Source organism: Acinetobacter thutiue, assembly GCF_030385805.1.
GTDB lineage: Bacteria > Pseudomonadota > Gammaproteobacteria > Pseudomonadales > Moraxellaceae > Acinetobacter > Acinetobacter corruptisaponis.
This window is the reverse complement of record NZ_JAUDZE010000001.1, coordinates 753,924-810,111: the sequence shown is the minus strand read 5'-3', so window position 1 is coordinate 810,111 and position 56,188 is coordinate 753,924. Positions and strand designations below refer to the sequence as shown.

Sequence of the window (56,188 nt, the reverse complement as noted above, 5' to 3'; positions counted from 1 at the left end):
TTGAGTCCTGATCATAGAATGTATTGATGCTGCGCACAGAAACTTCTGGGATCGCATAGAACCAAGATGGCGTGATGTAATTGTAGCGAACGGCAAACTGGTTGTAGATACGCGTACCGCTTGACTCTAATGCTGAATCATCATCAATCGACTTTTTGAAATATGCAGTGTCATTATTAAATTCATACTGTAATCCCTGTGGATCGCCTGTAACGTAATTTAATAAAAATTGCGGCAGGCGGGCATAAGGCTTGTCTGCATCTTTGATGGTTTTATCCAGTGTCTGGAAATCTTCGACTTTCAACTGAGCCTTAAGTCCAGGAATACCATTTTGATAATTCAGTTCCCAGGCACGACGTAGATTCACATCGGTTTTGCTATTTGGATTATTTTCAAAGTCTGCGAAATAATCCTTATCTGATGCATAGTTATATTCTAAATTGGTCGACCATTGATTATTCATTTTCCAGTAATGGATAAAATGCAGGTCATCACGGTCTTTATTGTCATATTGATTGTCGTTTGGTAAATATCCGCCCCAGATTCGACCTGAACCAAAACTCTCAGTCATATAGCGGAATGCGCCATCCAGTTTGCCACCGCGTCTACTCATAAAGCTTGGGGTAAGCGTTAAGTCGTAGTTTGGTGCCAGGTTAAGATAAACAGGCACGCCAAGCTGTGCACCACCATCATTGGTATAACCGAAGGTAGGGGTTAAAATACCTGTGGTACGGCGGTCATCAATCGGGAAATTGAAATAGGGTACGGCAAGTACAGGCACATCTTTGACATAAAGCTTGGTGCCACGTGTTACACCACGACCTGTATCCTGATTCAGTTCAATTTGCTTTGCCTGAATTTTCCAGGCTGGTTTTTGTCCAGGTGGGCAGGCAGTATAGCTTGCATCTTTCAAGACAACCAGATTTTCATTCTGACGCTGGATTTGACTTGCATAACCATGCGCATGCTGCTGTTCAGAGATGTAGAAACTATTGTTTAAATCACCTGTCTGTGTTTTTAGATTGTAGTCAATCTCATCACTTTGCGTGAGCAGGCCTGATTGTGCAAGCTGTACTTGTCCTTGCGCTTTTGCATGGGTTTGGGTTGAATCAATGGTGACCTGATCTGCGCGAATACTGCGCCCTTCCTGATCAATAACAACATTGCCTTGCAGGAAAGAATCTCCCTCAGGGTTGTAATGACCATAGTCTGCGGTGATTACTGAAGTGGTGTTATTGGCATCGGATGGCTTGGTTTGTGGATTAATCGGGGTAATCCATGTGCCCTGACAAAAGGAGGAACTTAAATAGCGATTGTCGCGTAACTGGGCTTCTGCTGCTGATTTGTCCACATAATATTGCTGGAAAAACTTTTCACCTTTATAGCTTTCTTGCTCTGGCTGAGCCTGATTTTGTTGGGCGAGGGCTTTAAGCTGTTTATTGTCAAGCGTAGAGACGGCATCAGCTGAAGCTGCGAAACCTGACTGAATCGAGCCGCCACACAAAAGTGTCAAAATAGCTGTTGCTAAAGGATTAAATTTAAACTGATGTTTCATTGTCTCATTAACCAGTACGCTAATTCACAATTAATTATTGTCGCATCATAGAGAAAAAGTTGATAAGTGGCTACACTTAAGCTTTCAAAATCTCAGCTAGTTTTAGATTTTATTGCAAATGAATACACAACGTGAACAATTGATACAAACTTGGCTTCAAGCCGTTCTTCAGTCCGATCAATTTGAGATCAGTTTTTTGGCAGGAGATGCAAGCTTTCGTCGTTATGCGCGAATCAAGTTACAAAACAAAACCTATATGCTCATGGATGCGCCGCCTGAAAAAGAAGACTGTGTTCCATTTGTGAGTATTGATGAGTTCTTTGACGGGCATGGGGTTCGTGTGCCACATATCGTCGCCAAGGATTTAACCCAGGGCTTGTTGCTGCTTGAGGATTTTGGTGATGTGGTGTTGTCCACTTTATTGAATGACGAAACTGTTGACCAATACTATGCACAAAGCTTTAAACAGTTAATCGAGTTACAGCAGATTGATGGAAAAGATCATTTACCTGCCTATTCCTATGAAAAGCTGATGACTGAAATGCGTTTGTTGACTGAATGGATGTTGCCATCCTTGAACATTCAGCCTACAGAACAGCAGCTTGAAACCATTGAGCAGGCATTCGACTTCCTTGCGATTGAAGCAACCCATCAACCACAAGTTATCGTGCACCGTGATTTTCATAGCCGTAACCTCATGAAAATCGACAATGAGCAAGAGCTTGGTGTAATTGACTTTCAGGATGCAGTGATTGGTGCAGATACCTATGACCTGATCTCGATTACTCGTGATGCCTATGTGCAATGGAATGCTGAACGTGTTTATGCATGGTTTAAAGTGTTCTATGACCTGTTGCCTGAAACTGCAAAAGAAAACCGTAGTTTTGAGCAATTCAAGCGTGATGCTGATTTAATGGCGATTCAACGTCACCTCAAGATTTTGGGTATCTTCGTGCGATTGTTCGAGCGTGACAGCAAATCAGGCTATTTAAAAGATTTACCGCGTGTGATGTGGTATTTGCTTGAAGAAAGTCAGGGCTATGAAGAACTGAATGACTTTATGCAGTTCATCCGTGATGTAGTGATGCCAAAATTTATTGCCAAATATGGTGACTATGAGGTTGCAGCATAATGAAAGCCATGATTCTTGCTGCGGGTCTCGGCAATCGTATGCGTCCTTTAACCTTACATACCCCAAAACCTTTACTGGAAGTTGGTGGCAAACCATTGATTGTCTGGCACATTGAAAAGCTCCAGAAAGTTGGTGTGACTGAGATCGTCATCAATACCGCATGGTTAGGCGAAAAACTGGCGAATGCGTTGGGTGATGGTTCTCAATTCGGTGTCAAAATCCTATGGTCACATGAGGGTGAAGGTCTTGAAACCGCAGGTGGAATCATCAATGCTTTGCCATTGTTGGGTGATGAGCCATTTATTCTGGTGAATGGGGATGTCTGGACCACCATGGATTTTGCTTCATTATTAGATGTTCAGTTAGGTGAGCGGCAGGCACATTTGGTCTTGGTGGAAAATCCCCCCCAGCATTTAAAGGGTGATTTTATCCTTTCCAATGGACTGGCTTATACCTTTGAACAGGAACAGTTGGGCGAGGCATTCACCTATAGCGGTATTGCGGTGCTTCATCCGCGGATGTTTGCTGGTCTGGAAAATGGTAAGCGGCCTTTGGCACCCTTGCTAAAACAGGCAATGCAGCAACAGCAGGTTTCGGCTGAAAAGATGCAGGCAGTTTGGGTGGATGTGGGTACGCCTGAGCGCTTGCAGCAGCTGGATCAACACATCAAACAGGGTATTTTTTCTTAAAAGGGAGTAAAATACTGTCTTTATTTGATTTGTATGGAAAAAGACAAAAACCTATAGGATTGTGCAGTTTATCATGTTTGCCGCTGTTTAACTGCATAATCGTTCAACAAGTCCTACTGTGTCTTGTATCAGAAATCGGTATACTGCACAGCATATTTATCGAGATGTTACACCGCTATGCATCCTTTTTTTCAAGAATTAAAGCAAGGTAGCCAAGCTTTGGGTTTAAACCTGAGTGATGAGGCCTTAACACTCTTATTGAAATATCAAGATGCTTTGGTGCTATGGAATAAGGCCTATAATCTGACCGCCATTCGTGATCCTAAAGAAATGCTGGTGAAACATTTACTGGATAGCCTGAGTATCCTGAATGATTTGCCTCAGGGCCGTTTGCTGGATGTGGGAACGGGTGGTGGTATGCCAGGCATGATCATTGCATTATGCCAACCAGAGCGTTCTTGTGTGCTTCTGGATTCGAATGGAAAAAAGATTCGTTTTTTAAAGCAGTTTATTGCCGATCTAAAGCTGAAAAATGTAATTGCAGTGCAAACACGTGTAGAAAATGAAGACAGCATTAACGAGCTTGGTCATTTCGATGTCATTACAAGTCGGGCCTTTGCTTCCCTGACTGACTTTGTCGATGCTGCACAACCTTATATGCATGAGCAAAGTATTATTGCCGCAATGAAAGGCTTAATTCCAACCGACGAAGTTGAGCAAATCAAAGATCAATATTCATGTAGGGTGATTGAACTTCGTGTACCAAGATTAGATGAACAACGTCATTTACTGTTACTTCAACGTATTCAATAAAAAATATTAAGGGTAGTCATGGCTCAAATTATTGCAATTGCAAACCAGAAAGGTGGTGTCGGGAAAACCACGACCGCAGTGAATCTTGCCGCATCTTTGGCAATTTTGAAAAAACGTGTGTTGCTGGTCGATATGGATTCACAGGGTAATGCCACCATGGGCTCAGGTGTTCAAAAGAATGACTTGCTTTATTCAGTGACCGATGTGCTGTTGGGCGAAGTGCCCATTGAAACAGCCATTCAAAAGGCTGAGGTGGGTTATAAGGTTTTGGGTGCAAACCGTGAGCTTGCAGGAGTGGAGCTTGCCATTGCGGAGCAGGATGGGCGTGAATTTATCCTGAAAAATGCCTTGCAGGAAGTCGCGTCCTCATTTGACTATATCATTGTGGATTGTGCCCCAAGTTTGAGCCTCATTACTGTGAATGCCTTGGCAGCGGTTGATGGTGTGATTATCCCAATGCAGTGTGAATATTATGCTTTGGAAGGTTTGGCTGACTTGACCCAGACCATTGACCGTATACAAAAAGCCCTCAATCCAAACTTGGAAATCATTGGGGTGTTGCGTACCATGTATGATGCCCGTAATGCCCTGACCCGTGATGTGTCGGCAGAGTTGGAGCAGTATTTTGGTAAAAAACTGTATGATACGGTGATTCCTCGAAATATTCGTTTGGCGGAAGCACCAGCACATGGTTTACCAGTGATCTATTTTGAGAAAAGTTCTAAAGGTGCGGTGGCCTATTTAAACCTTGCCGCAGAAATGTTGAAGAAAAGTAAAGTGAAAAAAGGAAGTGCTGTATGAGCATCAAAAAACGCGGATTGGCTAAAGGTCGTGGTTTAGATGCGCTATTGGGTTCAATTCAAAAAGAAAAACTGCAACTCGAAGCACAAGCCTTGGATCATGGTCAACTCAAGCAGATTGATGTCAACTTGTTAAAACGTGGTGAATACCAGCCACGTCGTTTTATTCAGGAACAGGATTTACAGGAACTTGCGTCATCCATCGAAAAACATGGTGTGATGCAGCCGATCGTGATTCGTCCTGTTGACGATGAACAGCACCCCTACGAAATTATTGCGGGAGAACGTCGCTGGCGCGCAGCGCAGTTAGCGGGTTTAACTGAAATCCCTGCCATTGTGCGCGAACTGAATGATCAGGTCGCAATTGCATTGGCCTTGATTGAAAATATTCAGCGTCAGGATCTGAATCCGATTGATCAGGCATTGGCCTTACAACGTTTCCATGATGAGTTTGGTCTGAGCCATCAGGAAATAGCCGATACTGTGGGTAAAGCGCGTACTACAGTCAGTAACTTATTACGCTTGCTCAGTCTGGCTGATCCAATTAAGGACCTGATGCAGCAGGGGCAGATTGATATGGGACATGCTCGTGCCATTCTCACCCTGAAAGCCAAAGACCAGATTGACGTGGCGCAAATCGTGATTGAAAAAGCCCTGTCAGTGCGTCAGACTGAACAACTGGTACGTGAGTGGAATGAACCAAAAACTGAAAAGGAAAAGGCTCAGGTTTCTCCAGATATTGAACAGTTGACCCAGAAACTCTCAGAACGTTTTGGAGCGAATGTAAAAATTGACCATAACCAACAGGGTAAAGGAAAAATGGTCATTCACTATCACTCATTGGATGAGCTGGATGGCATTCTAAATATCTGTTTACCGAACTAAAATTTAGAATACCTCCTGTTATATTTTAAATATTATTGGGGAATAATATGTGGGAACTTGTCAAGGCAGGTGGCTGGTTAATGCTACCGCTGATTCTCTCATCAATTTTTACGGTTGCAATTTCAATTGAACGTTATATTCGGTTAAAACGGTCACAGGTATTACCACAGGCCTTGCTGGTCAATGCTTCAGATGCTGAATCTGTCATTTCACATTTGGAGCAGGATGCTGCTGCAAAAAGCCCTTTGGGACGTATTCTCAAGGCGGGATATGAACATCGCGAGCAAGGCGAGCAGTTTGCGCGTGCGCAGATGGAGGCAACCGCTTCACGGGAAATCAGTCATCTGGAAAAAAATATCAATTTTCTGGGTACTTTAAGTGCAATTGCGCCATTGCTGGGTTTGCTCGGCACGGTCATTGGGATCATTGAATCATTCTTGGTGATTGATATTGGTGCGTCAGGTAATGCCAGCATGATGATACCAGGGATTTCCAAGGCCCTGATTACCACTGCAGTGGGGATGCTGATTGCGATTCCTGCCATGATCGCCTACCGTTATTTTCAGCGTGTCGTGCATGAATATATCGCTGAGCTGGAGCAACAATCGACACTGTTTCATGCGGCACTTTTCTATAAAAAAGTCCCGCATGTACAAGAACATCGCCGTGCAAGTTAGGCTCAACAAAGCGTAGGTGATTATCATGAAGTTTAAACGCTCTCAAGTTGAAGATATTCATATCAACCTGACCCCCATGATTGACTGTATGTTGTTCATTCTGGTGTTCTTGCTATTGTCCACGACATTCAGCCAGCAAAGCCGTATCAATCTGACCTTGCCAGACGCGCAGGGTGTGCCACCAAAACAGTTCGATCAGAAAATTGAAATCATGGTAGACTCGACTGGACATTATTCTGTGAATGGTCAGGCATTATCAACCAAGGATATTGCTGATTTAAGTACCGCAATCAAGCAGGCTGCACAGGATCGGCGTGATCTCATGTTTATTATTGCGGCTGATGCCAAGGCAACCCATCAGGACGTGATTCGTGTGATGGACGTGGCAGGTCAGCTTGGCTTTGTCAATGTCAATATCAGCACTAAAGTTCCGACTAGAGGTTTTACTGAGTGAATCAGGATTTTAAGGTTTATTTGCGCCTCATCTCATATTTAAAATCTTATTGGGGCATTGCCTTATTTATATTGATCGGTTTTGCGATTAATGCCACAACAGAAGTCTCTGTCGCCAAGCTGATGAAATATATTATTGATGCCATTCAAAATGGTGATCGAGAGAATCTGAACTGGTTTCCTGTTTTAATTGTGCTATTGATGTTTTTTCGTGGCGTTGGATTATTTTTAGGTGGATATTTTACCGCCGTTATTTCACGCCAGCTGGTCTTTGGTATTCGTCAGGAAGTTTACGCCAAATTATTAAGACTCCCTGCACAATATTATCTTGATCATAGCTCTGGCCATATTACTGCCAAGTTAATGTATAACGTTGAACAGCTTTCAGCCGCGTCATCAGAGTCTTTACAAACCCTGATTAAAGACGGCTTGATTGTGATTGGGTTGTTGAGCTATTTACTGTATACCAATTGGCGTTTAACACTATGTTTTATTGTCTTTATGCCAGTGATTGGCATCTTGGTGCGTATTGCCTCGAAAAAAATGCGTAAGCTGTCGATTCAGGTACAAAATACCATGGGTGATGTCAACCATGTGGTACAGGAAACCATCAATGGCAATAGTGTCGTCAAAAGCTTTACAGGTGAAGCATTTGAACAGCAACGTTTTTATAAATCATCAGAAGAGAATCTTCGCCGTGGCTTAAAAATGGTGGTGGTGCAAAATATTAACAGCCCGATTATTCAGTTGATTTTATCTTGTGCGATGGCGGTGATTTTATGGATTGCACTACGTCCACAAGTTTTGGGTGATACTTCCGCAGGTGAGTTTGTTGCCTATATTGCAGCAGCAGGTTTAATTTCAAAACCTGTGAAGAACCTGACGGATATTAATGAGAAATTACAGCGTGGTTTGGCAGCAGCACATTCTGTATTTGAACTACTGGATTTGCCTGAAGAACAGAATAAGGGGCAACTCACACCTGTGCTTAAAGGCAATATACAGTTTGAACATGCAGATTTACGTTATGAAGACGGTACGCATGCAATTAAAGATTTTTCTTTAAAGATTCATTCTGGACAGACAGTTGCATTGGTGGGACGTTCAGGTGCGGGTAAAACCTCATTGGTGAATATGCTGCCACGCTTTCAGGAGTTAAGCGGTGGGCAACTGAATTTTGATGGTGTGCCTGTTCAGGACATTGAATTGTCTTGCCTGAGATCACAGATTGCAATGGTCAATCAACAGGTGATTCTGTTTAACCGTTCAGTCCGTGACAATATCGCCTATGGTCAATTGCAGGATGCAAGTGACGAGCAGGTGATTGCGGCGGCAAAAGCAGCTTATGCGCATGACTTTATCATGAACTTGCCACAGGGCTATGACACGGTTTTGGGTGCGCAGGGCTTGAGTCTTTCTGGTGGTCAACGTCAGCGTATTGCCATCGCACGTGCGATTCTCAAAGATTCTCCAATCCTGATTCTGGATGAGGCAACCAGTGCGCTGGATAATGAGTCTGAGTATTTTATTCAACAGGCTTTTGATGAGGCGATGCAAGGTCGTACTACCATTGTGATTGCGCATCGTTTATCGACCATTGAAAATGCTGATGTGATTGTGGTGATGGACAAAGGGCAGATCATTGAACAAGGCACACATACCGAATTGCTGGCAAAACATGGTATGTACTACCAATTGCATCAACGCAATTTTGAGGAACACTAAACATGTCTATGGCGCAAACCATACAGGATGCCTGGAATAAACAGGCGGCATGGTTAGTGTTGTTGCGTCCATTGTCATGGTTATACCGTTTTGGTTTTTCCCTGAATCAGGGCTTGTATAAAACTGGAATCAAGAAAGTATATACCGCACCTGTGCCTGTGATGGTAATTGGTAATATCACGGTTGGGGGCAGTGGAAAAACGCCGTTGTTGATTCAACTGGTCAAGTATCTCCAGCAACACAATATTCGTGTTGGGGTGATCAGTCGTGGTTATGGCGGTAAAGGAGATTTTCCTGCTCTGGTGACCACAACCTCTGAACCTGATGCGGTGGGTGATGAACCCTGTCTGATTGTACAGGCAACCCATGTTCCAATGGCGGTTGGTCCAAACCGTCAGGCAGCAATTGAGCTGTTATTAAAGTCTACAGCGATTGACCTGATTATTAGTGATGATGGTTTGCAGCATTGGGCTTTGGCACGTCAGATTGAATGGATTGTGCTGGATCAAAATCGTGGTTTGGGCAATGAAAAATTATTGCCTGAAGGTTATCTGCGTGAACCTAAATCGCGATTAAAACAGGGTACAGTGATTGAGCATAGCAAAACTGCACAAGCGCAGCGAAATATGCATTTAGAGATTGGTCAGCCTTATCTGCTCAATCCTCATTCGAGTACAAATGCTTTTGATCCCAAGCAATATTTTAATGCTGTGGTGGGCATCGGTTTTCCGCAGCGTTTTTATCAAACACTGAATAAGCTGGGTGTTAACCAATATCAGGCACATGAGTTTCCCGATCATCATGATTATGAAATTGCTGATTTAACATTTGATCATCATGATGTGATTATCACTACTGAAAAAGATGCGGTTAAGTTCAAGACATTATTAAAGCAACATCCTGAATTTAATATTCCTATTTGGGTGGTGCCTGTTGAGGCAGTTTTATCATCAGATAGTTATGACTTGCTGCGACAACAGCTACAGCAGGTCGGGATTCAATTTTCTTGGAGGGCAACTATGAAACACATCGTTATTCCTGCGCGTTTTGCCAGTTCTCGTTTACCAGGCAAGCCTTTATTGCTTATTCATGGTCGCCCAATGATTTTGCGTGTAGTTGATCAAGCCAAAAAAGTACAGGGCTTTGATGATTTGTGTGTCGCAACGGATGACGAACGTATTGCCGAAGTGTGTCGATCTGAGGGGGTTGATGTGGTGTTGACCAGTGCTGATCATCCATCAGGTACAGATCGTTTAAGTGAGGTTGCCCGTCTAAAAGGCTGGTCTGCCGATGACATTATTGTCAATGTTCAGGGTGATGAGCCTTTGCTTCCAGCACAGTTGGTACAGCAGGTAACGCAACTTCTGGTTGAGCAACCACAATGTTCAATGTCTACTTTATGTGAGCCTATTCATCAGTTAGATGAGTTTCAACGTGACAGCATTGTGAAAGTGGTGATGAGCAATCGCAATGAAGCATTGTATTTTAGTCGTGCCACCATTCCGTATGATCGTGATGGGGCAAAACAGTCACAACCCACCTTGCATGATCAGGCATTCCGCCATCTGGGTTTATATGCTTACCGTGTCAAATTACTACAAGAATATGTCACTTGGGAACAGGGAAATCTGGAAAAACTGGAAAGCCTAGAGCAATTGCGTGTATTGGAAAACGGCCACCGTATTGCCATTGCTGTTGCAGAAGCGAATTTACCTCCAGGTGTTGATACCCAAGCGGATTTAGACCGTTTAAATGCGATGTCTGTTAGTTTATTTGAATAGTATTGAGTGATATGCAACAAACCATGATTTATCCCTGGCATGAGCAAACATGGTCTTTGCTCACCACGCGCTTTCCTGAGCTTGGTCATGGTTTACTGTTTTATGGTAAACAAGGCTGTGCCAAGCAGGAGTTTGCCGAACGGTTTGTTGCATGGGTACTTTGTCTGAATAAACAGGCTGAGGCGGCATGTGGTGAGTGTTCAAGCTGCCAATGGCTGAAATCTGACACCCATCCCAATTATGTGCATATCACCACAGACGAAGACAATAAAAAGCAAAATGCAAAAATAAAGATTGAAAAAATCCGTGACTTATTGCCTTTCGTGCAGCAGACAGGCGAAGGCTGGCGTGTGGTGATGATTGAGCCAGCAGAAGCACTCAATATTGCCTCTTCCAATGCATTGCTCAAGACTTTGGAGGAACCAGGTGAGCGTGTAGTGCTGATTTTAGTTGCCGATCATTACTTAAAACTACCCGCAACCATCCGCAGTCGGCTACAGCATTTCGCCTTGGATCGTCTAACCCCTCAAGAGTCACAGACTTTTGTGCGACAGCAAATTCCAGATTTAACATCTGAGCAAACTTCACTGTTGTTGAATCTTGGCAATGATATGCCGTTAAAGGCAATCGAGATTCAACAGAGTCACTGGCTAGAGAAACGGGCTACATTTTTAAACGATTGGCTGAAGCTGGTATCTGAAAAGAATATGCCTTTGCACTACGCAAACAAGTGGTCTAAGGAATTAAATTTTTCAGAATTTCTGATGATGTTTGAATATCTATTAGCTGATGTCATTGCTTTAAAATTAAATCAGTCAATCAAGAATGACGATCTGAATTTTCAAGAAATTATTCAATGCTATGACTTGGAATGCCTGTTTTCAATTTATTCAGATCTACAGCAGAAGAAATTGATGGTGGAGCAGAATGTTCAGACGCAATTGGTGCTTGATGAACTGTTTATACAATTAATGAATGCTTAAGTTTTGTTGCTATTGTCATATATTGTAGCTTCATATCAAAATGACGTCTATCACAAGCATTTGTGAAAGGTTAAGAAATCGGCTTAATTAAATTACTTTAAGGTGTTTCTGTAACATTTGTATCTAAATTGTTTTGTAGTCTTTCATCTGTATAAAAAAAATATAAAATGTGAGGTACTTCACAATAATATTAAAAATAAGGAATATAGTGATGAAAATAAAATCTATAGCACTCGGGTTATCACTGGTCATCATGCCAACTCTTGCAATGGCAGAGCCAAAGTTTGTATCAGATATTAATGGTTCTTCTTTTGTAATCAATGCCTCTAATGCTGGTTCGCAGGCTTATGAGTGTATATACACTTATTCATTTAATCACCCTCAAAATTCTATACCAAATCAGGTGAGTGGAAAATTTTATATTGAAGCTGGAGTAAACAATATTGCAGTTATTTCTCGCAATACTGATCAAATGATTAGCAAATTAAACTTTGATTATAAATGTACGGAAAAATAAAAATCTTATCTCAACAGCAAGCCGCCTTTATGGCGGTTTTTTTACGTTTTGAGAGTCACAGTGAAAGATTAATCAATGAGTGTTAAAATTTCACATTTATAACGTAATATGTTATTTTTTCACATACAGATAATTATCTAGTTCGACAGAGGAACTTCGAAATGTATGTAAAAACAAGTATTGCTGGCTTAGGAATTGTATTGTTAACTGGTTGTCAGGTTATGGACTCTGCTATGTCTGCAACAGATGGCATATTAAATAAAACAGGGGATATTCTTAGTGGAGACTTTCGTGGCCTTGCTCCTGCAAAGAAAGCAACATTGTCTGAAATCTGGAAAGACTGGCAACAGAATGAAATCACTGCAAAACGCAAGTGGGATTCTCAACGTTTAGAGGTGCTAGGAATTGTGACCCGTATTACCAAAACGGGTGATGTGGTGTTTCAAAATCAGATTGCCGTGATCTTTAAAGATCCTGTCAATAGTAAATGTAAAGGCCAGGGACTGACGCGAGATGACCTTAAGGTCAATACCGATAAAATCAGTAGCCTGAAAGTGGGTGATCGGATTACAGTGACAGGCGTATTGGGAACTACGGAATCAAAATGGTCTGAACAGGGTGAATGTTGGTTCTCATTTGATAAAGTGGAGATTGTCAAAAATCCTAAGTGATAGATTTTTATAAAAATTTATAATTTAAAAAAGTAGGCAGGACTATTAAAGTCCTGTTTTATTTATTGGAGTATTTGCTCATATTATTTATGTAGATAAAAAATATAAAGAAAATTTCTTCTGTTTAAAGAATAAGCAAATTCCTTTGGTTTGAACGTTTTTATTAAACATTATTTGTTGTTTCCAGCAATGTTTCCTATAATCAAAAAGTAATGATGTAAATGCTTTAACTCATTACTTATCTTTTATCTGCTAAGTATGAGTTAGATTGATTTTTATAGACGGTTCAATTTGTTAGATTAATCAGCGTGATATAAAAGTGTTCGGTTTTTGTGTTAACAGGGGAATGTTATGCAACCACAAATGATGGGTGGAATTATACAGGTCAATATTCCTGATAAAGCAACGTTGCAATCAAGTTATATGCCTTTTGTGCAAGGCGGCGGTTTATTTGTTCCAACCAAGCAGGCGGTCAAGATGGGACAGGAGGTATTTGTTCTGGCAACCTTGCCAGATCAGGCACAGAAGATTCCATTGACGGGTAAAGTGATCTGGATTTCTTATAAACAAACACATTTTAAACCACAGGGTTTTGCAATCCAACTCATGGGTGAAAAAGGTGTGTATTATAAAAATGAGGCTGAAAAGTTGCTGGCAGGTTCAAAAGGCCTCGATCGCCCAAGTTACACCATGTAAGCATCATAAATAGGAAAAAAAGAGTGTTTGTTGATACGCATTGCCATTTAACCATGCTGGATTTAACGCCTTATCAAGGAGATCTGGATCAGGCACTTGCACAGGCCAGACTCGCGGGTGTGTCAAAATTTATGGGAATTTCAGTTGATCTGGATGACCATATTCAATTGTCACAGATCGCGTCCAGACATGCGGATGTTGGCTATACGGTTGGTGTTCATCCATGTGAGGATGAAAAGACCATGGCACGTGCAACAACAGATTATTTGGTGGAGCTTGCCCAATCTGAAAAAGTCTGGGCTTTGGGTGAAACTGGTCTGGATTACTATCACAGCACTGATTTTATTGCAGCGCAAAAGCAGTGTTTTGCACGGCATATTCAGGCCTCAAAGATTGTAAAGAAACCTGTGGTGGTGCATACACGTTCGGCTAAGCATGACACGGTTGATATTATAAAAGCGGAGCAGTCAACGCATGGAATTTTGCATTGTTTTACCGAAGACTGGGAAACTGCGAAAGCTGTTCTGGACTGTGGCTACTACATTTCATTCTCTGGCATTATCTCATTTAAAAATGCGCAGGATTTGCGAGATGTCGCCAAACAGGTTCCACTTGACCGTGTACTGATTGAAACAGATAGTCCTTATTTGGCACCTGTACCTTATCGTGGTAAAACCAACGAACCGAAATATGTGCCGTATGTAGCAAAAGCACTCAGTGATGTATATGATAAATCGGTCGAAGAGATTGGCATGATCACTGCCCAGAATTTTGAAAATCTTTTAAATTTGAAATAAACGGTTTTGTTGCACTAGGAAGAGTTATCACGTGAAAATGGATCGCCAAGCTCAGTTTAGAGCACGAGAAGTCTTGATTTTTCAGATTGCTGAACAACTCTTGTTGGAAAATGGTGAGGCAGGTATGACGCTTGATGCGCTGGCTGCTGAACTGGATCTTGCGAAAGGAACTTTATACAAGCATTTTCAGAGTAAAGATGAATTGTATATGTTGCTGATTATTCGTAACGAGAAAATGTTGCTGGAAATGATTCAGGATACTGAAAAGGCTTTTCCTGAACATTTGGCATTCTTTATGCTGCATCATCTCCATCATCCTGAACGTACCGCTTTATTTCACCAGATTGAGGAACGTCTTTCCACGACTGGGCAAGGGATTCAATTGCTATTCAGTGAATTGTATAAAATTCGCCGTCAACGCCTGCGGATCATCATCCGTATGACAGAAAGCTATCTGGTGGATATCCATAGCAGCATGACCACACGCGATTATTTGGCTTCCATCTGGTCTTTGACTTATGGCGCTGCGGTGATTCTCAACTCAAGTTTTTATCAGCGTTATCTAGGCTCTCGAGATACCTTGCGCGTTGCCTATATTGAGCAAGCTTTGGCTATGCCAAAACAACTTGAACAAGTGGCTGCTTCATAATTGGTCAAGCAAATGAGATCACCTCGTCGATTACAACAGGCATTCACCCTCATTGAGATTATGGTGGTGATTGTGATTATGACCATCATGGCATCCTTGGTGGTGTTAAATATTGGTGGTGTTGATCAGCGCCGTGCCATGCAAGCCAGAGAAATGTTTATTCTCGATTTAAAAAAAATCAATAAGGAAGCAACCGATCAAGCCAAGGTGCTGGCATTAAATACGCAAAATGCAACCGATGTTGCACCTTTTAGCTATAATTTATTTGAATATCATGATCAAAGCCTTGAGCAAATACAACAGGCTAATCGCACTTGGCAACCTTATCAGGAATTTAAACCACGCCAGTTACCTGATCAGGTTTCGTTTAGTATTCAAAGTTTAGATGGCGAGAATTATTCGCAAGCCAAGAATGAAGATTTATTAGGTGGTAAATCACCACAGTTGATCTGGTTTGGCAATGGCGAAGCCAAACCTGTTCGTATTCAGTTTTATTATGAACAGCAACCCATTGGCCATGAGCTGGAACTGGATCACCTGGGTAAAATAAATGAACAAGATTAAAGCCTTTACCTTACTTGAAGTGATGGTGGCACTTGCTATCTTTGCTGTGGCAGCGATTGCATTAACTAAAATTGCCATGCAATACACACAGTCAACCTCCAATGCGATTTTGCGGACCAAGGCACAATTTGTTGCCATGAATGAAGTGGCCATGATGGAAATGAATCAGGAATGGCTGGAGGGAACGCAGTCCAAACAAGTCACCTCACAGGGGGAAACCTGGCAGATTGACAAAAAGGCACAGGCAACCATTAGTCCCAATATTCAGCGGATAGAATTGCAGGTGAGCCTGTTTAATACGGAACAAGGTAAAGTTGAAGCAGGGGTCACCAACATGGTGTTTTTTAACTACCCAGCAAAAGCCAAAACATCATGAAATATAAACAAGCATTTACCTTGGTTGAATTGTTGGTTGCGATTGCCATTTTTGCGGTACTTTCAATGCTGGGCTGGAAAGTCTTTGATTATTTGTTAAAGGTCAAAGACCGTAATGCGGAACATGAAAGCTATCTGTTTGAACTACAGGACGCTTATCAGCAAATTTTGAGGGATAGCCTGCAAATCATTCCTTTAACTACCAATGATGGTAGACAGTTACAAGCGGCTTTGTTGTTAAATGATCGAAGTTTTATGTTTAGTAAGGCTGGTGTCTCAGATCCATTGAAGCAAGGTGTGTCGCCTTATGAACGTATCGAATATCGCTATGATTCTGCACAGAAGAAAGTCTATCGTTTAAAATATGCAAATCTCAATATTCCTAATCGGGTGCAACCTATTTCCAGTACGCTGTTAGAACGGGTGGACCAGTTTAAAATTACCGTTCTCAACCCACAAGAACTGACCCAATGGCCTGAAAATATCAGTGATCCAAACAATGTGACTGAATTAAAAAAACTACCTTTAGGGTTTAAGGTGCAGTTGACTGTTGCAGGCACAGATTATGAGTGGATTTATAGTCTACTGAATACCAATAAATTGTCAGAAAATAAAACAGGGCCATGATTGCTATGAAGAATGATTCATCTCAACGTGGTATCGCATTACTCACTATTTTAGTGATGGTGGCCTTAGCCACCATTCTGGCTGCAACCATTGCCAAACGACAGACCAATACCTCTGAAAATACAGGTTATATGATGCGTCAGGATCAATCCTTACTTTATGCCAAAAGTGCAGAGGCATTTTTCTCTGAATTGCTGATTCAGGACAGTGACAATGGCGGTAATATTGATCATCTACAGGAAAACTGGGCAAAACCAATGCCAGCCTTTCCTGTAGAAGATGGTTTTGTTTCAGGCCGCTTGCTGGATGAGTCTGGAAAATTCAATTTAAATAACTTGTTAAAAGCTGATGGCAGTGTGGATGACTCTGCAAGACGCTGGTTTGAAAAATTATTGCAACGCGTTGGGTTGCCTGCTGAATTGAGTCAGGCCGTAATTGACTGGCAAGATGCCGATGATGAAACTACGGGTGCGATGGGCGCGGAAAGTAATTATTATCAGGGTTTGGATCCATCCTATTTGGCTTCCAATACCAAGTTTCATCAGGTAGAGGAGTTAAAGCTGGTCAGAGGGTTCGAGGGAAAAAATTATGACCTCATTGCACCGTATGTCACCGCATTGCCAGAAGCCACAAAAATCAATATGAACACGGCGGCTCCCTTATTATTGGCAAGCATTGATCCCAAAATAGATGTGAAAACGCTAGAACAGGAATTAAAAGCCAAACAGGCAGAATTGACCTATTTCAATAGTGTTGAAGATTTGTGGAAACTGAATGCTTTTTCTGGAATAGAACCACAAAACAAGACCGATGCTGCGGCATGGTTAGACAGTAAATCAAATTATTTTACTGCTCAAATTGAAGTGGTTTTAAGTGAACGCAAACGACAGTTTACCAGTGCCATGATGCGCAAAGACAAACAGGTGACAGTCTATTCCAGAAGCCTTGCGCCATTTAATGCAGTGGTGCCAGCACCATAGAAATCGAGTGGATAAACCTAAAATGTATAAATTGGATGATTGAATGGTCACAGGGTTTAAAATCAATCACAATGCTTGGTTTTTTTGCTTTATAATAAAATCCGTTTTGCAAATAAAGATCAGCTTGGTGCATGTTAATTCGTAAATTATTTAAGTTTGAAAATGCTCATATTGTGCGTAACTGTACATCGGACCGTTGTAAGCGTTCGATTCATGGGCACAGCTATAAAGTTGAATTACTGTTAAAAGCCTCAAAGCTGGATCATGGGCAAATGGTGTATGATTTTGGGTTGTTAAAAGGTGTGATTAAGGAGCTTTTTGACAGTTTTGATCATGCCATTTGCTATTGGCAGAAAGATGACCCTGAATATATCGCCGCATGTCAAACATTTAGTGCACGCTGGATTGCCTTACCTGTTTCGCCATCTGCCGAGCAATTTTCACGAATTTTCTTTTATCTTGCGCAGCAGGTGCTTCACTCAACCACTACCCAAAATGGTGAGGGTGATGTAGAAGTCTATTCGGTGATTGTGCATGAAACGGATACAGGTTATGCACAAAGTTTCATAGAAGATATTGAAAACGAACAAATGGGTATTTTAAGTTTAGATCAGATTGTTTTTTCAGAACAGGTACAGACAGAATGGAGTGATCCTCAAATGTATGAGAATCTGAAAAAAGGAATAAGATTCCAGAATCCAAACGTAGAACTACAAGTCAATATTTGAGTGGTCTGTTACTTTACAACAAATGAATTTATTGCAGGGAATGTTGATGCAATTTACTGAACAACAGCAGGACAAGTTAAATAAAGTTCAGTTGGATGAGTCCTGGAAAACCTCATTATCCGAATTTCTACTGGGTCATAAAATGGACCATTTGCGTGAGTTTTTGCAGCAGGAAAAACTCGCCCAAAAAACCATTTATCCGCCCAGTAAAGAGATTTTTAGTGCACTGAATACCACACCTCTAAATGATGTAAAAGTCGTGATTTTGGGACAAGATCCTTACCATGGCCCAAATCAGGCAAATGGATTAAGTTTTTCTGTGCATAGAGGGGTTGCATTACCCCCATCTTTGCGTAATATTTTCCATGAGTTATATACTGATTTGGGTGTACCAGTTTCCCGTCATGGTGACCTGAGTAAATGGGCGGCACAAGGCGTACTGCTACTCAACAGCGTACTCACCGTCGCGGCAGGACAACCGACATCGCATCAGAAACAGGGATGGGAAGAGTTTACCGATGCTGTTATTGATGTGTTGAATGAACAGCGGGAGCATGTGGTCTTTATTTTGTGGGGTGCGTATGCCCAGCGAAAAGGACAACGTATTAATCGAAACAAGCACCTTGTATTAACTGCGGCACATCCATCCCCTTTGTCTGCAAACAGAGGTGGTTTTTTTGGCTGCAAAGTATTTTCAAAAACCAATCAATATTTGAAACAACATGGCATTGAGCCCATAGACTGGCAACTGGACGCATAATGACTTCTCCTGACCTAAATAGCTATCATCCTGACTTGGTTATTGAACAAGCAAAAAATGGCTGGCGTATTGTTCGCCTGAACCGTCCAAAATCCTTACATGCCCTAGATGAGTCTATTGTCAGTGCATTGTTGCAAGTTTTTGAATATTTTCACAGTGATGACAGTGTTACGGCGATTTGGTTTGATTCAACTACACCTAAAGCCTTTTGTGCAGGTGGAGATGTTCGTAAACTACGCCAGCTTGTGATCAATCAGGAAGTTGACACAGCCAACCTGTTCTTTACACAGGAATATGCGCTTGACTTGCTGTTGCATAATTATGCAAAACCGATTGTGGTCTGGGGTGAGGGCTATGTCATGGGCGGAGGTCTGGGCCTGTTTATGGCCGCACCATTCCGTTTGGTAACGCCTTACTCGCGTTTGGCCATGCCTGAGATCAATATCGGTTTATACCCAGATGTGGGTGGAAGCCGTTTCCTTGCAGACCGAGGGCCAATCGGTCTCTTTACGGGTTTAACGGGTTCAATCATGACAGCGGCTGGCGCGTATAGTGTGGGTTGGGCGACCCATATTTGTGAGGCTCAGCGTGATAACGTATTGCAAAAAATATTAAGTATAGACTGGAATGATTACCCAGCAGGTGCGTTCCGTGCCATTGATGATACTTTAAATAGTTTACATCGTCCTGTAGCGGCAGGTCCTCTACAAAACTCAATTGATGTGATCCATAGCGTTTGCCGTGGTCAGAAATTTGAAGATGACTATCAGGCAATTATTGGTCTGAGTGAGGCAAGCAGTGACTGGTTGCGTCAGGCAAGTGAAAATCTGCAAAAAGGTTCACCAAGCACAGCCGCAATTACTTGGTTGCTGTGGCAATGGGGCAAGCAGGGCCATGCTTGGGATGAGGTTTTTGCGCTTGAATCACAAATTTCTGACTGGAAAATTCGTCATCCCGATTTTGTCGAGGGGGTGCGTGCCCGTTTGGTCGATAAAGATTTGTCACCAGAATGGAAAGCAGCCGAAAAAATTACGTTACAAGATATTTTATCTGACTGCCCTCCAGTGACCACGATTGATAGCTGGAACGCATTGTTAAGACAATATGGTGTGATTGTTTAACCCTATATGAGTTCAACTGAAACGAATGATGAATACTGGATGCAGTTTGCCTATGAGCAAGCTGCCCTAGCTGCCTCACAGGATGAAATTCCAGTTGGGGCGGTAATTGTAAGCCAGGGTAAGGTGATTGGTTCGGGTTATAATGCGCCCATCACGCTTTCCGATCCAACTGCACATGCTGAAATCCAGGCACTTCGTTCTGCCTGCCAGGCCATAGATAATTACCGTTTGCCAGATGATGCCATACTTTATGTGACGCTTGAACCCTGTACCATGTGCGTGGGAGCTTTAATCCATGCGAGGATTCAACGCGTGGTGTTTGCAACCACTGAGCCTAAAGCGGGTTCTTTGGTCAGCGCAAGACAGTTACTTGAAAGTGGCTATTACAATCATAAATTCACATTCGAACAGGGCTGTATGCAGGCCCAATGCTCAACCCAGTTAAGTGCGTTTTTTAAGCGTAGACGTGAGGAAAAGAGAAAAATCCGTTCGTCAAAAACGTCCTTAAATGATTCATAATGCCCTTGTAGTTGTGGCAAACTAGGCCCTCCCATGATTTTGGTTAGATCAAAAAGGCGAAACTATGCGTAATGCAATCACCATACAAAAAGAATTCAATGCACCGATCTCTGATGTTTTTGATTTATTGTCAAAACATGCAACCTACAACAAGGCGTTTGCACCTTTACAGGTGGTGCGTGTAAAGGATTCTGCTGACCCTCAACGTCCTGATGGCATCGGTTCAATTCGTCGCATGGGTTTTGGCCCGATTAAGCCATTACAGGAAGAGATTACTTTGCTGGAAGAAAACAAGCGGATTGAATATAAGCTGATTAACAACCCATTAGTAAAACATCATTTGGGACAAATTGATTTTAGGGAAATTACCCCATACATCACTTTGGTGACCTATAAGATCGAATTTACCGCAAAAGCACCTTTTGTAAGTAAATTAGTTCTTGCACAACTCAAGGCAGCGATTACACTAGGTTTTTCAAAATTAGCAAAATCAGTTGCTTCATAAGAGACAGGAATGACAGTTCAAATTATTACGATTGATGGTCCAAGTGGATCTGGTAAGGGAACCTTGGCGGCGAAGATAGCTGCACATTATCATTTTAATTTGTTGGATTCTGGCGCGCTTTATCGTTTACTTGGGCTGTCATTGTTTCAAAAGGGCTTGTTGAACCAAATTGAAGCAAAGCTAGATCAATGTATTGATTATGCAACTCATTTGGATATTGAATTTAAATCAAGTGAGACCTCTACGCAGGTTTTGCTTGAGGGTGCAGATGTCACCAATACGATCCGTACCGAACAAGTGGGCGAGTATGCGTCCAAGGTTGCAACTGTTCCTGAACTGCGTAAGGCACTGTTCCAACGTCAACGTGCATTTATCCAGCATCCAGGACTGGTTGCCGATGGCCGTGACATGGCAACCTCCATTTTTCCTGAAGCGCAAGCCAAGCTATACCTTACAGCATCAGCTGAGTCCCGTGCTGAGCGACGTGTAAAACAGTTGCAGGGTATGGGGGTTGATGCTAAAATAAGCGACATTTTATCTAACATACAGGCTAGAGATAAAAGAGATATGGAGCGTGAAGTCGCTCCACTCAAGCCAGCGGAAGACGCCTATATCATTGATAGCTCTAAAATAGGCATTGATGAGGTCTTTAAGCTCATGGTTGATTATATCGATAGTCGTATATAAATAGATATTCAATGAATTTTCAGTTGAAGCATGGTCTGGTCAGATTTTTATGGCTATGTAACAACTTAACTAAACCGATCTTGTCTGATCCAAGACCGTTGAATTTTTTAGGTATATCATGACCGAATCTTTTGCAGCCCTCTTTGAAGAAAGCGAATCAACCCTTAATATTGACAAAGGTGCCGTAATTAAAGGTATCGTTGTTAGCATCGACTCTGACTGGGTAACTGTTGACACTGGCCTTAAATCTGAAGGCGTTGTTGACCGTGCTGAGTTTTTAAATGAACAACGTGAACTTGAAGTTCAGGTTGGTGACGAAGTTGATGTTGTTGTTGAAGCACTTGACAACGGTATGGGTCAAACAGTTTTATCACGTGAAAAAGCAAAACGTGCTGAAACTTGGACTAAACTTGAGAAAATCTTTGAAGATGGCGAAATCGTTACTGGTGTTATCTCTGGTAAGGTTAAAGGTGGTTTCACTGTTGACATCGGTCCTGTACGTGCATTCTTGCCAGGTTCTTTGGTTGACACTCGTCCAATTCGTGACACAACTCACCTTGAAGGTAAAGAGTTGGAGTTCAAGGTTATCAAGCTTGATGCTAAACGAAACAACGTTGTTGTTTCCCGTCGTGCCGTAATGGAAGCTGAATCTTCAGCTGACCGTGAAGCATTGCTTGCTCAGCTTGAAGAAGGTCAAACTGTTACTGGTACAATCAAGAACCTTACAGATTACGGTGCATTCGTTGATCTTGGTGGTATTGATGGTCTTCTCCATATCACAGATATGGCTTGGAAACGTATCAAGCATCCATCAGAAGTTGTTGAAGTTGGTCAGGAAGTTACTGTTAAAGTACTTAAATTTGACCGTGACCGTAACCGCGTATCGTTAGGCCTTAAACAATTAGGCGAAGATCCATGGTTGGCGATCATGAGCCGTTATCCTAAAGGTTCTATCGTTAAGGCGCGTGTTACTAACCTAACTGACTACGGTTGCTTTGCTGAAATCGCTGAAGGCGTTGAAGGTTTGGTACACGTTTCAGAAATGGACCACACCAACAAAAATATCCACCCGTCTAAAGTTGTTCAGATCGGTGATGAAGTTGATGTTATGGTTCTTGAAGTTGACGAAGAACGTCGTCGTATTTCATTGGGTATCAAACAAACTCGTGCTAACCCATGGGAAGAGTTTGCCAAGTCTCATGAGAAAGGCGAGAAAGTTTCTGGTACGATCAAGTCAATCACTGACTTCGGTATCTTCATCGGTTTATCTGGCGGTATTGACGGTCTAGTACACTTGTCTGATATTTCTTGGAACGAGCAGGGCGAAGAAGCAATCCGTCGTTACAAGAAAGGTGACACAGTTGAAGCAGTTATTTTGTCTGTAGATGCTGAAGGAAACCGTATCAGCCTTGGTATCAAGCAATTAAACAGCGACCCATTCAATGACTTCTTGGCTGCGAATGAGCGCGGTGCCTTGGTTAAAGGTACTGTAACTGCTGTTGATGCGAAAGGTGCTACAGTTAAATTGGCTGATGACATCGAAGCAACACTTAAAGCTTCTGAAATCAATCGTGACCGTGTTGAAGATGCAACCAAGTTCCTAGAAGTTGGTCAGGAAGTTGAAGCGAAGATCATCAACGTTGATCGCAAGTCTCGTTCAATCAACTTGTCTATCAAGGCGAAAGACGAAGCTGAAGAGAAAGAAGCTGTAAACAATGCTCGTCAAGCTGCTGCTGCACAAGTTGCTGACAGCAATGGTCCTAAGACTATTGGTGACTTAATTAAAGCTCAAATGAAGTAATTTGTTAAAAAGTACGTTTCTTGTAACAGAGAAGTACTTTTTTATACAAAAATACTGTAAACGGTAGCGTAGTATTGATGTACTGCGCTACCGTTTTGTATTTAAACAGGTTATTATTAAAAACATTGAAAAGTAGCAATAATTAAAGAGGTCATCGATGACTACTGAAGCACTTAATAAATCTGATTTGATTGAACGGATTGCACTTAAAAACCCACACTTGGCTGAGCCTTTAGTTGAAGATGCAGTTAAGATCATGATTGACCAAATGATTGAAGCGCTTTCAAATGGTGATCGTATCGAAATTCGTGGTTTTGGCAGTTTTGCATTGCATCATCGTGAACCACGTTTAGGACGTAACCCTAAAACAGGTAAGGCTGTTGATGTTGCGGCGAAAGCGGTTCCTCACTTTAAACCAGGTAAAGCACTTCGTGATGCGGTAAACGAATCTGCTGAATAATATTCGAGGTGTTTATGCGTTATATTTTAATCGCATTACTTATTGCTATATTTGGTTATTCGCTTGCCCTGGTTTTGCAGAACCCAGCAGAGCTGGAGGTAAACTTATTGTTTACCCAAGTACCTGCGATGCGTTTAGGTCTATTGCTTCTATTAACATTGGCATTAGGCATTATTGTTGGTCTACTTCTTGGTGTTCAGGTATTTAGGGTTTTCCAAACCAATTGGGAAATTAAACGTTTACGTAAAGACATTGATCATTTGCGGAAAGAACAAATTCAGGTGGCTCAACAAGCTGCTGCTCAGGCTGCTGCAAGTACAAGACATGAAAAAACTGTGCTGGATATTCACACAGAAAATAAAAGCCCATTATAATATGGGCTTTATTTTTATTGGGAAGAAAAGCTCTTGAGTATCATTGTTGCCTTGGATGCAAAAAGCGAATACGACGCTCTGACAATTGTGGAACAGCTTGATCCTACTCTATGTCGCGTCAAGGTCGGCAAGGAGCTTTTTACTCATGAGGGACCATCTGTTGTTAAAAACTTACAGAACAAGGGTTTTGAGGTTTTTTTAGATTTAAAATTCCATGATATTCCGAATACCACCGCCCAGGCGGTTTGTGCGGCGGCTGATCTAGGGGTGTGGATGGTCAATGTGCATGCATCTGGTGGTCGCAAGATGATGGAAACCTGTGTTGAGCGTTTGCAAGCAGGAAATTATCAAACACAATTGATTGCAGTTACTGTATTAACGTCAATGGGACGTGAAGACCTGCTTGATATTGGCCTGGATATTGAACCTGTAGAGCAAGTAAAACGCTTGGCTAAGCTCACTCAAGAGAGTGGCCTGGATGGTGTGGTATGTTCGGCACAGGAAGCAAAAATTCTTCGTGAAATGTTAGGGGTAGATTTTGCATTGGTCACACCAGGTATTCGTCCTGAAGGTTCTAATGCGGATGATCAAAAACGTATTGTGACACCTAAACAGGCAATGCTGGACGGTTCAACCCATTTGGTCATTGGGCGCCCAATTACCAAAGCAGAAAATCCAACTGGAATGTTAAAGTCTATATTGGCTTCGATTTAAATCAATAGATCTTCTTGTAAAGGCGAACTTGTGTTCGCCTTTTATATTGATTTGATCAATTCAACTGATGTTCATTAAAATTTCAGATTTAAAAACAGAGTTATCAATAGTGGTGCGAGTAGCGAAAGAATTAAGCCACTCATCATTGCATGGGGTACATAATACGTACCACATGATTGTTTGACCATTGCTAAGGTGACATCCATTGAAGTTGCGCCAGCACTTGAAATTGCTGAACGGGGAAAACGCCAGCCTAGGCAATACATTAATAGAATCGCAAAAATTTCTCTCAATAAATCGGTGAGCAGGGCAATCCCACCAAATTTGGCAGAGTGTAATTCGGTAAATAAAATACCTGACATGGAATACCAGCCATAGCCTTGTGCCAACGCCATGACCTCATTCAATTTATAGTGATCTGATAATAGAAAATAGTTTAAAACTGAGGCTAAACACGAACCCATAAATGCTGCAATGGGTACAAGTAAAATTTTCCAGCTCAGCCAACTCCGATCAAATTGGGTAAATGCCAGTTCAATACCAATCAAAAAGATAAAGATCAGTAGTAAATACCAACTGTTAAATGCAATATCTACATTTGATAAATTTACGATGGTTCCAAGCAGGATACCTACACCTAGAGCCAAAAAAGCTTTGGCTATATTTGTTAAGGCATTTATAAAAAGATGAAAGGAAATTTTGCCTTGTATACTTTGACGATCAACCAGTTTAAAGGTCAGCAAACAAATAGAGAATGAGCCAATCGAAGTAGTAAATGCAATTAATAGGGCTGGTGGCAAAATGGTTGCTGGGTTTTGGATATGGTTTAAAGCCTGAGTGAGTTCAAATGCGACTGCGATCAATAAAATATAGGAAAAATAGGGAAGAATTTTAAATACAAATTTCTTGGTGGCTTGTGAAAGATGAGGAGCGATAAAATAGCCTAAGCTAATTGCAATAAAAATTTGGAAGATCAGTGTAAAAGATTGCATAAAAAAAGCAGGTTAAGAATAACCTGCTTATTATGGAGAATTATAGATTAGGCCGCATTGCTTTTTGCATTTATAGTGGTGCTAATAAAATTGTAATCAGCCACATTCACTTTACGAGTCTCTAACCAATATTTCCAGGTATAGGTTGGCCATAGGGAGAAGTTTTTGCCATCAGCCGCCTGATACCAACTACTACAGCCACCTGCTTGCCATACCGTACCTTTGAGCTGTTCCTGTACACGATCATTGAACTGATCTTGTATATCATGCTTGATTTCAACCGCCTGAGTACCTGTTTTATCAACGGTCTGGATCAACTGTAGAATATAGTTCACTTGTGATTCAATCATGAAAATCACAGAGTTATGACCTAGGATCGTATTCGGGCCGAGTAACTGGAACAGGTTAGGGAAGTTCTTGGTGGTAATGCCGTAATAACTTTCAGCGCCATCTTTCCACGCCTGTTTAAGTTCAATGCCATTACGACCGACACAATCAAAATGCTTTAAATAGATACGTGGATCGGTAATAAAGCCTGTACCATAGATCAAACAGTCAATCTGACGTTCTTTACCATCTTTGGTGATAATGCCATTTGCGGTGATTTCCTGAATACCATCCGTAACCAATTCAACATTTTTACGGTTAAATGTTGGGAAGTATTTGTTGGAAATCAAAATACGCTTACAGCCCATAACAAAGTCAGGCGTCAGTTTCCTGGCGAGTTCTTTATCTTTTACCTGAAAACGAATAAAGGCTTCTGCCAGTTTTTGTCCATATTTCATGATCTGTGGCTGTACAATAGGTACAACACGGGATTCATTGGTCCAGTACAGGCGAGTACGGTGAATTTGACGGTAGATATTAGATGCCTTAAACAAGGACTTGCTCAGTTGTGAATACTTACGTTCGTCACGTGGAATGACCCAGGCTGCGGTACGCTGGAACACATAAAGCTGTTTTACTTCTGGTGCAATTTCAGGAATATATTGAATGGCACTGCCACCTGTACCAATAGAGGCAACAGATTTACCACTTAAATCATAATCGTGTTCCCATTTTGAAGAGTGGAACACTTTGCCTTTGAATTTCTCAATCCCTTTAATGTGTGGAATTTGTGGAACATGCAGTGGACCAGAAGCAAAAATGACAAATTGTGCTTCAATTGTTGGCTGGTCTTTCAACTCTACAGTCCAGACATTACGGTTTTCATCAAATTCAGCATGAGTTACTTCATGATTAAACTTGCAGTAATCCTTAATTTTGTATTGTTCGGTAATATCCTGAATATAGCCAAAGATTTCATCTGCTTCTGCGTAACGTTTGGACCAGTCGGTTTTAGGTGCAAATGAAAGGGAATACATATGCGATTGAACGTCACATGCTGCACCTGGATATTGGTTTTCTCGCCATGTACCACCAACATCATTGGTCTTTTCCAAAATCACAAAATCATTGATTTGACTTTGTAATAGTCGAATTGCCATTGCCAAACCACCAAAACCTGCACCAATAATGGCAACTTTAGTTTTTTGAATCGCATTTTTGGTTACGTCACGCATCGTCCACGCCCTGCACAGCTAAATTTCGTGCAAGTTTAAAGGTTTTATCGAGATTAAATATGATTGTATAGACGCAGAACTTGATCATTTCGGCAATTCATTTACATGCTTTTTTATAGTACAACATTAAAGTTTTGAGAATTGCATTTGGAATTATGAAGAGATCTATCCTCGGATTAATGTATTTGATTCAAGGCATGCGTCATGTTGGTATTGATGTGGATACACGTCTGGCAAATATGGGCATACAGGCCGATGCACTTGATCCAGCTTCAATTATTCCAGATGAGATTGAATGGGATATCTTGCAGCATATTAGTCAGGATATTTCCCCTGAACAAGGTTTATTCATCGGCCAGCATTATGCTCTTGCAGGTTATGGTCCATTTTTAATGCTGCTTGTAACCAGTGACACACTCCATTCCGCTTTAAAAAATGGTGTGCGATTTCAACGCTTAACCCATTTATTTGGTTCATTACAATTAACAATAGACCAATCCTTAATTCATTTAAATTACCAGCCCATTGACTTGATGAGTCCATTGGGCCATCTCCGAGCACAATGTGAAATCTCGGGTACATATAAGTTTTTACAGGATATTTTTAAGATGATGGGGCTGGAAATTCCCCACATTAAAATTGAATTGCCATTTAAAAGGCCAAAAGACTTGGCATTGATGGCTGCCTATCAGGACTATTATGGGCAGGATGTTAAATTTGAGTGTGAACAAGCTGCATTCATTCTGGATAACATTGATATTCTACAAATTAAAGTGCCCTCCGCAGATACATTGACCTATCGGGTATATGAGGAAAAATGCCTACAGGATCTGGCAAGGCTGGAGAAGAATGAGAGTCTCAAACTGACTGTTGTCGAATATGTTGAAGATTATCTGGAAATGCAGAATGGAGTGATTCCAACCATGGCAGAAACGGCCTGTGCACTGAACATGCCTGAGCGAACCTTAAGGCATCAATTGCAGCAAATGCAGACCAGCTATAAGGAAATTCGGGAAAGGCTGATCAAACAAAAGGCATTAAAATTTATTGAAAATAGTTCGTATTCAATTGAACAGGTGGCCGAAATGTTGGGATATTCTGAACCTGCGGCGTTTAATCATGCCTTTAAAAGATGGTTTGGACAAAGCCCTAGACAATATCATCGAAATAGCTAAATAATTAAAAATGGTAGATTATGATGTTTAAACAGCATCATAATTAAGCCTAAAATCTAATGCCTTTGAACAGAATGTTCGATATAATTTTCACCAATTAAAATTGCAATAAGTCCTTATGTCAAATTCTAAACCAGACTCACATAGCACTGCATTTATTCCTACATCACCTGCCGAGCGTTATACTCAAGCACTTGAGTCAGGTCAGTTTATGCCTGATGAAGCTCAGGCTCAGGCAGTGCAAGAGTTGGATCGAGTATGGAAAGAATTACTCACGCGTTATAAAGCATCCAAGAAAGCGTTTCGACGTTTCCGTCGCCAAACCTATCCGAGAGGGGTTTATATGTGGGGTGGTGTGGGGCGTGGCAAGACATGGTTAATGGACCAGTTTTATGATGCTGTTCCATTCCGTCGCAAAACCCGTATGCATTTCCATCACTTTATGCAATACGTTCATAAAGAATTAAACAAGCTGTCAGGCCAGCGTAATCCCCTGGATTTGGTCGCTGATCAAATTTATAAAGATGCAGTTGTGATTTGTTTTGATGAATTCTTTGTATCGAACGTGACAGATGCAATGATTCTCAGTGATTTATTTCAGAAACTATTTGAGCGCGGTATTACCTTGGTTGCAACCTCTAATATTGCACCAGACGGTTTATACAAAAATGGGATTCACCGTGATCGTTTTATGCCAACCATTGAACTGGTACAAAAAAACTGTGTGGTTTTAAACGTTGATGCAGGTGTGGATTATCGCTTACGTGTATTGAAACAGGCACAATTGTTTAAACATCCATTAAGCAATGATACACAATCATGGATGTTTGAACGTTTTCAATCGCTTACACATACTCAAACGCTGTCTAATACACCCATCATGATTAATAATCGTGTGGTTGAGACTCTAGGGCATACAGAAGATGTATTGTGGTGTGAGTTCTCTGAATTATGCTTCAAGCCACGTAGTCCAGCAGACTTTATTGAAATTGCCAATATTTACAATACCGTATTGGTCAGCAATATTCCGCATTTGACCGATTTCCTGTCAGAAGGAACACGACGCTTTATTTATCTGGTCGATGAGTTCTATGACCGTGGTGTGAAGCTGTTGCTGACTTCTGAAGACTCGATTATTGAACTGTATAAAGGCCAGAAACTAGCATTTGAAATTGAACGGACACGCTCACGCTTGCTGGAAATGCAGTCGGATGACTACCTACATTCTGAACATCGACAGATACAGGTTGCAAAAACCTCATAAAATTAGAAAGACATTCTTCGGAATGTCTTTTTTTATAAATTTAGATAGAGAAAGCTTTATTCTTGTTTGAATTTTGCTATAAATAAAGTCGTTTAAAAATGTGAGGACATTGCAGGCCTAAACTGTAAGTACCCAGGAATTTGATTTTTTGATAAAGAGATAAAGTTGCGCTTGTCAATACGTCTTATAGAGAAAATGCTTACTATTTAGGAATGTGATATTACTATTCAGGCTAGTATAAATCGGTATACTAGGAATCTTGTTATAAAAAGTTAGCACCATCAGGAAAGACAATGACTGTACGTATTCAACAAGGCAAGCTAGTGATTGCTAAAGAACTTTACGATTTCATCGAAAATGAAGCTTTACCAGGATCTGGTTTAGATAGTGAAACTTACTGGAAAAACTTCGAGCAAGTCGTTGTCGATCTTAGCCCAAAAAACAAGGCATTATTGGCTAAGCGTGATGAACTACAAGCCAAGATTGATGAATGGCACCGCAATAATAAATTTGAATTGAATGCCTATAAAGCATTCTTGACTGAAATTGGTTACCTGGAACCAGAAGTTGCGGATTTCCAGGTGACGACTGAAAATGTGGATGAAGAAATTGCTTTATTGGCAGGTCCACAGCTAGTTGTACCAGTACGTAATGCACGTTATTGCTTAAACGCAGCCAATGCACGTTGGGGTTCTTTATACGATGCGCTTTATGGTACAGATGTAATTTCTGAAGAAAACGGTGCGGAAAAAGGTAAAGGCTATAACCCAGTTCGTGGTGACAAGGTTATTGCATTCGCTAAAGATTTCTTAAACCAAACTTTCCCGTTGGCACAAGGCTCACATGCTGATGCAACTCAATATGCGGTTGATCACAATCGTCTGGTTGTGACTTTAAAAGATGGTTCGACCACTTCTTTGGCGCATGAAGCACAATTTGTTGGTTTCAATGGTGAAGCCGCAAACCCAACTGAAATCGTTTTATTAAATAATGGCCTGCACGTTATCATTGATATTGATGCAAACAGCCCAGTGGGTAAAACTGATGCTGCTGGTGTAAAGGATTTAACCCTTGAAGCGGCAATCACAACCATTCAGGATTTGGAAGATTCTGTTGCGGCTGTTGACGCAGAAGAGAAAGTTGAAGGCTACCGTAACTGGTTGGGCTTGATGAAAGGTGACTTACAAGAGTCTATCGAGAAAAATGGTAAAACCATTACGCGTGCCTTGAACAAAGACCGTACTGTTCAAAACTTGATTGGTGGCACTACAACTTTACATGGTCGTTCATTGATGCTTCTTCGTAACGTTGGTCATTTAATGACTAACCCAGCGATCCTTGTAGAAGGTGAGGAAGTATTCGAAGGCATCATGGATGCGTTGGTAACGCCGTTACTGACAATTGCTGATATCCGTGGTCAAAACGAAAACCACAACTCTCGTAAAGGTTCAATGTATATCGTTAAGCCAAAAATGCATGGTCCAGAAGAAGTTGCATTCGCAGTTGAATTGTTTGAGCGTGCAGAACAGGCACTTGGCTTGCCAGCGAAGACGCTTAAAATCGGGATTATGGACGAAGAACGTCGTACCTCTGTAAACTTGAAAAACTGTATTGCTGCTGCAAAAGACCGTACTATTTTCATTAACACAGGCTTCATGGATCGTACAGGTGATGAAATCCATACTTCTATGGAAGCTGCGCCTGTTGTTCGTAAAGAAGCGGTTAAGACCCAAAAATGGATTGCATCTTACGAAAACCGTAACGTTGCGATTGGTTTGGCGTGCGGCCTACAAGGTAAGGCGCAAATTGGTAAAGGCATGTGGCCAAAACCAGACAGCATGAAAGATATGTTGGCGACCAAAACTGCACATCCAAATGCGGGTGCTTCTTGTGCATGGGTTCCATCTCCAACAGGTGCGGTACTTCATGCATTGCATTACCATCAAATCAACGTGAAAGCACGTCAGGATGAGTTGGCGAATGAAAACATGTTGTCTCTGGATGACTTGTTAACACCACCATTTGCTCCAGAAACTAATTGGACTGCTGAAGAGTTGAACAATGAGCTAGAAAATAATTGTCAAGGTATCTTGGGTTATGTAGTTCGTTGGGTTGACCTGGGCGTAGGTTGTTCTAAGGTTCCAGACATCAACAACGTTGGTTTAATGGAAGACCGTGCAACATTGCGTATTTCCTCTCAACACGTTGCGAACTGGTTGCGTCACGGGATTGTAACGCGTGAACAGGTTGAAGAAGTGTTGAAGCGTATGGCTGTGATTGTTGATCAGCAGAATGCCAATGATTCACTTTATACACCAATGGCACCTAACTTTGATGGTATCGCGTTCCAAGCAGCTTCTGACCTGATCTTCAAAGGCGCTGAGCAACCATCAGGTTATACAGAGCCATTGTTACATGCTGCACGTTTAAAACTTAAAGGTTATACAGGTGATTAATATTACCTTTTAGGCCAATAAGAGGTATCTAGTTGATAGATACCTCTTTTTTTATAAATAGAGAGAAAAAATGTATTTTTGGAATACCAATAAATTAATAGATGATTTGAAAAATGAGCGTTTAGCTGATAGAGATTATAAAAACTATTATTTGGTCAGTGCTTCTGTTACTTTCTTGATGATGTTCGCTATGCGTTTTTCACCTGTTGTTGATATTGTACCTAGCACTATCGATACGATACTTACCATCATAATGCTGCTCATCGCCGTGAACTTTTGTTTTACTGCAAATGGTGGAAATCATGGAAAGCAGTTTCTTAATCGTTTAATTTGTCTTTTTTTACCTATTGGTGTGAAAATGCTTTTAGCTTATTTGCTATTTTTCGTTTTCATAATAGTTGCTTTAGTTTTTGCTGCAAGATTTATTGAAGCTAATCAAATTCTGGAACTGATAGTACCTTATCAAGGCTGGGTAACTTTATTGGTTTCGGTGTTTATGCAAGTAATTATGTATTGGCGTTTTTATGTTGCTTTTAAAAAGATTAATAACTAAAAATCCGTAGGCCCGAAGATGTGTGCGAATTTCAAACCTCTAACTTTGCAACAGCTACAGCAATTAGGTTTGCCACAAATTCCGTTTGAATATCTGGATGAAGTTTATCCAGGTTATAAAGCTCCTTTATTGTTTAAATCTGAGCATGGACTGGAGTGGCGAGAAGTTTTATTTGGTTTAGTACCAAAGTGGGCAGAAGATATCAATATTTCAAAACATACTTATAATGCTCGACACGAAACCATTTTTCAGAAGCCCAGCTTTCAGGAAGCCGCCTATAAATGTAAGTTTGGTGTAATCCCTGTTACTGAGTTTTATGAAAGTAAATATTTTGATAATAAACCCCAACGATGGGGAGTGCGCCGTAGAGATAGCAAGGTTTTCTTTATCGCTGCACTTTACGAAATCTGCAAAATAAATGGTGAAGTGATTCGTTCAGCAACAATGCTGACAATGGATGCGATAGACCACGCTATGATGAAAGAATTTCATGAACCAGGTGATGTAAAAAGGTCAGTTGTGGTGATTCCACATGAGCGTCTGGATGATTGGCTAAGCCTGAAACAGCCGAATCAAATGTTCCAGTTTATGCAGGGATTTCCAGTGGAAGAGTTTGAATGTTCCCATGTACCTAAAGCCAAGATAGAAAAAATTACTCCACAACTCAATATATTTGATTGATATAAATTTTCTATGCCTAGAATAAAAAAAGCTTCATTGTTGAAGCCTTTTTTTATGGGAAATTAGCGCGCCAAGTTCTTAAACATATGTTTGAGAATTTCCATGGTTTTCTCAATCTGTAATGGTGTTAAGCCATCAAAGGATTGCTCTAAAATAACAGAAGTGAGGTCATTGATCTTGGTGATCATTTCCTGACCTTTTTCGGTTAAATAAACGCGGGTAATTCGACCATCTTCTTTACAGGAATAAGTCTCAATAAATCCCTCATCCTTTAAGCGGTAGACAATTTTTGTTGTCGTCGACATTTTAGAAATGACCATATCTGAAAGCTCAGACACACTGGCATGAGGTTTTACATGTAATGCAATGAGAATGCGGCGGCGAGAGTTATCTAAACCATACTTTTTAAGTACATTGTCAATGTTTTGAACATATTGGGCATTTACTTGAGAAATCCAGTAAAAAGGGAAGTCTTCCAAGTTAAACGAGTCGGCTGTAGGTAAAAAACGCGCATATTTTTTAGGCATTACTTATTTCCTATGCTTGTTGCATTGAGTTATATTGAATAACTCCAAGATTCCATGAAATGTCTACAATTTACCTGTTAGAAAAACCATGAAATCTGATCTTTCTATCATTCCATTTATAACAAATCTTCCTAAAGAAAGCTTTACACTCTCTTTATCATGAATAAGTAAACATCATATAAATCGTATTAAACTGTTATGAATGATGACCTTAGTTACTCATTAGCTCCAATTGTGTTTTACAACTTCGCTATTTAGCTGATTTGTAGAACAGTTGTATTGTAGAAAATAAATACAAATTATAACGTGACTTTTTTGCAAAAATTTCTGTCTAAAATGTCATAAATATACGAAATCAATATATTTATAAAATAAATAATACTTGGAAAATGTGTTTATTCAATCATTTGAATTGAACATTTGGTTAAAATATAACATATCAAACACTTGGTGAAAGTTGAATAAATACATTCTTTATCACATTCTTCGGGTAATTTTTAAACTTTCATTTTTGAGAAAAGAATATCATTGTAGTTAAATTAAAATATGATGGATTATTTTTAATAAAACTAACAAATAGTTTTGAAATTGCTTTATGAATGTTCAAGAAATTTTATGTGAAATAGAAAAAGACGCATCTAAACAGGATTACAGGTTTAGATGCGTAAAAGCGTATATATTGTTGAGATGAAGTGTGTTGTTAATTCAAGTTTTTCAATTCATCTTCTAAAATTGGCCAGAGTTTCTGATGGGATTTTTTAAACATCAGCATATGTCCAATCTGTTTATAGCCATGTTGTTGAGGGTTGAGTTCAATGAGCCTGGTTTTTGCATTGGGATAAAGACGCAGTAAATCCTCAACATTTGCCTGTGTCGCAATTTCATCATCCGAGGCCCAAAAAGAGGTAATAGGGCATTGAATTTCCTGATGATAGTCATCAAAAATGCTTTTCCCAATCGCATTCATCACATAGCCAGGTTTGCTACAGAATTCTGCCCATTGCCTTGCCACATTTTTTGGCAAGTTTTCTCCCATACCGATAAATTGGGTTGCGCCATAGCCCTTGAAAAAGCTGGAAATAGGAAAAATAACATTAAACATCACAGGGGCGAGCAGCTTGGTTTTACCTTTTAAGCCTTTTACATGGCCTGTTGAGCCAGCAATTGCCAGAACCTTGGCAACTTTACTATAGTTGGGATTAACGCCAAGAAGCTGACCACCAGCACTATGCCCAATAATAATGACTTTTTCTGCCTGGGTTCGGTTCAGCAAAGCATCAATTGCCGCTGGAATATCAAGTAGTCCCCAATCATTGATACTGGCTGTTGAATCTTTAAGTGCTCCATGTAGAGATTGACCAATACCACGAAAATCAAAACTTAGAACCTCATAGCCTTGCTGACTCAACCACTCTGCAAAAGCGTGGTAAAAGGTTTTGGTAATCCCTGTCGCAGGACAAATGAGAATAGGATATTGCTGTTTATCATTTTGTGCAGGATAAAACTGAGCTGCAAGTTGATAACCATCTTTACAACTGATCCAAAATGATTCAGGGCTATTCATGAGCGAGCTACTCTTGTATTTGCATATTTCTACTTTACACAAGTTCCAAAAAGAAACTGGTGTAAAAAATGACTTAAAAGTCAATTATTATGTAATATAGAACCCTAATAGGAAGCTGATTTACAGGATAGCGGATGTTTGCTTTAACTCAAGCGACTGAATTGTCGATTATATTTAGTGGAATTTTTCTTTGGGTGGGGATGCTAACAGGAGTATGGAAATATTATCAAATTAGAAAAACGGAGCTTGCACGGGCACATTACTATGTAGATATTGCTCATCGAAGCAGCCTACTTTATGCCGCCGCCAGTTTAATCTTGGCTGCATTGAGCTATTTTACAGTTTTGTCTGATATGTGGACTTTAGCTTGTGTAATTGCAAACCTGTTCTTTTTTGCGATGTCCATCCTGACCTATATCATTCATGGATTGTTGAAAGATACCACCAATCAGTTTAAACAGCCTCATCAATTAGGTCAGTGGGCCATTCCAGCCTGGTGCATGACGTTAATGATGTTAAGTTTAATTATTGTTGAACTGGGTGCTACAGCGATTTTATTATTTGGAACAATTGCAAAATTTTTAAACTGATATAAAAAATGGATGATTAATCATCCATTTTCTCTAAAGAATTCTTCTGTCGATCAATATTTACCTGTCGACACTTTCGATCAATAATTCCCCACGTACAGAAAGCCATAGAGACGACCATTGCATAGGCAAAATATTCAGGTTTTAAGTTACCCATAATAGTGCCTTGAAACAACAACGTTGCCATTAGGGCAAGTGTTGTAATTGCATAAATGCTCGAATCAGTGGTCTTCAGAGTGTTAATGAAGACTTGCTTGTTGAAATGTAATGATAACATCTCCATCCCTCCTTGTGGTGATGACAAAACTTAAGTGTTTTAGTCAGAATTATTCTTTAAGTTGTACTGCTAATTCTTGAGTATTTCAATAGCTAAATTCAATATTTTTTAGATTAATTTATTAAATACATTGATTTTTATAACTTTTAAGTATTTTAAATGTGAATTTGTAGTATTTTTTGGTGAAATGATGAAGCATTTTTTTACATTTTGAAAGATTTAGAATTTTAACATGATGAATAATATTGCTATTTTTACCTTTTTATAGACTTAACATATCTTAAAAAATAAAGATTTGTCGTAAACAGAAAATGCACATTGGATAAAGGGACATTCTTTGTATAGCTAAAATGATGTCTGGGTAAAACATCGTTTTAACGACAAATCATTTTAATTCTTGCTACCTGATAATCGGTCAATTGCAATTGCAATCATAAGAACGGCACATGATGGAAGTAACCAGGCAAGGTTTTGTTCACTTAATGGCAAGTGATCAATAAATTGTGGTAACTTTTCTGTAAAACCAGCCGCTTTAATTGCCTCTACAATACCGAAAAGGAAAGCGATGGCGGTGACTGAACCTACAATCAGCGATGGCTTGTTCCAGTGTTTCCAGAAAAAGCTAAGCATGATCACCACGATTGCTGGCGGATAAATTGCACTTAATACAGGAACGGAGAACGCAATCAGTTTGGTTAAACCCAAGTTGGAAATTAACAGTGAAAACCCAATCAGGATAAAAACCAGTAATTTATAGGGTAAACCAGTTAATTCATTAAAATACTCTGCACATGCGCAGGTTAAGCCAATCGCAGTGACCATACATGCCAGAAAAATTAATCCAGTCAGGAACAATGAACCCAGATCGCCAAAGGCATGCTGTACATAGGCATGCAGGATGACTGCACCATTATCTGCATTTGCCGCGACTTCATGGCTACCTAAACCCAGTTTAAACAGACTGATATAAACAAGGGTTAAACCTACACCTGCAATCAAGCTGGCGATAATTGCATATTTGGTTATCAACTTGGAATCAGTTACTCCACGGGACTGAATGGCCTGAATAATCACAATACCAAATACCAGCGCTCCTAAGGTGTCCATGGTCAAATAACCGCTGACAAAGCCCTCGGAAACTGGACTGTTGACATAATGGTTAATCGGTGGAGAGATATAACCTGTCGGAATGGCAAAGGCTGCGATGCCCAGTACTGCAAGTGCAACAATTTTTAATGGTGCCAGTACGTGTCCGACGGTATCAAGCAGTTTATTGGGATAAAGGGAAACTGCTGCGACAAAGGCAAAGTAAATCACGCTGTAGATGAACAGGCTACTGCTGGATGTGCCAAAATATGGCGCAAAACCAATTTCATAAGACACGGTGGCGGTACGTGGCGTTGCAAATAATGGCCCTACAGATAAATAACAGACGATGGTCAGTAATAAACTTGCAAAACGACCTAGTGGGGAACTGATGACCTCAATTGAGCCTTGCATACGTGACAAGGCCATGATAGTCATTACAGGGAGACCAACTGCGGTGATTAAGAAACCAAATGCAGCGAGCCATACATGTTCACCAGCCTGCTGGGCAACAATAGGTGGGAAAATAATATTGCCTGCACCAATAAACAGTGCAAAGGTCATAAAACCGAGGGCAATAATATCTCCTGTACGAAGATGGTTCATAAAAGGGAGGTGCAAAATAAAAGTGCGGATTTTAGAATAAAAATGCTGTCATTTGAAATCAAATTTATGTGAAAAACGGTTTATTTTTGTCTAAAAAGAAATGATTAAAATCATGGGATTATCTTTGGTAAACTTAATTGTTTGAAAAGGTTTTAAAAGTAAAAAATCTGGTTTCTTCTACCTTTTTCCTATGATGCTGATCGAAATGAAATGTAAAATAAAAAGTGTCTTTCAGTCGTAAAAAGATTGAAGATTTGAGGGCTGAGGCGTAAAACTATTGAAATATTGAATGCAGTATAAAAAATGGCTCTGCATTGCGAAATTAATTTGATTTTTACATAAGGAATATCTCGAATGAGAGCTTCTACTGTGACCATTAAAACGGAACAAGATATTGAAAAATTGCGTATCTCGGGTCGTTTGGCGGCACAAGTTCTGGAAATGATTGGTCCTTATATAAAGGCTGGTGTTTCAACTGAATATTTAGATGATATATGTAATGATTATATCATCAATACTTTACAGGTTATTCCTGCCAATGTGGGTTATCACGGTTTTACCAAAACAACCTGTATTTCTGTCAATGAAGAAGTATGCCATGCCATTCCTTCTCCCAAAAAGATTTTGCGGGAGGGCGACATTCTAAACATTGATGTGGCAGTGATTAAAGATGGTTATTTTGGCGATACCAGTCGGATGTACTTTGTAGGTGAACCAAGCCCTGAAGCCAAAAAATTAGTTGAAACGACTTATGATGCAATGTTGGCAGGTATTCGTACGGTCAGGCCTGGGGCAACATTAGGCGATATTGGCTATGCGATTCAATCTGTCGCGCAGGCTCAAGGCTATAGTATTGTCCGTGAATATTGTGGGCATGGTATTGGACGTGTTTACCACGAACAACCGAATATCCTGCATTATGGTCAGAAAGGTCAGGGCATGGTATTGAGAAAAGGCATGGTCTTTACCATTGAACCGATGGTGAATGCAGGTAGGGCGCAGGTGAAAGAGTTAAGTGATGGTTGGACGGTGGTTACACAGGATAAATCTCTTTCTGCCCAATGGGAACATATGGTTGCAGTGACAGAGGATGGTTTTGAATTACTTACCCCTTGGCCAGAGGGAACTGGGCATTATCCTGCTATTTCATAAATACAGCAAAGGCCCGATATTAATCGGGTCTTTTTATCGTAGAACATAAGGTAAGTTGTTCAACCAGATAGTCAATAAATACACGAACCGCTGGCAGTAAACCCCGACGTGATGGATAAACTGCATGGAAGATTCCATGTGGAGCAGTCCATTCAGGTAAGACTTTCACCAATTGGCCTGTTTTAATAAAACCCTGCGCAATGCTGTCAGGCAGTAAGGCAATCCCACAATTCTGACTGGCTAATTCTGCCAACATCAACAAGTTCGAACCCATAATCACAGGGTTGACCTTGATTTTCTTTTGCTGATGATCTGGACCTGACAGTAGAAAATGCTGGTCAAGATGCTCTTCAGCCATGCTGATAATACGATGTTCAGTGAGTTGTTCAGGTGTGGTTAAATGACCAAACTCATTTAAATAGGCCTGGCTGGCAAAAAGTCGCTGTTCAATGGCTTCAAATTGTCTTAAAACCAGATTCGGATCATCGTCCAGTTTGGAGCGCACACGCAACGCCAAATCAATGCCCTCATTAATGACATCCACACGGCGATTACTGACCATCATCTGCACACGGACTTCAGGATATTTTTTTAGGAAAGCTGGCAATATTTTTGCCATTTGATTCTGGGCGATATCCACAGGAACACTGACCTTGATGACACCACGTGGCTGACTGCTTAAATGGTTCACCACATCATGGGCAGCTTGTGCTGCATTCATCATCACCTGTGCATGACGATAGACATCCATGCCAATGTCTGTCACAGCAAAATGGCGTGAACTACGTTGAATGAGACGGACACCCAGTTGTTCTTCAAGGTTGTAGACCCGACGGCTGAGTTTTGATTTAGGAATGTCTGTTGCACGTTCAGCAGCACTAAAGCCGCCATGCTCAACCACAAGCGCAAAGCAATAAAAATCATCTAAATCAGTCAGCATTACGCTATGAACTCCAGCTTCTTGTCATTCAGTTTGGTAGAAACGTGATTATTAAACATTTTGGCCTAATAAAATATCCCGAACCTGTTTATATTCGTTTAGTCGCTCAAAGTCTTTGCTTGTTGGCGATGAAATCCGAGACAAGTCCATATTGTCATTGATATCTGCCAATTTCACAACACGCGCCAAAGGGTTTTGTACAGTCCGTTGAGCGGCTTGTATTCGTGACTCACCTTTTTGTTTGGTCAGTGCAACGATTGCTTCGATAATATGTGGTTGGAATCCTAGTGCTTGTAAATCTTCGATGCTTGTCTCAGTATCTTCTAAGACATCATGTAGCACAGCAATAATCTTATGTTCAATGCTGGGTACATTTAGCATGACTCTCAATGGATGTAAAATATAGGGTACATTGGCTTTATCAACTTGGCCTGCGTGTTGTTTTGCTGCAAATGCAATGGCTTGTTCAAGGGTTGCCATCAGCTAAATCCTCCTATTCAAGATAGATTAGCGTGTCATATTCTTTTAAACTGACTGAAATCCTTTATGCTTTATTATTATGTCATATCAACTCATCAATATTGTCGATGCTACCCAGAATATTTTATGTCCATATTGCCAGCATGCTGTTTTGGACTGGGAGCAGGAACAATATATTCAGCCTTGTGAACATACTTTGTTTATGGCGATGGATTTGGGTTTTGAATTTATTGCAGACCGTTTTGAGGATGTTTTAACACAGTCCGTTGATGAAATTCATGAAGATCCAAACATGAATGTTTTTATGACTGTGACGCAGGCAAACTATCTTGAAATGAAAATCTATAAGGCAGATTTGGGCGTGGAGGGAATGTTCCGCTATGTTGGTTTTAGTAAACAGTAAGGTGTTTAAGCAATTAAAAAAGCCAATCATTTGATTGGCTTTTTGCTTTTTACAGCTTAGGCTTCAGGCGCTGGGCTGTACTGCTCAACCAATGGCTTTAACTCACCATTCTGGAACATTTCAAGCATGATGTCGCTACCGCCAATGAGCTCGCCATTGATCCATAACTGTGGGAAAGTAGGCCAGTTGGCAATTTGAGGTAAAGTTGCACGAATATCTTGATTTTCTAAGATATTTACATAGGCAAATGGACGACCAATTTGGCTAAGTGCTTCTACTGCACGCGCAGAAAAACCACATTGCGGGAATTGGGGAGTGCCTTTCATGTAAAGTAAAACAGGGTGTTTCGCAATTTGATCACGAATTAACGCTACTGTATCACGCGCTTGTTCCGTCATAGATAGATCCTCAACTAATCTTGCCAAATTATATACTGAAAAACAGTTTACGAGCTATTGTTAAAGATTTTTCTTATATAAATGTGAGTTTATGCTTTCAATCTACGCAAGTTTTTGCTTATATAACTTTTTTCCACTACAACTAATGATAGATTGAGTTTGTTATGACTAATATCACTCTTGCTCCTGTACAACCTGATCAACCAACACACCTTATGGCAACTTATGGTCGCCAGGCGATCAGCTTTGTACGAGGACGAGGGGCGTATCTATATACGGCGGATGGGACAGAATATTTAGATGCCTTGACGGGGATTGCCGTATGTGGATTGGGTCATGCTCATCCTGTGATAGCGGAAGCGATTGCTGAACAGGCTGCAACCTTGATTCATACCAGTAACTTATTTGAAATTCCTTGGCAAACTGCTGCTGCCCAGAAATTGGCAGAAGTTTCTGGGATGGAAGAGATTTTTTTCTCCAATAGCGGTGCCGAGTCAAATGAAGGCGCAATTAAAATTGCCCGTAAGTTTGGTGCGCAACAGGGGATTGTCAATCCAAAGATTTTGGTTGCTGAACAGTCTTTCCATGGTCGTACCTTGGCAACCTTGTCTGCGACAGGCAATAAAAAGGTTCAGGAGGGTTTTGCGCCCTTAGTTCAGGGTTTCATCCGTGTGCCATTTGGGGATGTGGAAGCGATTCAGGAAGCGGCAATCCATCATCCTGATATTGTTGCAATCCTGATTGAACCCATTCAGGGTGAGGGTGGAGTCAATACTGCACCCCAAGGCTTTAGCTATCTGGAAGAAGTCCGTGCTTTATGTAACCAGCATAACTGGTTGATGATGCTGGATGAAATCCAGACTGGAAATGGGCGTACAGGTAAATATTTTGCCTATCAACACACCAATATTGTTCCTGATGTAATGACCACAGCCAAAGGTTTAGGCAATGGTTTCCCAATTGGGGCGGTGATGACCCAGGGTAAAGCGGTCGGTTTACTGGGTGCAGGCAGCCACGGGTCAACCTACGGTGGCACAGTGTTGGGCTCGCGTGTGGTATATACAGTATTGGATACACTTGAAAAAGAAAATGCGGTTGCAAATGCTGCCACTGTCGGTGCCTATATCGTGGATCAACTCAGAGAGCAACTGGCTGGCCACAATGTACAGGTACGTGGTTTTGGTATGATGATTGGTATTCAACTACCAAAAGACTGTGCTGAACTGGTTGCGATTGCGCGTGATCAGTATAAATTGATTATTAATGTCACGGCGGGTTCCGTGGTTCGTTTGTTACCACCACTCAACATGACTCAAGCTCAGGCAGATGAGCTGTTGCAACGTCTTGTTCCTGCAATCCAGAACTTTTTAAAAGCATAGTGTTGGGTTATTAAGAATAAAAAAAACAGGGCAGTGAATTGCCCTGTTTTTTTATGGTTAAACAATTAACCAGAGATATATTGTTGAAGTTGTTCAATCAGGATGCGTTGGTCTTCCATTGCCGCTTTAACCAAGTCACCAATTGAGATAAAACCCACCAGCTTTTCTTGATCCAGCACAGGTAAATGACGTAAATGGCGATCGGTCATGAGCTGTAGACATTCCTCTACCGTATGGTTCAGGCCGACTGAAATGACCTTGGATGTCATAATGTCCGAGACAAGGGTACTTTCCGATGTACGTTCCATCAAGGCGATCTTACGGGTATAGTCACGTTCAGAGAAAATTCCAACCACTTTTTCATCTTCTGCAACCACCAGCGCACCCACACCTTTGTCTGCCATAATTTTAATTGCTTCAAGTACAGTCGCATTTGGTGAGATTGTAAAAATTGATTGTACTGCTTTATTCTTGATGACTTGAGCAACGATTGTCATTGTTTATCCACCTGTGTTGTATTGTCATTTTCATTTAACTTAACGGTATTTGTTTTAATTGCAAAGTCCTAATTGAGCCACAATGATAACTTTTTCTCATGAATGTTTAAAAAGTCATCACTGTAACAATGGAAACTTTAGGCAGTCGCTACAGGTTGATGCTGCATAAAAAAGAAATGCTGCATTTGCTGTGTTGAAAGCTTGAATTTGCGATGTGACGAGTTAAATAAAGCAGGCTCAACTTGTAGGCGGGTTAGGGTTGGCAATAAAGATTCATGAAAATCTTTTGGTGTGATTTTTCGTGGTGTGTAATTTTTCCAATGCGCCTTGGCATAACGATGCGCTTGAACACCATTCAGCCAGAAAGGAAAGACATGACCGTCCTGATCAGATTTGATTGCCCAGCCTTGATGATATAAACCCCAAAGAACACCGCAATACATCATTGTTTTTAGAATTGAAATCTTAATCATCAACTCACGTGATACTGGTTGAAAGTGGTTAAACCGATACATATTATTAAACTGATCTTATTTAAACTTATGTTTTATTATAAGAAATTTAGATGTCATTTATGTTTAAACAATTCATCTAAATCGTAAGCAAATATTGTATGTATTAAGAAAATGCAAAATAGTAAGATAAAGTGATTGATACTTTGATGAGATTAACACTTTGGCGTGTATAAGATAAATGGAATGTAAAGTGACGAACGATTACATAGGATAAAAAAGATAGGAACGGATTTTGCGCAGGCATTAAAAAGCGGTACTGAGAAAGTCAAAGCATTTAAAGCTTTGACACAGAGCTAAGATAAACGAAGTGTATAGTCTGCTTTATCATAAGTATTAAAAAACGCCACCTGAGCAGATCAAAGCGATTAAAGCTTTGATGTAGCGCAAGGACGTTTCTTTATGCTTGTAGGGTTGCCATCTTCTGCCAATACTGTGCTTTTAGGGAATCACGTTCGACTCGGAAGCCTTGATAATACAACTCTGCCAAAAATAATGCCGCTTTGCCGTGACCTGCTTTCGCTACTTCTTCAAGCTCTTTCACTGCATCCTGAAAGTTTTTTTGTGATTGAATTGTATTTACCGCATTGGCATATACATGCTCTAGTTCATGGTGTGTAAAATGTTGAATCATATAATAACTCCTTATTTTAATTATGATTACCGCAAATTCTATTCAAAGAAACTCTACTTTGAATTTAAGCTACTTTAACTTTGAATTGTTAAAGTATTATGACAAAATTGATTGAATTGTCAAATATATTGCGTGTCATTTCGTAAATAAAAGCTTACACGATTAAACATTTGTCGCAAATAATTTTAAGTAAAATCAAAGTGAGAATAAGAGAAAAGGAGAACAATATGTCAAATGTAATTGATGGTGTAAGCATTGATGTTCCACCATTAGAGAGCCAGATTATCACTTTGGCTCATCATCACCGTAAATTACTGGATGAAGCCATTTTCCATCAGGAAATTCATCTTGGTGATTATTGCTTGGCCCAGCGCAAGCGTGTCTATGATTTTGCCAGCCATTTAAGCCCTGAGCAAAAGGATCGCTTTTACAAGATTTATGATGGCGAGCTAAGAAATATTGCCGATGATGATGAATTGCACCCAGCCGATGCAGAGAGCGGTGTAGGGATGTTTGCAATTTTTATTACCTTAGTGATCATTGCTTTTATTCTATATTTCGCTTTTGTCCGTACCTTGGTTAATTATTGATAAAGTTTCTGGACGTTCAATAAGTTGTTTCATTGTGACTTATTGAACGTTAGGCTTGTCCTTAATGAACCAGACACATACACTACTTCATAGCTTTGAGGTAAGTTATGTTGTCTTTATTTTCTAAACATCAGGTTTTAAAGTCTCGGTTTGGGACAAAAGTCGATCAATTTTGTAATATTCTGGTCGCAGTAATACTTTTTTTAATTTTTATCGTTGCCTATAATGCCTTGCAACGCCCTGTCAATATAATGCAATATCAACAGGTTATTCAGTTTTCACAACAAGCCAGCCATCCCAGAACACAGCACATGGCGATAGTTATTTTAAGACATTCCAGTATTCGTCGCGTAGACTACCTAAAGCTTTTGAATGCCTATCAATTTGAATCAAACCGTATTAAACAATATCCAGCAATGAAACAAGAGGATGAGTAAGTTTTAATCGACTCATTTTTATTTATAAATGAATGATTTGGCCCAGTCGGGAAAAAGAAAACAATTTGTGCTAGACTGTCAATCTTTTTAAAAAGCTGCTTTATTCTCAAGGAATCGACATGCAACAGCAATCGAATATGCAAAATAAATTCTTGATAGATGCTGACATCGGTGATGATGATGTCACATTACCGAGTTTACCTGCTGTCGATGTTCCCATTATTGAGCCAGTTGTAAAAACCACAGTTGAAACATCTGCACCTACTCCTGTAGAACAACCATCAACGCCAGTCGTTGAGGAAGATGACACAAAATCCACTGGTTTCTTTGGTCGTATGAAAGATGGCCTAACCAAAACCCGTCGTAGCTTTACCGATGGTATGGTCAATATCCTGATTGGTGGTAAAGAAATTGATGATGAACTGCTGGAAGAGGTCGAAGAGCAGTTACTGGTTGCAGACATTGGTGTAGATGCAACCAAAACCATTATCGCCAATTTGACGGAAAGAACTGCACGTGGAGACCTGATTTATTCACATGCACTGTATAAAGCTCTACAGGAAGAACTGGTTGCCTTACTTGCGCCACGTGTAAAGCCCCTGCATATTGACCCGAATAAAACGCCTTATGTGATTTTGATGGTGGGTGTAAATGGTGTGGGTAAAACCACGACCATTGGTAAGCTTGCCAAGCGTTTACAGGGTGAGGGCAAGAAAGTCATGCTTGCTGCGGGCGATACGTTCCGTGCAGCAGCGACTGAGCAATTACAAATCTGGGGTGAGCGTAATGACATTCCTGTAGTGGCTCAAGGACATGGGGCGGACAGTGCTTCAGTAATTTTTGATGCATTTGAAAGTGCACGTGCCAAAGGCATTGATGTACTGATTGCGGATACCGCAGGGCGTTTACAAAATAAGGCCAACCTAATGGAAGAGCTGAAAAAGGTTAAACGTGTTATGCAGAAGATTGACGTAACTGCACCACATGAGATCATGCTGATTGTAGATGCGGGTACAGGTCAAAATGCCATTAATCAGGTTCAACTCTTTGACGAAGCAGTGGGTTTAACTGGTATTACCATTACCAAGCTGGATGGTACAGCCAAAGGTGGTGTGTTATTCAATATCGCAAGCCGTACTCATGTGCCAATTCGTTATATTGGTGTGGGCGAGAAGATTGATGACTTACGTCCTTTCTCCGCTAAGTCTTTCGTTGCTGCGTTGTTTGAGACGGATAAGTAATTGCCGTAAATAAGGAAGAAGCTTTTACAATGAGGCTTTTTCCTACTTTAATTGAGAAAACACAGATAATTAATAAAAAATGAGGGCGACCATGGCCTTAGATAAAGAGCAAGCTAACCGTCTAGCAGAACAAATTATTCAGCAAGCGGAGCAGCAAAACATTACCGCGCGTAATAACAAACGAATATATATTCCGTTAGTTTACCATTTCACACCTTTGATGAAGCTAGAGCCTTATCAACAAGAAGATGTGTTGTTAAAAGCAAGAGAATTGGCACTTGATCATCCAATATATCAAAAAGTTCTTTATGTATATTCTTTGTTTATATTACATTTTTTGATTTATATAGTGAAAACATCAGATTTCATTACTCGCTTTGATATCTATATTACAATGTTACTATGCTTGGGTTTAGTTCTATTTGAAATTTATCGAGGATACTTAGCACATCATTATGTATTGAAAATATTAAATACTTATCCTAAAACAGATCAATTAAGTTGATTTTTTTAGTTGTTTCAAAAATAAAACGATCTGTCATATTTTTTAGTCTATTCCAAAAAAATGTGTCGTTATACACTACATTCAATCCAAGATAATACCCAAAGAGCACAAAGTAGGAATAACAACATGAGTAACTTCTTAAATAGTATTAAATCACGCCGTACCATTTATTCAATTGGTAAAAACCTTTCAGTTGACCAGGCAACAATTGAAGAAACCATTCGTGAAGCTGTAAAACACAGCCCATCATCATTTAACTCACAGACTTCACGTGTAGTGACTTTATATGGTGAGTCTCATACGAAATTCTGGGAAATCGTACGTGAAACTTTACGTAAAATGGTGCCAGCAGAAGCTTTTGCAAATACGAGTGCAAAAATCGATAGCTTTGCAGCAGGTTTTGGTACAGCACTATTCTATGAAGATCAGGATGTTGTAAAAGGCCTACAAGAGCAATTTGCATTGTATGCTGATAATTTTCCAGTGTGGTCAGAACATTCAAGTGCAATCGCTCAGTTTGCAACCTGGACTGCATTGTCTGAAATTGGTGTAGGAGCTTCATTACAACACTACAATCCAATCATTGATGCTGAAGTGGCTGAAAATTTTGATATTCCAGCAAACTGGAAATTACGTGCCCAGCTTGTATTTGGTTCCATCGAGGCACCAGCAGGTGAAAAAACTTATATGGACGATGCAGCACGTTTTAAAGCCTTTAATTGATTTGAAATTAGTAGTAAAAAAGAGCACCTTAGTGCTCTTTTTTCTATGTTATTAAGTATTAAAAAAGGACTGTACTAGATGTACTTTCATTTGGCTTTTCGCCAAATAAATATACAGGCTATACGGATCAACAAAGAGGGAAGTTTCGCAAATATTCTGATCATCAATTGTTTTGCAACTTGAATCTCGTGGACTTCATCTCCTGTGATTTTAAAATCAATCAGTAATCCATTCGCGTCAGTTGCAAGACGTATTTTTGTTGTTCGTCTACCGCATGATCGTCCAATTGCCTGCTCGAAACCATGCTGAACTCTACTTGCATGCTGATGCAAGCATATGCAGCTTCCGTCAATAAATATTCATTCCTGTTCCAGAATGCCTCTTAATCTAAAAAATATCCCATAATCCATTATACTTGTCCAGCGATTGAAGCGATTATAGGAGTTTAGGACTAAGTTCCCGAGGAATATCATGCCATGTGGCATCTGTACGTAATTTCCACAAGATGGCTTCCATAATATTTCTACTATTCCTTGAACAGTAACAATCATGCAACCATGTTGTATCCTGAATTTTCTGCCAAATATCATCGGTGATAAGAGTACATTTTATTGAATAATATAGAAATAAAAATAAATTTAAGAGATATTTTAATTCTTTAAAAATAATTCCTCTAATGAGGATACGTCCTAGTACAACCCCAAAAATTATTAAATTAAATATAGTGTGAAAAATATCTTATTGTTTCAAATAATAGACATAATAATTTGATTTATTTGTTATCTTTACATTTTTGCAAGAATATAAACTTATGAAAAAATTTCTATTTTTAAGTTTAATCCTGACTTCACTTACAGCGTGTTCATCTACTCCAGATAAAGAGTTCACTCCACCAAAAATTGGTATGGCAAATCCAGCAAGCAAGTTTTGTGTAGAGCAGGGTGGCCAGTTAGAGATCAGAAATGAAGCCAATGGTCAGGTTGGCTATTGTAAGTTGGCCAATGGTCAGGTTGTTGAAGAATGGGAATTCTTCCGTGCTAATCAACCCAAATGCTTGGCGGATGAAGCACGAAAATTGATTGGTCAGTCAGGTTTAAGTGAAGAACAAATCAAGCAAAAAACCAAATCTGAAATTGTTCGTAGTGTTGGGCCAAACCAACCAGTCACAATGGATTATCGGGAAAATCGTGTGACGGTGACCATTGATCCACAAACTAAAAAAATCAGCAATGCAAGCTGTGGTTGATCTTTAAAGAAAGCCTAAGCTCTCAATTAGTGATGATTTAATTGGGAGCTTTTTTATGCAGCTCACACTAACAGCACTTGATAAATTGAAAAAAGTACCCATCAACTTATTTATTGAATTCATTTTATGTATTGTGTCAGCCTAATTGACCAGTATTTTGCACAAGTTTTTAATTTTGAGATTTGACATGAATCTACTTCTTATCGTGGTATTTGGCACAATTGCTGAAGTTTTAGTATGGATTGGCGTGGGCGACCTCGTTGGAAGTATGTGGTATGTCTTTTTCTGGTTCATCATTGCATTTTTCATTGGTCTGAACCTTGTTCGCTCAAGCACCTCCAACATTATGCCGCAATTACAGCAAATGCAGATGACTGGACAGCTTGGGGGTGATCCAGCAGTAACCAAGAAGCTGGCAATTGCAATGTCTGGTTTTCTGCTAATGTTACCAGGTTTGATTTCCGATGTACTGGCTGTACTGGTGCTTATTCCAGCCGTTCAAACTGCTTTCCGCAATGCACTCATGAAAACGATGGCGAAGCGTCAACAAGCCATGATGGATCAAATGATGGGTGGAATGGGCGGCGGTGCGGCTGGTGGACAGAATCCATTTGCTGATCTTATGCGTCAAATGCAGGATATGCAAAATCAGCAAGGTGGCGGGCAATATCGTGATTCAACTGTTATTGACGGGGAAGCACGTGAAGTGAAACCTGAGCAGAAGAAAATTGAATTTAAAGATGTGAATTAATTAGTGTTAATTTTAATAAAGGCACACTTTCAAACAGTGTGCTTTTTTATGCCCTATTTTTAGATGGGCTGTCCTTTTTTTGCTCTGGCTGGGTATGTTGGTCTGTTTCTTTTAAACCAGCACGATATTGGTTTGGAACCAGTGTCGTTAATTCATTTTCAGATTGTTTGTATTTACGAGTGCGGTTTGCACGTTCGCGAAATCCACCCTTGTTGATCAATTGAGTCATAACCATGTGTCCGAAATGATTAAAAATGTATTCTAGCAAATGCTGTGCAAGATCAAAATAATATCGTTTCTAATACGTTTTTTAGAACAATGCACTCACAAAACTGACATAAAATTTTGTTAATTTGAAAGAACTGGTTCAGAAACTCGGTTGTATTCTCATTTTTTTTCTCATAGGATAAAACTGTGACAGTAAAAGTTGCTGTGAAAAGAAAATAAAAAATAATAAAGGAGGAATGAATGATGTTATACCAATATCATTGTGCATGTTGTGACAAGGTTGTCGCCTCAACAGATAAGGAGTGTCCTTACTGTGGTTCTCAGCATATCCGAAGCCCGTATGGCTTATGGATGTTCTGTTTGGCTGCCTGTTTTGCGGTTGTGGTCATTGTAAAGCTTGCACATTTATATTCACAACATCATCAAGAGGAACAGCCTGTACAAAAAACATCATTGTTTGAAATTTTTAAACAGGACAATACCGATTCAAGCAGATAGTTGATGAGTATAAAAAAGCTCGCGATGAGCGAGCTTTTAAAATGAGGTAAGGCGTTACAGCCCAGCCGCATCTTTTAACACATCAACCTTATCGGTTTTTTCCCATGTAAATGCAGTGTCTGAACCCTCACGACCAAAGTGACCATAAGCAGCAGTTTGCTTATACATTGGCTGAATCAGGTTCAACATACGGGTAATACCATATGGACGTAGGTCGAAGTGTTCACGAACAAGCTGGATAATCAACTCATCTGACACTTTGCCTGTATTAAATGTATTGATTGAAATGGAGGTTGGCTCTGCAACACCGATGGCATAACTGACCTGAATTTCACATTTATCTGCTAAGCCAGCAGCCACAATGTTTTTAGCAACATAACGACCTGCATACGCGGCAGAACGGTCAACTTTCGATGGGTCTTTACCAGAGAAAGCACCACCACCGTGACGAGCCATACCGCCATAGGTATCTACAATAATCTTACGACCTGTTAAACCACAATCACCTACAGGCCCACCAATCACAAACATACCTGTTGGGTTGATGTGAAACTTTGTACCTGCATGGAACATTTCGGCAGGAATGATCGGCTTAACAATTTCTTCAATGACTGCTTCTTTTAAATTAGCTTGGCTAATTTCAGGATCATGCTGAGTTGAAAGCACAACCGCATCCAAACGAACAGGCATGCCATTTTCATAGGCAAAGGTTACCTGACTTTTCGCATCTGGACGTAACCACGGTAAAACCCCTGAACGGCGTAACTCAGCCTGACGCTCCATTAAGCGGTGGGCATAAGAAATAGGTGCAGGCATTAGAAATTCAGTTTCATGGCTTGCATAACCGAACATTAAGCCCTGATCACCCGCGCCTTGATCTTCAGGTTTTTGGCGGTCAACACCCTGCGCAATCTCAGGAGACTGTTTGCCGATCATATTAATCACGGCACAGGTGGAACCATCAAAACCTAAATCAGAATGATGATAGCCAATTCCATTGACGGTTTGACGTACAATCGCCTCAAAGTCGACATTTGCTGTGGTTGTGATTTCACCAGCAAGAACAACCGCACCTGTTTTTACTAATGTTTCACAAGCGACACGCGCATACGGGTCTTCTCTTAGGATTGCATCTAAAATGGCATCACTAATTTGGTCAGCCATTTTGTCTGGATGACCTTCGCTTACAGATTCTGAAGTAAAAACAGCGTACTCGCGCATGAACGTCCTATCATGGTTATTTTCAAAAAGACAGAGTATGTTACATCGACTTGGCGTATAGGACTAGCGCAAGCTGACTAAAAAGCATGAATTTATTTCATTTTCATTGTGTTTTTATTGATATAAGCATCAGTAAAACTGATATTTGCCATTGATCTTTGGCAGAGATGCTTAAAGATTGAGATATTTTTACACTTTTTATTTCCTGGATTCTCAAATGAAGCGTTACCTAAGTTTATAGATAAGTAAAAAAACAGAAATATCGTGTATTAAGCTTTACCCCATGCCATTTTTTTAAGACAATAGGCTAAATTTTTGATAGATGACTTTTCATCTTCATTTACCTCATTGATTTGATTGGATCTGACTTATGACAACCCCTTTAAATGAACGTCGTATTGCAAATGCAATTCGTGTCTTGGCTATGGATGCTGTGCAACAGGCAAACTCAGGGCATCCTGGTGCGCCAATGGGGATGGCAGATATCGCTGACGTGGTTTGGCGTGAGTTTCTAAATCATAATCCAGGCAATCCACAATGGGCGAACCGCGACCGTTTTGTATTATCGAATGGCCATGGCTCTATGTTGCAGTATGCGTTGTTGCATTTAACTGGTTATGATCTATCTATTGAAGATTTAAAGCAGTTCCGTCAATTACATTCTAGAACACCAGGCCACCCTGAATATGGTTATGCGCCTGGTATCGAAACCACAACTGGTCCATTAGGTCAGGGGATTGCCAATGCGGTTGGTTTCGCTTTGGCTGAAAAAACGTTGGCTGCCCAGTTCAACAAAGATAGTTTAAATGTTGTTGATCATTTCACTTACTGCTTCCTGGGTGATGGTTGCCTGATGGAGGGTATTTCCCATGAAGTGTGCTCACTTGCAGGTACTCTGGGTCTAGGTAAGCTGATTGTTTACTATGATGACAATGGTATCTCAATTGATGGTGAAGTTGAAGGCTGGTTCAGCGATGATACTGAACAACGTTTCCAAGCCTACGGCTGGCAAGTGCTTCGTGTAGATGGCCATGATGCTGCTGCAATTCGTCAGGCAACTGTTGAAGCAAAAGCTGAAACTAACAAGCCGACAATTATTATCTGTAAAACGATTATTGGTCTGGGTTCACCAAACAAACAAGGTAAAGAAGATTGCCACGGTGCGCCACTCGGTAAAGACGAAATCGTATTAACCCGTCAGGCGCTTGGCTGGACAACCGAAGAAGCGTTTGCAATTCCTGAAGATGTGTATGCGGCTTGGGATGCAAAAGCAAAAGGTCAAACTTCTGAAGCTGCCTGGAATGAATTGTTTGCTCAATATCAGGCAAAATATCCAACTGAAGCGGCTGAATTATTACGTCGCATCAATGGTGACTTACCTGCTGAATTTGCTGCACAAGCAGACGCATTTATTGCTGAAACAAATGCAAAAGCGGAAACGATTGCAACACGTAAAGCAAGCCAAAATACCTTACAGGCATTCGGTCCTTTACTTCCTGAATTATTAGGTGGTTCTGCTGACTTGGCGGGTTCAAACCTGACACTTTGGAAAGGGTGTGAAGGCGTACAGGAAAATCCAGCAGGTAATTATATTTACTATGGTGTTCGTGAATTTGGTATGACCGCAATTGCGAACGGTATTGCTTTACACGGCGGTTTTGTTCCTTATGTTGCAACATTCCTGATGTTTATGGAATACGCACGTAATGCGGTACGTATGTCTGCATTGATGAAGCAACGTGTGATTCATGTGTATACACACGATTCTATCGGTTTGGGTGAGGATGGTCCAACGCATCAACCAATCGAGCAAATTGCATCTTTACGTGGTACACCAAACCTGAATACATGGCGTCCATGTGATACGGTTGAAGCTGCAATTTCTTGGAAGTCTGCGCTTGAGCGTAAAGATGGTCCATCTGCACTCATTTTCTCTCGTCAAAACTTGCCATTCCAGGCACGTACTGAAGCACAAATTCAAAACGTTGCAAAAGGTGGTTATATCCTTGCTGAAGAAAAAGGTGAGTTGAAAGCAATTATCATTGCAACAGGTTCCGAAGTTTCATTAGCAATGGAAGCATATGCACAACTTGATGGGGTGCGTGTCGTGTCTATGCCATGTGCAGAAGAGTTCATGAAGCAAGATGCTGCTTATCGTGAAGTGGTATTACCAGCACATATTCGTGCGCGTGTTGCAGTTGAAGCGGCTCATGTAGACTACTGGTGGAAATTTGTTGGTTTAGATGGCAAAGTGATCGGTATGACCACTTATGGCGAGTCTGCGCCTGCAAAAGACTTATTCCAGTTCTTTGGTATCACCACTGAAGCAGTTGTTGCTGCGGTTAACGAACTGACTGCTTAATGATTTAAGTGCTACAAGAAGCGTTCCAATAGGAGCGCTTTTTTTGTATTGATCAAATGGAATATAAAAATGAGACGGTTAGCATTATCAGATAAAAAAGAACGGGGAATCCCGCGTAAATTAAGAAATCTTAGACACTGGAGTGAGCGATTTAAAAACAACTTTCCTGATTTAACTGAATATCATGATCGGTACTATAACTGGAAAATACCTGTTCCAATGAATCTGGTTGAGGGTAAACATGCACAGCAAGAAATTAAGGCAGAATGTGCGCAATACCTGATCAATGTTTGCCAATATTTAATTGAAGCAAAACCTCAAGGGTTAAAATTCTGTAAAGTGGTCTGTATGATTGAACAGCCACATATGTTTTCTAGTGAGATTTGCTTATATTTAGATGAAGATTATTTTAATGCACATACATTATCAGCAGATAGATATGATTCTCAATATGTGTTGGCAGATGATTTAAGTCTAGCTAAAAGTTGGAACCTGCAAATTCCTGAGAATATGTATGAACGAGGGGTAAAAATCTGTTATATCGATCCAGAAGATGAAGCGGATAATTATATTGCTGATCAGTGGTTCTTTATTGAGAATTAATTGAGTCTCTCAATACATGGGAGACTCATTGAAATCAGCCTTACATATCTAAGGTAGTCTGAATCGAAATATTAGACGTTAATAATTTATGAACAGGACAACTTTCCGCAACTTTTAATAAGCGTTTATGCTGTTCTTCAGTAAATTCACCTTTTAGCGTAATTTTACGCTCAATATTGTTTTGGCCTGATTCTGGTTCACCATTTGGGTTTAAGGCCAAATCAACCTGCACATGATCAAGTTTAATTCCTTTGTGGTTTGCATACATTTCCAGTGTAATGGTTGTGCACGCACCTAAAGCTGAAAGTAGCAGTTGGATTGGGTTAGGGGCTGAGTCTTGACCCCCTTTGTCTGTTGGTTCATCTCCATACCAGGTATGGCCAGAAGAATCTGTAAGCGTTACACGATAAGGGGTTGGGGTATTTTGGGCCTGAACAGTATGTGTCATATTCTACCTTGTTGTTTATCTTTAAAAATCTGAATAAAAGTATGTCAATTGATGATGTCGTTTTAGCGACAATATGTATAGTACCGAATAGTCTTATGATATTCGTTTTACGTAACAACTGTAACGCTTTTATTGTTGCACTGGTGAAACATATCGTTTTATAAAGAATGGTGAATAAAATTATGTGATCTATAAACTAAACAACATATCAAACAAGGATACGAAAAATGCAGTTTAAAACATTAAGCCTCGGTTTAGCAGTTGCCATCGCAAGTTCAGTCGCTTTGGCTGCACCAGTTGACTATAAAATTGATCCAACCCATACCGCCACCGTGTTTAGCTGGAACCATTTTGGTTTTTCTACACCAAGTGCAAATTTCACCGATATTCAGGGTGTAATTAAAGTTGATAATGCAAAACCAGCAAATTCTTCTGTTGAAGTGACTATTCCTTTAAGTAGTGTAAATACGAATGTTGCTGCCTTGGATAAAGAATTCCAGGAAGAAGCATGGTTTAATGCTGCGAAATATCCAAACATTACTTTTAAAAGTACCAAAGTCGAAACTAAG

Annotated in this window: 66 protein-coding genes and 1 pseudogene (2 of these 67 only partly in view); 50 read left to right on the top strand and 17 right to left on the bottom strand. The window is 40.3% G+C overall.

Annotated elements, in window-relative coordinates:
- Positions 1-1,555, bottom strand: partial view of an LPS-assembly protein LptD gene (locus QTA56_RS04040; protein ID WP_267979651.1) — the 5' portion only. It extends 920 nt beyond the left edge of the window; only the first 1,555 of its 2,475 coding nucleotides appear in the window; it begins with the start codon at positions 1,553-1,555; the stop codon falls past the left edge of the window.
- Positions 1,556-1,673: 118 nt separating this feature from the next.
- Here QTA56_RS04040 and QTA56_RS04035 point away from each other — a divergent pair, with 118 nt between their 5' ends.
- The 30 genes and pseudogenes from QTA56_RS04035 to pyrF all read left to right on the top strand — a co-directional run bounded on the left by QTA56_RS04035 (position 1,674) and on the right by pyrF (position 25,038).
- Positions 1,674-2,687 (top strand): aminoglycoside phosphotransferase family protein, encoded by a 1,014-nt coding sequence (locus QTA56_RS04035; protein WP_267979650.1) that lies wholly within the window; start codon positions 1,674-1,676, stop codon positions 2,685-2,687.
- The gene (gene murU, locus QTA56_RS04030) at positions 2,687-3,376 is read left to right on the top strand and encodes an N-acetylmuramate alpha-1-phosphate uridylyltransferase MurU (RefSeq protein ID WP_267979649.1); all 690 of its coding nucleotides are present in this window, start codon (positions 2,687-2,689) and stop codon (positions 3,374-3,376) included. Before QTA56_RS04035 ends, murU begins: the two co-directional genes overlap by 1 nt.
- 177 nt (positions 3,377-3,553) lie before the next feature.
- On the top strand, positions 3,554-4,189 hold the full coding sequence (gene rsmG / locus QTA56_RS04025) for a 16S rRNA (guanine(527)-N(7))-methyltransferase RsmG (RefSeq protein WP_267979648.1): 636 nt from the start codon (positions 3,554-3,556) through the stop codon (positions 4,187-4,189).
- A gap of 18 nt (positions 4,190-4,207) precedes the next feature.
- Positions 4,208-4,990, top strand: coding sequence for a ParA family protein (locus QTA56_RS04020; RefSeq protein ID WP_267979647.1), 783 nt, complete (start codon positions 4,208-4,210; stop codon positions 4,988-4,990).
- A complete protein-coding gene (locus QTA56_RS04015) occupies positions 4,987-5,874 on the top strand; it encodes a ParB/RepB/Spo0J family partition protein (RefSeq protein WP_267979646.1) in 888 nt (295 codons plus the stop codon). Before QTA56_RS04020 ends, QTA56_RS04015 begins: the two co-directional genes overlap by 4 nt.
- 47 nt (positions 5,875-5,921) lie before the next feature.
- Positions 5,922-6,551: a MotA/TolQ/ExbB proton channel family protein gene (locus tag QTA56_RS04010; protein ID WP_267979645.1), complete on the top strand. Its 630-nt coding sequence runs from the start codon at positions 5,922-5,924 to the stop codon at positions 6,549-6,551.
- A 25-nt stretch (positions 6,552-6,576) separates the two neighbouring features.
- Positions 6,577-7,005 (top strand): ExbD/TolR family protein, encoded by a 429-nt coding sequence (locus QTA56_RS04005; RefSeq protein ID WP_004679501.1) that lies wholly within the window; start codon positions 6,577-6,579, stop codon positions 7,003-7,005.
- On the top strand, positions 7,002-8,729 hold the full coding sequence (gene msbA, locus QTA56_RS04000) for a lipid A export permease/ATP-binding protein MsbA (RefSeq protein WP_267979644.1): 1,728 nt from the start codon (positions 7,002-7,004) through the stop codon (positions 8,727-8,729). Before QTA56_RS04005 ends, msbA begins: the two co-directional genes overlap by 4 nt.
- Positions 8,730-8,731: 2 nt before the next feature.
- Positions 8,732-9,736 (top strand): annotated as a pseudogene (gene lpxK, locus QTA56_RS03995) (tetraacyldisaccharide 4'-kinase); the annotation flags it as partial.
- 12 nt (positions 9,737-9,748) lie between these two features.
- Complete coding sequence (gene kdsB, locus QTA56_RS03990) at positions 9,749-10,510, top strand: 3-deoxy-manno-octulosonate cytidylyltransferase (protein WP_267980036.1); 762 nt, start codon at positions 9,749-9,751, stop codon at positions 10,508-10,510.
- 11 nt (positions 10,511-10,521) lie between these two features.
- A complete protein-coding gene (locus QTA56_RS03985; protein ID WP_267979643.1) occupies positions 10,522-11,493 on the top strand; it encodes a DNA polymerase III delta subunit-related protein in 972 nt (323 codons plus the stop codon).
- A 211-nt stretch (positions 11,494-11,704) separates the two neighbouring features.
- Entirely contained in the window at positions 11,705-12,010 is a 306-nt protein-coding gene (locus tag QTA56_RS03980) for a hypothetical protein (RefSeq protein ID WP_267979642.1), read from the top strand.
- Positions 12,011-12,243: 233 nt separating this feature from the next.
- Positions 12,244-12,681, top strand: coding sequence for a hypothetical protein (locus QTA56_RS03975; RefSeq protein ID WP_411956080.1), 438 nt, complete (start codon positions 12,244-12,246; stop codon positions 12,679-12,681).
- A 351-nt stretch (positions 12,682-13,032) separates the two neighbouring features.
- Positions 13,033-13,377 (top strand): PilZ domain-containing protein, encoded by a 345-nt coding sequence (locus QTA56_RS03970; RefSeq protein WP_004682232.1) that lies wholly within the window; start codon positions 13,033-13,035, stop codon positions 13,375-13,377.
- A 23-nt stretch (positions 13,378-13,400) separates the two neighbouring features.
- Positions 13,401-14,174: a TatD family hydrolase gene (locus tag QTA56_RS03965; RefSeq protein WP_267979640.1), complete on the top strand. Its 774-nt coding sequence runs from the start codon at positions 13,401-13,403 to the stop codon at positions 14,172-14,174.
- 37 nt (positions 14,175-14,211) lie between these two features.
- Positions 14,212-14,823, top strand: a complete 612-nt coding sequence (locus QTA56_RS03960; protein ID WP_267980035.1) for a TetR/AcrR family transcriptional regulator — start codon at positions 14,212-14,214, stop codon at positions 14,821-14,823.
- 12 nt (positions 14,824-14,835) lie between these two features.
- Positions 14,836-15,387 carry a pilus assembly FimT family protein gene (locus tag QTA56_RS03955; protein ID WP_267979639.1) on the top strand — a complete coding sequence of 184 codons (552 nt, stop codon included), beginning with the start codon at positions 14,836-14,838 and terminating at the stop codon, positions 15,385-15,387.
- Complete coding sequence (gene gspI, locus QTA56_RS03950) at positions 15,374-15,763, top strand: type II secretion system minor pseudopilin GspI (protein WP_267979638.1); 390 nt, start codon at positions 15,374-15,376, stop codon at positions 15,761-15,763. Before QTA56_RS03955 ends, gspI begins: the two co-directional genes overlap by 14 nt.
- Positions 15,760-16,389 (top strand): type II secretion system minor pseudopilin GspJ, encoded by a 630-nt coding sequence (gene gspJ / locus QTA56_RS03945; protein ID WP_267979637.1) that lies wholly within the window; start codon positions 15,760-15,762, stop codon positions 16,387-16,389. Before gspI ends, gspJ begins: the two co-directional genes overlap by 4 nt.
- 5 nt (positions 16,390-16,394) lie before the next feature.
- Positions 16,395-17,369, top strand: a complete 975-nt coding sequence (gene gspK / locus QTA56_RS03940; protein WP_267979636.1) for a type II secretion system minor pseudopilin GspK — start codon at positions 16,395-16,397, stop codon at positions 17,367-17,369.
- 131 nt (positions 17,370-17,500) lie between these two features.
- A complete protein-coding gene (locus tag QTA56_RS03935) occupies positions 17,501-18,097 on the top strand; it encodes a 6-pyruvoyl trahydropterin synthase family protein (protein ID WP_267979635.1) in 597 nt (198 codons plus the stop codon).
- Positions 18,098-18,143: 46 nt separating this feature from the next.
- Positions 18,144-18,857: a uracil-DNA glycosylase gene (gene ung / locus QTA56_RS03930; protein WP_267979634.1), complete on the top strand. Its 714-nt coding sequence runs from the start codon at positions 18,144-18,146 to the stop codon at positions 18,855-18,857.
- Positions 18,854-19,978, top strand: a complete 1,125-nt coding sequence (locus tag QTA56_RS03925; RefSeq protein WP_267980034.1) for an enoyl-CoA hydratase/isomerase family protein — start codon at positions 18,854-18,856, stop codon at positions 19,976-19,978. The genes ung and QTA56_RS03925 overlap by 4 nt, the downstream gene beginning before the upstream one ends.
- 6 nt (positions 19,979-19,984) lie before the next feature.
- Positions 19,985-20,497 (top strand): tRNA adenosine(34) deaminase TadA, encoded by a 513-nt coding sequence (tadA, locus tag QTA56_RS03920; RefSeq protein WP_267979633.1) that lies wholly within the window; start codon positions 19,985-19,987, stop codon positions 20,495-20,497.
- A gap of 64 nt (positions 20,498-20,561) precedes the next feature.
- Positions 20,562-21,002 carry an SRPBCC family protein gene (locus QTA56_RS03915; protein ID WP_004679478.1) on the top strand — a complete coding sequence of 147 codons (441 nt, stop codon included), beginning with the start codon at positions 20,562-20,564 and terminating at the stop codon, positions 21,000-21,002.
- A gap of 9 nt (positions 21,003-21,011) precedes the next feature.
- Positions 21,012-21,689 carry a (d)CMP kinase gene (gene cmk / locus QTA56_RS03910; RefSeq protein WP_267979632.1) on the top strand — a complete coding sequence of 226 codons (678 nt, stop codon included), beginning with the start codon at positions 21,012-21,014 and terminating at the stop codon, positions 21,687-21,689.
- Between the two features lie 118 nt (positions 21,690-21,807).
- Positions 21,808-23,490, top strand: coding sequence for a 30S ribosomal protein S1 (gene rpsA, locus QTA56_RS03905; protein WP_267979631.1), 1,683 nt, complete (start codon positions 21,808-21,810; stop codon positions 23,488-23,490).
- A gap of 157 nt (positions 23,491-23,647) precedes the next feature.
- Positions 23,648-23,950, top strand: coding sequence for an integration host factor subunit beta (locus QTA56_RS03900; protein WP_004679473.1), 303 nt, complete (start codon positions 23,648-23,650; stop codon positions 23,948-23,950).
- Positions 23,951-23,964: 14 nt separating this feature from the next.
- Positions 23,965-24,324, top strand: a complete 360-nt coding sequence (locus QTA56_RS03895; RefSeq protein WP_267979630.1) for a lipopolysaccharide assembly protein LapA domain-containing protein — start codon at positions 23,965-23,967, stop codon at positions 24,322-24,324.
- A gap of 33 nt (positions 24,325-24,357) precedes the next feature.
- On the top strand, positions 24,358-25,038 hold the full coding sequence (gene pyrF, locus QTA56_RS03890; protein WP_267979629.1) for an orotidine-5'-phosphate decarboxylase: 681 nt from the start codon (positions 24,358-24,360) through the stop codon (positions 25,036-25,038).
- Between the two features lie 74 nt (positions 25,039-25,112).
- Here the strand turns inward: pyrF and QTA56_RS03885 are convergent, their stop codons facing one another.
- Complete coding sequence (locus QTA56_RS03885) at positions 25,113-26,030, bottom strand: LysO family transporter (protein WP_267979628.1); 918 nt, start codon at positions 26,028-26,030, stop codon at positions 25,113-25,115.
- A 47-nt stretch (positions 26,031-26,077) separates the two neighbouring features.
- Positions 26,078-27,592: a flavin-containing monooxygenase gene (locus QTA56_RS03880; protein ID WP_267979627.1), complete on the bottom strand. Its 1,515-nt coding sequence runs from the start codon at positions 27,590-27,592 to the stop codon at positions 26,078-26,080.
- Positions 27,593-27,747: 155 nt separating this feature from the next.
- Between QTA56_RS03880 and QTA56_RS03875 the strand changes: the two genes are divergently transcribed.
- The 5 genes from QTA56_RS03875 to QTA56_RS03855 all read left to right on the top strand — a co-directional run bounded on the left by QTA56_RS03875 (position 27,748) and on the right by QTA56_RS03855 (position 33,721).
- Positions 27,748-28,767: an AraC family transcriptional regulator gene (locus QTA56_RS03875; protein ID WP_267979626.1), complete on the top strand. Its 1,020-nt coding sequence runs from the start codon at positions 27,748-27,750 to the stop codon at positions 28,765-28,767.
- A 118-nt stretch (positions 28,768-28,885) separates the two neighbouring features.
- A complete protein-coding gene (gene zapE / locus QTA56_RS03870; RefSeq protein WP_267979625.1) occupies positions 28,886-30,031 on the top strand; it encodes a cell division protein ZapE in 1,146 nt (381 codons plus the stop codon).
- Positions 30,032-30,324: 293 nt separating this feature from the next.
- The gene (locus QTA56_RS03865) at positions 30,325-32,487 is read left to right on the top strand and encodes a malate synthase G (RefSeq protein ID WP_267979624.1); all 2,163 of its coding nucleotides are present in this window, start codon (positions 30,325-30,327) and stop codon (positions 32,485-32,487) included.
- Between the two features lie 70 nt (positions 32,488-32,557).
- Entirely contained in the window at positions 32,558-33,040 is a 483-nt protein-coding gene (locus tag QTA56_RS03860) for a hypothetical protein (RefSeq protein WP_267979623.1), read from the top strand.
- An 18-nt stretch (positions 33,041-33,058) separates the two neighbouring features.
- The gene (locus tag QTA56_RS03855; RefSeq protein ID WP_267979622.1) at positions 33,059-33,721 is read left to right on the top strand and encodes an SOS response-associated peptidase; all 663 of its coding nucleotides are present in this window, start codon (positions 33,059-33,061) and stop codon (positions 33,719-33,721) included.
- Between the two features lie 62 nt (positions 33,722-33,783).
- Here the strand turns inward: QTA56_RS03855 and QTA56_RS03850 are convergent, their stop codons facing one another.
- Both QTA56_RS03850 and QTA56_RS03845 read right to left on the bottom strand, forming a co-directional pair.
- Entirely contained in the window at positions 33,784-34,248 is a 465-nt protein-coding gene (locus tag QTA56_RS03850; protein ID WP_267979621.1) for a MarR family winged helix-turn-helix transcriptional regulator, read from the bottom strand.
- A gap of 700 nt (positions 34,249-34,948) precedes the next feature.
- The gene (locus QTA56_RS03845; RefSeq protein ID WP_267979620.1) at positions 34,949-35,812 is read right to left on the bottom strand and encodes an alpha/beta hydrolase family protein; all 864 of its coding nucleotides are present in this window, start codon (positions 35,810-35,812) and stop codon (positions 34,949-34,951) included.
- Positions 35,813-35,946: 134 nt separating this feature from the next.
- Between QTA56_RS03845 and QTA56_RS03840 the strand changes: the two genes are divergently transcribed.
- On the top strand, positions 35,947-36,402 hold the full coding sequence (locus tag QTA56_RS03840) for a hypothetical protein (RefSeq protein WP_267979619.1): 456 nt from the start codon (positions 35,947-35,949) through the stop codon (positions 36,400-36,402).
- A gap of 16 nt (positions 36,403-36,418) precedes the next feature.
- On the opposite strand, the gene QTA56_RS03835 is transcribed toward QTA56_RS03840, so the two are convergent.
- Both QTA56_RS03835 and brnQ read right to left on the bottom strand, forming a co-directional pair.
- Positions 36,419-36,679, bottom strand: a complete 261-nt coding sequence (locus QTA56_RS03835; RefSeq protein WP_004680924.1) for a hypothetical protein — start codon at positions 36,677-36,679, stop codon at positions 36,419-36,421.
- A 390-nt stretch (positions 36,680-37,069) separates the two neighbouring features.
- Positions 37,070-38,371, bottom strand: a complete 1,302-nt coding sequence (gene brnQ, locus QTA56_RS03830) for a branched-chain amino acid transport system II carrier protein (protein ID WP_267979618.1) — start codon at positions 38,369-38,371, stop codon at positions 37,070-37,072.
- A 354-nt stretch (positions 38,372-38,725) separates the two neighbouring features.
- On the opposite strand from brnQ, the gene map reads away from it, so the two are divergent.
- Positions 38,726-39,523 carry a type I methionyl aminopeptidase gene (map, locus tag QTA56_RS03825; protein WP_267979617.1) on the top strand — a complete coding sequence of 266 codons (798 nt, stop codon included), beginning with the start codon at positions 38,726-38,728 and terminating at the stop codon, positions 39,521-39,523.
- A gap of 19 nt (positions 39,524-39,542) precedes the next feature.
- Here map and QTA56_RS03820 read toward each other — a convergent pair whose 3' ends face one another.
- Together QTA56_RS03820 and QTA56_RS03815 are read right to left on the bottom strand one after the other, a co-directional pair.
- Positions 39,543-40,463, bottom strand: a complete 921-nt coding sequence (locus QTA56_RS03820) for a LysR family transcriptional regulator (RefSeq protein WP_267979616.1) — start codon at positions 40,461-40,463, stop codon at positions 39,543-39,545.
- 51 nt (positions 40,464-40,514) lie between these two features.
- Positions 40,515-40,943 (bottom strand): guanosine-3',5'-bis(diphosphate) 3'-pyrophosphohydrolase, encoded by a 429-nt coding sequence (locus tag QTA56_RS03815; protein ID WP_267979615.1) that lies wholly within the window; start codon positions 40,941-40,943, stop codon positions 40,515-40,517.
- A gap of 79 nt (positions 40,944-41,022) precedes the next feature.
- Between QTA56_RS03815 and QTA56_RS03810 the strand changes: the two genes are divergently transcribed.
- On the top strand, positions 41,023-41,346 hold the full coding sequence (locus QTA56_RS03810) for a hypothetical protein (protein WP_267979614.1): 324 nt from the start codon (positions 41,023-41,025) through the stop codon (positions 41,344-41,346).
- Positions 41,347-41,402: 56 nt separating this feature from the next.
- Here the strand turns inward: QTA56_RS03810 and grxD are convergent, their stop codons facing one another.
- The gene (gene grxD / locus QTA56_RS03805; RefSeq protein ID WP_004639270.1) at positions 41,403-41,744 is read right to left on the bottom strand and encodes a Grx4 family monothiol glutaredoxin; all 342 of its coding nucleotides are present in this window, start codon (positions 41,742-41,744) and stop codon (positions 41,403-41,405) included.
- A gap of 164 nt (positions 41,745-41,908) precedes the next feature.
- Here grxD and QTA56_RS03800 point away from each other — a divergent pair, with 164 nt between their 5' ends.
- Positions 41,909-43,123 carry an aspartate aminotransferase family protein gene (locus QTA56_RS03800; protein ID WP_267979613.1) on the top strand — a complete coding sequence of 405 codons (1,215 nt, stop codon included), beginning with the start codon at positions 41,909-41,911 and terminating at the stop codon, positions 43,121-43,123.
- Between the two features lie 65 nt (positions 43,124-43,188).
- Here the strand turns inward: QTA56_RS03800 and QTA56_RS03795 are convergent, their stop codons facing one another.
- The 3 genes from QTA56_RS03795 to QTA56_RS03785 form a co-directional block, all read right to left on the bottom strand.
- Positions 43,189-43,620: a CBS domain-containing protein gene (locus tag QTA56_RS03795; protein WP_004758215.1), complete on the bottom strand. Its 432-nt coding sequence runs from the start codon at positions 43,618-43,620 to the stop codon at positions 43,189-43,191.
- A 137-nt stretch (positions 43,621-43,757) separates the two neighbouring features.
- On the bottom strand, positions 43,758-44,135 hold the full coding sequence (locus QTA56_RS03790; RefSeq protein ID WP_267979612.1) for a DUF2750 domain-containing protein: 378 nt from the start codon (positions 44,133-44,135) through the stop codon (positions 43,758-43,760).
- A gap of 397 nt (positions 44,136-44,532) precedes the next feature.
- Entirely contained in the window at positions 44,533-44,766 is a 234-nt protein-coding gene (locus QTA56_RS03785) for an SEL1-like repeat protein (RefSeq protein ID WP_004680917.1), read from the bottom strand.
- Positions 44,767-44,993: 227 nt separating this feature from the next.
- Between QTA56_RS03785 and QTA56_RS03780 the strand changes: the two genes are divergently transcribed.
- The 5 genes from QTA56_RS03780 to QTA56_RS03760 all read left to right on the top strand — a co-directional run bounded on the left by QTA56_RS03780 (position 44,994) and on the right by QTA56_RS03760 (position 48,262).
- Positions 44,994-45,356, top strand: coding sequence for a hypothetical protein (locus tag QTA56_RS03780; RefSeq protein ID WP_267979611.1), 363 nt, complete (start codon positions 44,994-44,996; stop codon positions 45,354-45,356).
- Between the two features lie 107 nt (positions 45,357-45,463).
- A complete protein-coding gene (locus QTA56_RS03775) occupies positions 45,464-45,793 on the top strand; it encodes a hypothetical protein (RefSeq protein WP_267979610.1) in 330 nt (109 codons plus the stop codon).
- 119 nt (positions 45,794-45,912) lie between these two features.
- Positions 45,913-47,034 (top strand): signal recognition particle-docking protein FtsY, encoded by a 1,122-nt coding sequence (gene ftsY / locus QTA56_RS03770; protein ID WP_267979609.1) that lies wholly within the window; start codon positions 45,913-45,915, stop codon positions 47,032-47,034.
- A 91-nt stretch (positions 47,035-47,125) separates the two neighbouring features.
- Entirely contained in the window at positions 47,126-47,539 is a 414-nt protein-coding gene (locus QTA56_RS03765; protein WP_267979608.1) for a hypothetical protein, read from the top strand.
- A 126-nt stretch (positions 47,540-47,665) separates the two neighbouring features.
- Positions 47,666-48,262 (top strand): nitroreductase family protein, encoded by a 597-nt coding sequence (locus tag QTA56_RS03760; RefSeq protein WP_267979607.1) that lies wholly within the window; start codon positions 47,666-47,668, stop codon positions 48,260-48,262.
- Between the two features lie 86 nt (positions 48,263-48,348).
- Here the strand turns inward: QTA56_RS03760 and QTA56_RS18255 are convergent, their stop codons facing one another.
- Positions 48,349-48,615, bottom strand: a complete 267-nt coding sequence (locus QTA56_RS18255; protein WP_411956079.1) for a hypothetical protein — start codon at positions 48,613-48,615, stop codon at positions 48,349-48,351.
- Positions 48,616-49,073: 458 nt separating this feature from the next.
- Here QTA56_RS18255 and QTA56_RS03755 point away from each other — a divergent pair, with 458 nt between their 5' ends.
- A complete protein-coding gene (locus tag QTA56_RS03755) occupies positions 49,074-49,508 on the top strand; it encodes an I78 family peptidase inhibitor (protein WP_267979606.1) in 435 nt (144 codons plus the stop codon).
- A 187-nt stretch (positions 49,509-49,695) separates the two neighbouring features.
- Positions 49,696-50,259, top strand: a complete 564-nt coding sequence (locus QTA56_RS03750) for an FxsA family protein (protein ID WP_267979605.1) — start codon at positions 49,696-49,698, stop codon at positions 50,257-50,259.
- A gap of 46 nt (positions 50,260-50,305) precedes the next feature.
- On the opposite strand, the gene QTA56_RS03745 is transcribed toward QTA56_RS03750, so the two are convergent.
- Positions 50,306-50,488, bottom strand: coding sequence for a hypothetical protein (locus QTA56_RS03745; protein WP_267979604.1), 183 nt, complete (start codon positions 50,486-50,488; stop codon positions 50,306-50,308).
- Positions 50,489-50,727: 239 nt separating this feature from the next.
- Here QTA56_RS03745 and QTA56_RS03740 point away from each other — a divergent pair, with 239 nt between their 5' ends.
- Positions 50,728-50,985 carry a hypothetical protein gene (locus QTA56_RS03740; protein ID WP_267979603.1) on the top strand — a complete coding sequence of 86 codons (258 nt, stop codon included), beginning with the start codon at positions 50,728-50,730 and terminating at the stop codon, positions 50,983-50,985.
- Between the two features lie 54 nt (positions 50,986-51,039).
- Here QTA56_RS03740 and metK read toward each other — a convergent pair whose 3' ends face one another.
- Positions 51,040-52,206, bottom strand: coding sequence for a methionine adenosyltransferase (metK, locus tag QTA56_RS03735; protein ID WP_267979602.1), 1,167 nt, complete (start codon positions 52,204-52,206; stop codon positions 51,040-51,042).
- 370 nt (positions 52,207-52,576) lie between these two features.
- Here metK and tkt point away from each other — a divergent pair, with 370 nt between their 5' ends.
- Together tkt and QTA56_RS03725 are read left to right on the top strand one after the other, a co-directional pair.
- Positions 52,577-54,568 (top strand): transketolase, encoded by a 1,992-nt coding sequence (gene tkt / locus QTA56_RS03730; protein WP_267979601.1) that lies wholly within the window; start codon positions 52,577-52,579, stop codon positions 54,566-54,568.
- A gap of 69 nt (positions 54,569-54,637) precedes the next feature.
- Positions 54,638-55,171, top strand: coding sequence for a DUF3916 domain-containing protein (locus QTA56_RS03725; RefSeq protein WP_267979600.1), 534 nt, complete (start codon positions 54,638-54,640; stop codon positions 55,169-55,171).
- A gap of 40 nt (positions 55,172-55,211) precedes the next feature.
- Here the strand turns inward: QTA56_RS03725 and QTA56_RS03720 are convergent, their stop codons facing one another.
- Positions 55,212-55,619 (bottom strand): OsmC family protein, encoded by a 408-nt coding sequence (locus QTA56_RS03720; RefSeq protein WP_267979599.1) that lies wholly within the window; start codon positions 55,617-55,619, stop codon positions 55,212-55,214.
- Between the two features lie 227 nt (positions 55,620-55,846).
- Between QTA56_RS03720 and QTA56_RS03715 the strand changes: the two genes are divergently transcribed.
- Positions 55,847-56,188, top strand: partial view of a YceI family protein gene (locus tag QTA56_RS03715; protein ID WP_267979598.1) — the 5' portion only. It continues 237 nt past the right edge of the window; only the first 342 of its 579 coding nucleotides appear in the window; it begins with the start codon at positions 55,847-55,849; its stop codon lies off the right edge, out of view.

Bases quoted from the DNA above. Each gene is read 5' to 3' on its own strand.
- QTA56_RS04035 (WP_267979650.1), top strand. From the start codon at position 1,674: ATGAATACACAACGTGAACAATTGATACAAACTTGGCTTCAAGCCGTT.
- murU (WP_267979649.1), top strand. From the start codon at position 2,687: ATGAAAGCCATGATTCTTGCTGCGGGTCTCGGCAATCGTATGCGTCCT.
- rsmG (WP_267979648.1), top strand. From the start codon at position 3,554: ATGCATCCTTTTTTTCAAGAATTAAAGCAAGGTAGCCAAGCTTTGGGT.
- QTA56_RS04020 (WP_267979647.1), top strand. From the start codon at position 4,208: ATGGCTCAAATTATTGCAATTGCAAACCAGAAAGGTGGTGTCGGGAAA.
- QTA56_RS04015 (WP_267979646.1), top strand. From the start codon at position 4,987: ATGAGCATCAAAAAACGCGGATTGGCTAAAGGTCGTGGTTTAGATGCG.
- QTA56_RS04010 (WP_267979645.1), top strand. From the start codon at position 5,922: ATGTGGGAACTTGTCAAGGCAGGTGGCTGGTTAATGCTACCGCTGATT.
- QTA56_RS04005 (WP_004679501.1), top strand. From the start codon at position 6,577: ATGAAGTTTAAACGCTCTCAAGTTGAAGATATTCATATCAACCTGACC.
- kdsB (WP_267980036.1), top strand. From the start codon at position 9,749: ATGAAACACATCGTTATTCCTGCGCGTTTTGCCAGTTCTCGTTTACCA.
- QTA56_RS03985 (WP_267979643.1), top strand. From the start codon at position 10,522: ATGCAACAAACCATGATTTATCCCTGGCATGAGCAAACATGGTCTTTG.
- QTA56_RS03980 (WP_267979642.1), top strand. From the start codon at position 11,705: ATGAAAATAAAATCTATAGCACTCGGGTTATCACTGGTCATCATGCCA.
- QTA56_RS03975 (WP_411956080.1), top strand. From the start codon at position 12,244: ATGTCTGCAACAGATGGCATATTAAATAAAACAGGGGATATTCTTAGT.
- QTA56_RS03970 (WP_004682232.1), top strand. From the start codon at position 13,033: ATGCAACCACAAATGATGGGTGGAATTATACAGGTCAATATTCCTGAT.
- QTA56_RS03960 (WP_267980035.1), top strand. From the start codon at position 14,212: ATGGATCGCCAAGCTCAGTTTAGAGCACGAGAAGTCTTGATTTTTCAG.
- QTA56_RS03955 (WP_267979639.1), top strand. From the start codon at position 14,836: ATGAGATCACCTCGTCGATTACAACAGGCATTCACCCTCATTGAGATT.
- gspI (WP_267979638.1), top strand. From the start codon at position 15,374: ATGAACAAGATTAAAGCCTTTACCTTACTTGAAGTGATGGTGGCACTT.
- gspJ (WP_267979637.1), top strand. From the start codon at position 15,760: ATGAAATATAAACAAGCATTTACCTTGGTTGAATTGTTGGTTGCGATT.
- gspK (WP_267979636.1), top strand. From the start codon at position 16,395: ATGAAGAATGATTCATCTCAACGTGGTATCGCATTACTCACTATTTTA.
- QTA56_RS03935 (WP_267979635.1), top strand. From the start codon at position 17,501: ATGTTAATTCGTAAATTATTTAAGTTTGAAAATGCTCATATTGTGCGT.
- ung (WP_267979634.1), top strand. From the start codon at position 18,144: ATGCAATTTACTGAACAACAGCAGGACAAGTTAAATAAAGTTCAGTTG.
- tadA (WP_267979633.1), top strand. From the start codon at position 19,985: ATGAGTTCAACTGAAACGAATGATGAATACTGGATGCAGTTTGCCTAT.
- QTA56_RS03915 (WP_004679478.1), top strand. From the start codon at position 20,562: ATGCGTAATGCAATCACCATACAAAAAGAATTCAATGCACCGATCTCT.
- cmk (WP_267979632.1), top strand. From the start codon at position 21,012: ATGACAGTTCAAATTATTACGATTGATGGTCCAAGTGGATCTGGTAAG.
- rpsA (WP_267979631.1), top strand. From the start codon at position 21,808: ATGACCGAATCTTTTGCAGCCCTCTTTGAAGAAAGCGAATCAACCCTT.
- QTA56_RS03900 (WP_004679473.1), top strand. From the start codon at position 23,648: ATGACTACTGAAGCACTTAATAAATCTGATTTGATTGAACGGATTGCA.
- QTA56_RS03895 (WP_267979630.1), top strand. From the start codon at position 23,965: ATGCGTTATATTTTAATCGCATTACTTATTGCTATATTTGGTTATTCG.
- QTA56_RS03885 (WP_267979628.1), bottom strand. From the start codon at position 26,030: ATGCAATCTTTTACACTGATCTTCCAAATTTTTATTGCAATTAGCTTA.
- QTA56_RS03880 (WP_267979627.1), bottom strand. From the start codon at position 27,592: ATGCGTGACGTAACCAAAAATGCGATTCAAAAAACTAAAGTTGCCATT.
- QTA56_RS03875 (WP_267979626.1), top strand. From the start codon at position 27,748: ATGAAGAGATCTATCCTCGGATTAATGTATTTGATTCAAGGCATGCGT.
- zapE (WP_267979625.1), top strand. From the start codon at position 28,886: ATGTCAAATTCTAAACCAGACTCACATAGCACTGCATTTATTCCTACA.
- QTA56_RS03865 (WP_267979624.1), top strand. From the start codon at position 30,325: ATGACTGTACGTATTCAACAAGGCAAGCTAGTGATTGCTAAAGAACTT.
- QTA56_RS03860 (WP_267979623.1), top strand. From the start codon at position 32,558: ATGTATTTTTGGAATACCAATAAATTAATAGATGATTTGAAAAATGAG.
- QTA56_RS03855 (WP_267979622.1), top strand. From the start codon at position 33,059: ATGTGTGCGAATTTCAAACCTCTAACTTTGCAACAGCTACAGCAATTA.
- QTA56_RS03850 (WP_267979621.1), bottom strand. From the start codon at position 34,248: ATGCCTAAAAAATATGCGCGTTTTTTACCTACAGCCGACTCGTTTAAC.
- QTA56_RS03845 (WP_267979620.1), bottom strand. From the start codon at position 35,812: ATGAATAGCCCTGAATCATTTTGGATCAGTTGTAAAGATGGTTATCAA.
- QTA56_RS03840 (WP_267979619.1), top strand. From the start codon at position 35,947: ATGTTTGCTTTAACTCAAGCGACTGAATTGTCGATTATATTTAGTGGA.
- QTA56_RS03835 (WP_004680924.1), bottom strand. From the start codon at position 36,679: ATGTTATCATTACATTTCAACAAGCAAGTCTTCATTAACACTCTGAAG.
- brnQ (WP_267979618.1), bottom strand. From the start codon at position 38,371: ATGAACCATCTTCGTACAGGAGATATTATTGCCCTCGGTTTTATGACC.
- map (WP_267979617.1), top strand. From the start codon at position 38,726: ATGAGAGCTTCTACTGTGACCATTAAAACGGAACAAGATATTGAAAAA.
- QTA56_RS03820 (WP_267979616.1), bottom strand. From the start codon at position 40,463: ATGCTGACTGATTTAGATGATTTTTATTGCTTTGCGCTTGTGGTTGAG.
- QTA56_RS03815 (WP_267979615.1), bottom strand. From the start codon at position 40,943: ATGGCAACCCTTGAACAAGCCATTGCATTTGCAGCAAAACAACACGCA.
- QTA56_RS03810 (WP_267979614.1), top strand. From the start codon at position 41,023: ATGTCATATCAACTCATCAATATTGTCGATGCTACCCAGAATATTTTA.
- grxD (WP_004639270.1), bottom strand. From the start codon at position 41,744: ATGACGGAACAAGCGCGTGATACAGTAGCGTTAATTCGTGATCAAATT.
- QTA56_RS03800 (WP_267979613.1), top strand. From the start codon at position 41,909: ATGACTAATATCACTCTTGCTCCTGTACAACCTGATCAACCAACACAC.
- QTA56_RS03795 (WP_004758215.1), bottom strand. From the start codon at position 43,620: ATGACAATCGTTGCTCAAGTCATCAAGAATAAAGCAGTACAATCAATT.
- QTA56_RS03790 (WP_267979612.1), bottom strand. From the start codon at position 44,135: ATGTATCGGTTTAACCACTTTCAACCAGTATCACGTGAGTTGATGATT.
- QTA56_RS03785 (WP_004680917.1), bottom strand. From the start codon at position 44,766: ATGATTCAACATTTTACACACCATGAACTAGAGCATGTATATGCCAAT.
- QTA56_RS03780 (WP_267979611.1), top strand. From the start codon at position 44,994: ATGTCAAATGTAATTGATGGTGTAAGCATTGATGTTCCACCATTAGAG.
- QTA56_RS03775 (WP_267979610.1), top strand. From the start codon at position 45,464: ATGTTGTCTTTATTTTCTAAACATCAGGTTTTAAAGTCTCGGTTTGGG.
- ftsY (WP_267979609.1), top strand. From the start codon at position 45,913: ATGCAACAGCAATCGAATATGCAAAATAAATTCTTGATAGATGCTGAC.
- QTA56_RS03765 (WP_267979608.1), top strand. From the start codon at position 47,126: ATGGCCTTAGATAAAGAGCAAGCTAACCGTCTAGCAGAACAAATTATT.
- QTA56_RS03760 (WP_267979607.1), top strand. From the start codon at position 47,666: ATGAGTAACTTCTTAAATAGTATTAAATCACGCCGTACCATTTATTCA.
- QTA56_RS03755 (WP_267979606.1), top strand. From the start codon at position 49,074: ATGAAAAAATTTCTATTTTTAAGTTTAATCCTGACTTCACTTACAGCG.
- QTA56_RS03750 (WP_267979605.1), top strand. From the start codon at position 49,696: ATGAATCTACTTCTTATCGTGGTATTTGGCACAATTGCTGAAGTTTTA.
- QTA56_RS03745 (WP_267979604.1), bottom strand. From the start codon at position 50,488: ATGACTCAATTGATCAACAAGGGTGGATTTCGCGAACGTGCAAACCGC.
- QTA56_RS03740 (WP_267979603.1), top strand. From the start codon at position 50,728: ATGATGTTATACCAATATCATTGTGCATGTTGTGACAAGGTTGTCGCC.
- metK (WP_267979602.1), bottom strand. From the start codon at position 52,206: ATGCGCGAGTACGCTGTTTTTACTTCAGAATCTGTAAGCGAAGGTCAT.
- tkt (WP_267979601.1), top strand. From the start codon at position 52,577: ATGACAACCCCTTTAAATGAACGTCGTATTGCAAATGCAATTCGTGTC.
- QTA56_RS03725 (WP_267979600.1), top strand. From the start codon at position 54,638: ATGAGACGGTTAGCATTATCAGATAAAAAAGAACGGGGAATCCCGCGT.
- QTA56_RS03720 (WP_267979599.1), bottom strand. From the start codon at position 55,619: ATGACACATACTGTTCAGGCCCAAAATACCCCAACCCCTTATCGTGTA.